67 protein-coding genes and 4 tRNA genes (2 of these 71 only partly in view) are annotated in these 56973 nt (G+C 40.4%); 44 read left to right on the forward strand and 27 right to left on the reverse strand.

Annotation, left to right across the window (positions count from 1 at the left end; translation table 11 throughout):
• The 4 genes in view from WC407_RS09435 to WC407_RS09450 are tightly spaced (at most 19 nt apart) and all read right to left on the reverse strand, a layout consistent with a single transcriptional unit that may run on beyond the window.
• A protein-coding gene (locus WC407_RS09435) for a flagellar export protein FliJ (protein WP_373022378.1) crosses the window boundary here: on the reverse strand, positions 1 to 47 show its beginning. Its footprint begins 373 nt before the window's first position; only the first 47 of its 420 coding nucleotides appear in the window; it begins with the start codon at positions 45 to 47; its stop codon lies beyond the left edge, outside the window.
• A 3-nt stretch (positions 48 to 50) separates the two neighbouring features.
• Positions 51 to 1298, reverse strand: coding sequence for an adenylosuccinate synthase (locus WC407_RS09440; protein ID WP_373022379.1), 1248 nt, complete (start codon positions 1296 to 1298; stop codon positions 51 to 53).
• A gap of 19 nt (positions 1299 to 1317) precedes the next feature.
• Entirely contained in the window at positions 1318 to 2163 is an 846-nt protein-coding gene (locus WC407_RS09445; RefSeq protein WP_373022537.1) for an ATP phosphoribosyltransferase regulatory subunit, read from the reverse strand.
• Between the two features lie 4 nt (positions 2164 to 2167).
• Positions 2168 to 3274 carry an alanine--glyoxylate aminotransferase family protein gene (locus WC407_RS09450; RefSeq protein WP_373022380.1) on the reverse strand — a complete coding sequence of 369 codons (1107 nt, stop codon included), beginning with the start codon at positions 3272 to 3274 and terminating at the stop codon, positions 2168 to 2170.
• A 111-nt stretch (positions 3275 to 3385) separates the two neighbouring features.
• On the opposite strand from WC407_RS09450, the gene WC407_RS09455 reads away from it, so the two are divergent.
• Entirely contained in the window at positions 3386 to 4165 is a 780-nt protein-coding gene (locus WC407_RS09455) for an undecaprenyl-diphosphate phosphatase (protein ID WP_373022381.1), read from the forward strand.
• On the opposite strand, the gene rdgB is transcribed toward WC407_RS09455, so the two are convergent.
• Positions 4162 to 4764 (reverse strand): RdgB/HAM1 family non-canonical purine NTP pyrophosphatase, encoded by a 603-nt coding sequence (gene rdgB / locus WC407_RS09460; protein WP_373022382.1) that lies wholly within the window; start codon positions 4762 to 4764, stop codon positions 4162 to 4164. The two genes, WC407_RS09455 and rdgB, sit on opposite strands and share 4 nt — an antisense overlap.
• Positions 4765 to 4864: 100 nt before the next feature.
• Here rdgB and WC407_RS09465 point away from each other — a divergent pair, with 100 nt between their 5' ends.
• The 4 genes from WC407_RS09465 to WC407_RS09480 all read left to right on the forward strand — a co-directional run bounded on the left by WC407_RS09465 (position 4865) and on the right by WC407_RS09480 (position 8699).
• Positions 4865 to 6187 (forward strand): MFS transporter, encoded by a 1323-nt coding sequence (locus WC407_RS09465; protein ID WP_373022383.1) that lies wholly within the window; start codon positions 4865 to 4867, stop codon positions 6185 to 6187.
• Positions 6188 to 6293: 106 nt separating this feature from the next.
• Complete coding sequence (locus WC407_RS09470; protein ID WP_373022384.1) at positions 6294 to 7430, forward strand: hypothetical protein; 1137 nt, start codon at positions 6294 to 6296, stop codon at positions 7428 to 7430.
• 13 nt (positions 7431 to 7443) lie between these two features.
• Positions 7444 to 8163 carry a flagellar motor protein MotB gene (locus tag WC407_RS09475; RefSeq protein ID WP_373022385.1) on the forward strand — a complete coding sequence of 240 codons (720 nt, stop codon included), beginning with the start codon at positions 7444 to 7446 and terminating at the stop codon, positions 8161 to 8163.
• Positions 8160 to 8699 (forward strand): hypothetical protein, encoded by a 540-nt coding sequence (locus tag WC407_RS09480; protein WP_373022386.1) that lies wholly within the window; start codon positions 8160 to 8162, stop codon positions 8697 to 8699. The genes WC407_RS09475 and WC407_RS09480 overlap by 4 nt, the downstream gene beginning before the upstream one ends.
• Positions 8700 to 8704: 5 nt before the next feature.
• On the opposite strand, the gene WC407_RS09485 is transcribed toward WC407_RS09480, so the two are convergent.
• The 3 genes from WC407_RS09485 to WC407_RS09495 are packed head-to-tail and all read right to left on the reverse strand — an operon-like array spanning position 8705 to position 10571.
• A complete protein-coding gene (locus WC407_RS09485; protein ID WP_373022387.1) occupies positions 8705 to 9904 on the reverse strand; it encodes a molybdopterin molybdotransferase MoeA in 1200 nt (399 codons plus the stop codon).
• On the reverse strand, positions 9901 to 10347 hold the full coding sequence (locus WC407_RS09490; RefSeq protein WP_373022388.1) for a molybdenum cofactor biosynthesis protein MoaE: 447 nt from the start codon (positions 10345 to 10347) through the stop codon (positions 9901 to 9903). Before WC407_RS09490 ends, WC407_RS09485 begins: the two co-directional genes overlap by 4 nt.
• A gap of 2 nt (positions 10348 to 10349) precedes the next feature.
• Positions 10350 to 10571, reverse strand: coding sequence for a MoaD/ThiS family protein (locus WC407_RS09495; RefSeq protein ID WP_373022389.1), 222 nt, complete (start codon positions 10569 to 10571; stop codon positions 10350 to 10352).
• A 115-nt stretch (positions 10572 to 10686) separates the two neighbouring features.
• Between WC407_RS09495 and WC407_RS09500 the strand changes: the two genes are divergently transcribed.
• The gene (locus WC407_RS09500; RefSeq protein WP_373022390.1) at positions 10687 to 11370 is read left to right on the forward strand and encodes an MqnA/MqnD/SBP family protein; all 684 of its coding nucleotides are present in this window, start codon (positions 10687 to 10689) and stop codon (positions 11368 to 11370) included.
• On the opposite strand, the gene gltX is transcribed toward WC407_RS09500, so the two are convergent.
• Positions 11361 to 12743, reverse strand: coding sequence for a glutamate--tRNA ligase (gene gltX, locus WC407_RS09505; protein ID WP_373022391.1), 1383 nt, complete (start codon positions 12741 to 12743; stop codon positions 11361 to 11363). The two genes, WC407_RS09500 and gltX, sit on opposite strands and share 10 nt — an antisense overlap.
• 92 nt (positions 12744 to 12835) lie before the next feature.
• Here gltX and WC407_RS09510 point away from each other — a divergent pair, with 92 nt between their 5' ends.
• The gene (locus WC407_RS09510) at positions 12836 to 13669 is read left to right on the forward strand and encodes a peptidylprolyl isomerase (RefSeq protein ID WP_373022392.1); all 834 of its coding nucleotides are present in this window, start codon (positions 12836 to 12838) and stop codon (positions 13667 to 13669) included.
• Between the two features lie 26 nt (positions 13670 to 13695).
• Here WC407_RS09510 and WC407_RS09515 read toward each other — a convergent pair whose 3' ends face one another.
• Together WC407_RS09515 and accB are read right to left on the reverse strand one after the other, a co-directional pair.
• Positions 13696 to 15036, reverse strand: coding sequence for an acetyl-CoA carboxylase biotin carboxylase subunit (locus tag WC407_RS09515; RefSeq protein ID WP_373022393.1), 1341 nt, complete (start codon positions 15034 to 15036; stop codon positions 13696 to 13698).
• 2 nt (positions 15037 to 15038) lie between these two features.
• The gene (accB, locus tag WC407_RS09520; RefSeq protein WP_373022394.1) at positions 15039 to 15482 is read right to left on the reverse strand and encodes an acetyl-CoA carboxylase biotin carboxyl carrier protein; all 444 of its coding nucleotides are present in this window, start codon (positions 15480 to 15482) and stop codon (positions 15039 to 15041) included.
• A 73-nt stretch (positions 15483 to 15555) separates the two neighbouring features.
• Between accB and dcd the strand changes: the two genes are divergently transcribed.
• From dcd to WC407_RS09540, 4 genes are all read left to right on the forward strand, one after another.
• Complete coding sequence (gene dcd, locus WC407_RS09525) at positions 15556 to 16116, forward strand: dCTP deaminase (protein ID WP_373022538.1); 561 nt, start codon at positions 15556 to 15558, stop codon at positions 16114 to 16116.
• Positions 16117 to 16158: 42 nt separating this feature from the next.
• Positions 16159 to 16395 (forward strand): YdcH family protein, encoded by a 237-nt coding sequence (locus WC407_RS09530; protein WP_373022395.1) that lies wholly within the window; start codon positions 16159 to 16161, stop codon positions 16393 to 16395.
• 121 nt (positions 16396 to 16516) lie between these two features.
• Positions 16517 to 17038: a GAF domain-containing protein gene (locus WC407_RS09535; protein ID WP_373022396.1), complete on the forward strand. Its 522-nt coding sequence runs from the start codon at positions 16517 to 16519 to the stop codon at positions 17036 to 17038.
• Positions 17035 to 17529, forward strand: coding sequence for a GAF domain-containing protein (locus tag WC407_RS09540; RefSeq protein ID WP_373022397.1), 495 nt, complete (start codon positions 17035 to 17037; stop codon positions 17527 to 17529). Before WC407_RS09535 ends, WC407_RS09540 begins: the two co-directional genes overlap by 4 nt.
• A 9-nt stretch (positions 17530 to 17538) precedes the next feature.
• Here WC407_RS09540 and asnB read toward each other — a convergent pair whose 3' ends face one another.
• Positions 17539 to 19365 (reverse strand): asparagine synthase (glutamine-hydrolyzing), encoded by a 1827-nt coding sequence (asnB, locus tag WC407_RS09545; protein WP_373022398.1) that lies wholly within the window; start codon positions 19363 to 19365, stop codon positions 17539 to 17541.
• 50 nt (positions 19366 to 19415) lie between these two features.
• Here asnB and WC407_RS09550 point away from each other — a divergent pair, with 50 nt between their 5' ends.
• From WC407_RS09550 to WC407_RS09675, 26 genes are all read left to right on the forward strand, one after another.
• Complete coding sequence (locus tag WC407_RS09550) at positions 19416 to 20291, forward strand: hypothetical protein (protein ID WP_373022399.1); 876 nt, start codon at positions 19416 to 19418, stop codon at positions 20289 to 20291.
• 56 nt (positions 20292 to 20347) lie between these two features.
• A complete protein-coding gene (locus WC407_RS09555) occupies positions 20348 to 21361 on the forward strand; it encodes a GDP-L-fucose synthase family protein (RefSeq protein WP_373022400.1) in 1014 nt (337 codons plus the stop codon).
• Positions 21358 to 23070 (forward strand): ATP-binding cassette domain-containing protein, encoded by a 1713-nt coding sequence (locus WC407_RS09560; protein ID WP_373022401.1) that lies wholly within the window; start codon positions 21358 to 21360, stop codon positions 23068 to 23070. Before WC407_RS09555 ends, WC407_RS09560 begins: the two co-directional genes overlap by 4 nt.
• Positions 23051 to 23794, forward strand: coding sequence for a nucleotidyltransferase domain-containing protein (locus tag WC407_RS09565; RefSeq protein WP_373022402.1), 744 nt, complete (start codon positions 23051 to 23053; stop codon positions 23792 to 23794). The genes WC407_RS09560 and WC407_RS09565 overlap by 20 nt, the downstream gene beginning before the upstream one ends.
• Before the next feature lie 6 nt (positions 23795 to 23800).
• Positions 23801 to 24568, forward strand: a complete 768-nt coding sequence (rfbF, locus tag WC407_RS09570; RefSeq protein ID WP_373022403.1) for a glucose-1-phosphate cytidylyltransferase — start codon at positions 23801 to 23803, stop codon at positions 24566 to 24568.
• Positions 24568 to 25662, forward strand: a complete 1095-nt coding sequence (gene rfbG, locus WC407_RS09575) for a CDP-glucose 4,6-dehydratase (protein WP_373022404.1) — start codon at positions 24568 to 24570, stop codon at positions 25660 to 25662. Before rfbF ends, rfbG begins: the two co-directional genes overlap by 1 nt.
• Positions 25650 to 26207: a dTDP-4-dehydrorhamnose 3,5-epimerase family protein gene (locus WC407_RS09580; protein ID WP_373022405.1), complete on the forward strand. Its 558-nt coding sequence runs from the start codon at positions 25650 to 25652 to the stop codon at positions 26205 to 26207. The genes rfbG and WC407_RS09580 overlap by 13 nt, the downstream gene beginning before the upstream one ends.
• Positions 26204 to 27415 carry a methyltransferase domain-containing protein gene (locus WC407_RS09585; protein ID WP_373022406.1) on the forward strand — a complete coding sequence of 404 codons (1212 nt, stop codon included), beginning with the start codon at positions 26204 to 26206 and terminating at the stop codon, positions 27413 to 27415. Before WC407_RS09580 ends, WC407_RS09585 begins: the two co-directional genes overlap by 4 nt.
• Entirely contained in the window at positions 27412 to 28260 is an 849-nt protein-coding gene (locus tag WC407_RS09590; RefSeq protein ID WP_373022407.1) for an NAD-dependent epimerase/dehydratase family protein, read from the forward strand. The genes WC407_RS09585 and WC407_RS09590 overlap by 4 nt, the downstream gene beginning before the upstream one ends.
• Complete coding sequence (locus tag WC407_RS09595; protein WP_373022408.1) at positions 28257 to 29006, forward strand: cephalosporin hydroxylase family protein; 750 nt, start codon at positions 28257 to 28259, stop codon at positions 29004 to 29006. The genes WC407_RS09590 and WC407_RS09595 overlap by 4 nt, the downstream gene beginning before the upstream one ends.
• A gap of 71 nt (positions 29007 to 29077) precedes the next feature.
• On the forward strand, positions 29078 to 30151 hold the full coding sequence (locus WC407_RS09600; RefSeq protein WP_373022409.1) for a glycosyltransferase family 2 protein: 1074 nt from the start codon (positions 29078 to 29080) through the stop codon (positions 30149 to 30151).
• Positions 30151 to 31164: a glycosyltransferase family 2 protein gene (locus WC407_RS09605; RefSeq protein ID WP_373022410.1), complete on the forward strand. Its 1014-nt coding sequence runs from the start codon at positions 30151 to 30153 to the stop codon at positions 31162 to 31164. Before WC407_RS09600 ends, WC407_RS09605 begins: the two co-directional genes overlap by 1 nt.
• Positions 31165 to 31208: 44 nt before the next feature.
• Positions 31209 to 31382, forward strand: coding sequence for a hypothetical protein (locus tag WC407_RS09610; protein ID WP_373022411.1), 174 nt, complete (start codon positions 31209 to 31211; stop codon positions 31380 to 31382).
• Positions 31383 to 31418: 36 nt separating this feature from the next.
• On the forward strand, positions 31419 to 32129 hold the full coding sequence (locus WC407_RS09615; protein WP_373022412.1) for a class I SAM-dependent methyltransferase: 711 nt from the start codon (positions 31419 to 31421) through the stop codon (positions 32127 to 32129).
• A gap of 3 nt (positions 32130 to 32132) precedes the next feature.
• Positions 32133 to 33293: a glycosyltransferase family 9 protein gene (locus WC407_RS09620; RefSeq protein ID WP_373022413.1), complete on the forward strand. Its 1161-nt coding sequence runs from the start codon at positions 32133 to 32135 to the stop codon at positions 33291 to 33293.
• Positions 33294 to 33437: 144 nt separating this feature from the next.
• Positions 33438 to 34256 (forward strand): glycosyltransferase family 2 protein, encoded by an 819-nt coding sequence (locus WC407_RS09625; protein ID WP_373022414.1) that lies wholly within the window; start codon positions 33438 to 33440, stop codon positions 34254 to 34256.
• On the forward strand, positions 34249 to 35079 hold the full coding sequence (locus WC407_RS09630) for a glycosyltransferase (protein ID WP_373022415.1): 831 nt from the start codon (positions 34249 to 34251) through the stop codon (positions 35077 to 35079). The genes WC407_RS09625 and WC407_RS09630 overlap by 8 nt, the downstream gene beginning before the upstream one ends.
• On the forward strand, positions 35076 to 35801 hold the full coding sequence (locus WC407_RS09635; RefSeq protein ID WP_373022417.1) for a glycosyltransferase family 2 protein: 726 nt from the start codon (positions 35076 to 35078) through the stop codon (positions 35799 to 35801). Before WC407_RS09630 ends, WC407_RS09635 begins: the two co-directional genes overlap by 4 nt.
• Positions 35788 to 36603, forward strand: coding sequence for a class I SAM-dependent methyltransferase (locus WC407_RS09640; RefSeq protein WP_373022418.1), 816 nt, complete (start codon positions 35788 to 35790; stop codon positions 36601 to 36603). The genes WC407_RS09635 and WC407_RS09640 overlap by 14 nt, the downstream gene beginning before the upstream one ends.
• 21 nt (positions 36604 to 36624) lie before the next feature.
• On the forward strand, positions 36625 to 37452 hold the full coding sequence (locus tag WC407_RS09645; protein ID WP_373022419.1) for a glycosyltransferase family 2 protein: 828 nt from the start codon (positions 36625 to 36627) through the stop codon (positions 37450 to 37452).
• Positions 37449 to 38303 (forward strand): NAD-dependent epimerase/dehydratase family protein, encoded by an 855-nt coding sequence (locus tag WC407_RS09650; RefSeq protein WP_373022420.1) that lies wholly within the window; start codon positions 37449 to 37451, stop codon positions 38301 to 38303. Before WC407_RS09645 ends, WC407_RS09650 begins: the two co-directional genes overlap by 4 nt.
• On the forward strand, positions 38300 to 38866 hold the full coding sequence (locus tag WC407_RS09655; protein ID WP_373022421.1) for a sugar transferase: 567 nt from the start codon (positions 38300 to 38302) through the stop codon (positions 38864 to 38866). Before WC407_RS09650 ends, WC407_RS09655 begins: the two co-directional genes overlap by 4 nt.
• A gap of 72 nt (positions 38867 to 38938) precedes the next feature.
• Complete coding sequence (locus WC407_RS09660) at positions 38939 to 41050, forward strand: STT3 domain-containing protein (protein ID WP_373022422.1); 2112 nt, start codon at positions 38939 to 38941, stop codon at positions 41048 to 41050.
• A gap of 3 nt (positions 41051 to 41053) precedes the next feature.
• Positions 41054 to 42871, forward strand: coding sequence for a UDP-N-acetylglucosamine 4,6-dehydratase family protein (locus tag WC407_RS09665; protein WP_373022424.1), 1818 nt, complete (start codon positions 41054 to 41056; stop codon positions 42869 to 42871).
• 733 nt (positions 42872 to 43604) lie between these two features.
• Complete coding sequence (locus WC407_RS09670) at positions 43605 to 43952, forward strand: hypothetical protein (protein WP_373022425.1); 348 nt, start codon at positions 43605 to 43607, stop codon at positions 43950 to 43952.
• Positions 43945 to 44814: a hypothetical protein gene (locus WC407_RS09675; RefSeq protein WP_373022426.1), complete on the forward strand. Its 870-nt coding sequence runs from the start codon at positions 43945 to 43947 to the stop codon at positions 44812 to 44814. Before WC407_RS09670 ends, WC407_RS09675 begins: the two co-directional genes overlap by 8 nt.
• A gap of 84 nt (positions 44815 to 44898) precedes the next feature.
• On the opposite strand, the gene ilvD is transcribed toward WC407_RS09675, so the two are convergent.
• Entirely contained in the window at positions 44899 to 46587 is a 1689-nt protein-coding gene (gene ilvD / locus WC407_RS09680; protein WP_373022427.1) for a dihydroxy-acid dehydratase, read from the reverse strand.
• A 154-nt stretch (positions 46588 to 46741) separates the two neighbouring features.
• Here ilvD and WC407_RS09685 point away from each other — a divergent pair.
• The 5 genes from WC407_RS09685 to WC407_RS09705 all read left to right on the forward strand — a co-directional run bounded on the left by WC407_RS09685 (position 46742) and on the right by WC407_RS09705 (position 48077).
• Positions 46742 to 46816, forward strand: a tRNA-Gly gene (locus WC407_RS09685).
• A gap of 60 nt (positions 46817 to 46876) precedes the next feature.
• Positions 46877 to 46963: transfer RNA gene (locus WC407_RS09690), tRNA-Leu, on the forward strand.
• A gap of 11 nt (positions 46964 to 46974) precedes the next feature.
• Positions 46975 to 47048: transfer RNA gene (locus WC407_RS09695), tRNA-Cys, on the forward strand.
• A 28-nt stretch (positions 47049 to 47076) separates the two neighbouring features.
• Positions 47077 to 47164, forward strand: a tRNA-Ser gene (locus WC407_RS09700).
• Positions 47165 to 47333: 169 nt separating this feature from the next.
• Positions 47334 to 48077, forward strand: a complete 744-nt coding sequence (locus tag WC407_RS09705; RefSeq protein WP_373022429.1) for a Fic family protein — start codon at positions 47334 to 47336, stop codon at positions 48075 to 48077.
• A gap of 264 nt (positions 48078 to 48341) precedes the next feature.
• Here WC407_RS09705 and WC407_RS09710 read toward each other — a convergent pair whose 3' ends face one another.
• The 12 genes from WC407_RS09710 to WC407_RS09765 all read right to left on the reverse strand — a co-directional run bounded on the left by WC407_RS09710 (position 48342) and on the right by WC407_RS09765 (position 53919).
• Positions 48342 to 49622: an ATP-binding protein gene (locus tag WC407_RS09710; protein WP_373022430.1), complete on the reverse strand. Its 1281-nt coding sequence runs from the start codon at positions 49620 to 49622 to the stop codon at positions 48342 to 48344.
• Between the two features lie 147 nt (positions 49623 to 49769).
• Complete coding sequence (locus tag WC407_RS09715) at positions 49770 to 50186, reverse strand: hypothetical protein (RefSeq protein WP_373022431.1); 417 nt, start codon at positions 50184 to 50186, stop codon at positions 49770 to 49772.
• A gap of 3 nt (positions 50187 to 50189) precedes the next feature.
• On the reverse strand, positions 50190 to 50735 hold the full coding sequence (locus WC407_RS09720) for a hypothetical protein (RefSeq protein ID WP_373022432.1): 546 nt from the start codon (positions 50733 to 50735) through the stop codon (positions 50190 to 50192).
• Between the two features lie 82 nt (positions 50736 to 50817).
• The gene (locus tag WC407_RS09725) at positions 50818 to 51000 is read right to left on the reverse strand and encodes a hypothetical protein (RefSeq protein ID WP_373022433.1); all 183 of its coding nucleotides are present in this window, start codon (positions 50998 to 51000) and stop codon (positions 50818 to 50820) included.
• Positions 51001 to 51003: 3 nt separating this feature from the next.
• A complete protein-coding gene (locus WC407_RS09730; protein WP_373022434.1) occupies positions 51004 to 51429 on the reverse strand; it encodes a hypothetical protein in 426 nt (141 codons plus the stop codon).
• A gap of 24 nt (positions 51430 to 51453) precedes the next feature.
• Complete coding sequence (locus WC407_RS09735) at positions 51454 to 51663, reverse strand: WGR domain-containing protein (RefSeq protein ID WP_373022435.1); 210 nt, start codon at positions 51661 to 51663, stop codon at positions 51454 to 51456.
• A gap of 8 nt (positions 51664 to 51671) precedes the next feature.
• Complete coding sequence (locus WC407_RS09740) at positions 51672 to 52001, reverse strand: hypothetical protein (RefSeq protein WP_373022436.1); 330 nt, start codon at positions 51999 to 52001, stop codon at positions 51672 to 51674.
• Entirely contained in the window at positions 51994 to 52611 is a 618-nt protein-coding gene (locus WC407_RS09745; RefSeq protein ID WP_373022437.1) for a hypothetical protein, read from the reverse strand. Before WC407_RS09745 ends, WC407_RS09740 begins: the two co-directional genes overlap by 8 nt.
• A gap of 15 nt (positions 52612 to 52626) precedes the next feature.
• A complete protein-coding gene (locus WC407_RS09750) occupies positions 52627 to 53022 on the reverse strand; it encodes a hypothetical protein (protein WP_373022438.1) in 396 nt (131 codons plus the stop codon).
• On the reverse strand, positions 53019 to 53402 hold the full coding sequence (locus WC407_RS09755; RefSeq protein WP_373022439.1) for a hypothetical protein: 384 nt from the start codon (positions 53400 to 53402) through the stop codon (positions 53019 to 53021). Before WC407_RS09755 ends, WC407_RS09750 begins: the two co-directional genes overlap by 4 nt.
• The gene (locus tag WC407_RS09760) at positions 53390 to 53512 is read right to left on the reverse strand and encodes a hypothetical protein (protein ID WP_373022440.1); all 123 of its coding nucleotides are present in this window, start codon (positions 53510 to 53512) and stop codon (positions 53390 to 53392) included. The genes WC407_RS09755 and WC407_RS09760 overlap by 13 nt, the downstream gene beginning before the upstream one ends.
• A 2-nt stretch (positions 53513 to 53514) precedes the next feature.
• Entirely contained in the window at positions 53515 to 53919 is a 405-nt protein-coding gene (locus WC407_RS09765; RefSeq protein ID WP_373022441.1) for a hypothetical protein, read from the reverse strand.
• Positions 53920 to 54588: 669 nt separating this feature from the next.
• Here WC407_RS09765 and WC407_RS09770 point away from each other — a divergent pair.
• The gene (locus WC407_RS09770; protein WP_373022442.1) at positions 54589 to 54825 is read left to right on the forward strand and encodes a CDGSH iron-sulfur domain-containing protein; all 237 of its coding nucleotides are present in this window, start codon (positions 54589 to 54591) and stop codon (positions 54823 to 54825) included.
• Here the strand turns inward: WC407_RS09770 and WC407_RS09775 are convergent.
• Positions 54822 to 55709 (reverse strand): AEC family transporter, encoded by an 888-nt coding sequence (locus WC407_RS09775; RefSeq protein ID WP_373022443.1) that lies wholly within the window; start codon positions 55707 to 55709, stop codon positions 54822 to 54824. The two genes, WC407_RS09770 and WC407_RS09775, sit on opposite strands and share 4 nt — an antisense overlap.
• Before the next feature lie 54 nt (positions 55710 to 55763).
• Positions 55764 to 56051, reverse strand: coding sequence for a N(2)-fixation sustaining protein CowN (cowN, locus tag WC407_RS09780; protein WP_373022444.1), 288 nt, complete (start codon positions 56049 to 56051; stop codon positions 55764 to 55766).
• Positions 56052 to 56207: 156 nt separating this feature from the next.
• Here cowN and WC407_RS09785 point away from each other — a divergent pair, with 156 nt between their 5' ends.
• Positions 56208 to 56973 carry the 5' portion of an MBL fold metallo-hydrolase gene (locus tag WC407_RS09785; RefSeq protein ID WP_373022445.1) on the forward strand. Its footprint extends 149 nt past the window's final position, so only the first 766 of its 915 coding nucleotides appear in the window; its start codon is at positions 56208 to 56210; its stop codon lies beyond the right edge, outside the window.

Consider the following 56973-nt stretch of genomic DNA (forward strand, 5'->3'; position numbering starts at 1 on the left):
AGATCTTTTTTTTTGAGCTTGACCAACGGAGCGTATTTAGATTTCACGTTCTAGAATACTATTGTGTCGTTTCGATCCGGTGATGTGGAGATCATGCCGATTTTGGTTTGTGTCAACTCTTCGATCGCACGAAGATACTCTTGTGCCGTAGCTGGAAGATCTTCAAAACGTCGTACACCTTCAGTTTTATCCCATCCTGCAAATGTTTTATAAACCGGTTTAACATGCTCAAGATCAAGCGGCATATAATCGATCACTTCACCGTTCACCTCATACGCTACACATACTTGAATTTCATCAAAACCATCCAGTACATCGAGTTTCATAATTGAGAGATCATCGCATCCGTTCAAACGGCTCGCATAGCGGCATGCTACGGCGTCAAACCAACCGCAACGACGTGGACGCCCGGTGGTGGTACCGAATTCATGCCCTTGTTTGCGAAGACGCTCTCCGATATCACCGTGATCTTCCGTCGGAAACGGACCGTTTCCAACGCGGGTACAGTACGCTTTTACTATCCCTGTCACTTTGCCGATATCTTTCGGATTGACCCCAAGCCCGGTACACGCACCGGCTGAAATCGTCGATGAACTGGTGACATAGGGATAGGTGCCATGGTCAATATCGAGCATCGTACCCTGAGCCCCTTCAAGGAGGATTTTTTTCTCATTATCCATTAAGTCCCATGCCATTTTAGTCGTATTGGCCAAGAAGGGAACCAATGCTTCGGCAAAAACGTTTAACTCTTTTACTAACGCTTCACGAGACGGTAAAGCAATCTCTAATGCTTCAAATATGGCTTTGTTTTGAACAAAATATTCCATTACACGGCTTGTCAAGGTTTCAACATCACGCAATTCACCCAAACGGAATCCGGCGCGAGCAATTTTCTCACTGTACGCAGGCCCGATACCGCGACCAGTCGTACCGATCGCTTTTTCGCCGCGAAGTTTCTCTTTTGCTTGGTCGATCAACGTATGAAACGTCAAAATCATGTGTGCCGATTCACTGACAAACAAACGTCCAAGTAAATTATCGAATTGTTTCATCTCTTTGATCAACGCTTCGGGAGAAACAACAACACCGTTACCGATGATATTGATCGCTTTCGGATTCAAAATCCCTGATGGAATCAAATGAAGAGCATGAGTTTTGCCATCAACTACAATAGTGTGACCGGCATTGTGTCCCCCTTGATAACGGGCAACACAGTCGTATTTTTGCGCAAGCAAATCAACAATTTTCCCTTTTCCTTCATCACCCCATTGAATTCCTACGATTAAATCCGCTTTCATACTACTCATCCTGTTTGTGTTATTGGTGTAATGCGTCTATCAACGCATCGGTGTAAATGGCAAAGCCGACCGAAACGGTCTCGTCACTTTTGTAACGTCCGCCCATAGCGTACATTTCATTTCCTTCGATCACGCGGAAAAAAAGCTCATCATAATAGAGCATTTTAGCGTAATAAAGGGGAGCTATAACCACATTAGGATATTCAAGCCCAACGCAGAGTTCTTTGATTTTCATCAACTCGGGTTTGATCGGATCGGGGACAATCTCCACAACCGCATCGATCTCGCTTGCATGCTGCATGTACACAAGACGTGTTAACCAATCAATTTTCAAAGACAACATTTTCTCAATGTTGACGTGACGAAAATCATCTAAATTCAGATCCAACATTTCGGTAAGGATACGAGGGATATTAATATTAGAAATTTGTAGCAGAGGCTGCATATCCAACACATTCAAAATCCGTGTTGCTTGAGTGAGAGCTACCGAGAGATTCGGCTCATCAATAATCTCTACCCCGATTTGATACTGCTCATCGGCAGGATAACGGTAGACCGGCTGAATATAGAACCATTTCTTGTGTTCGGTATTGCCGCCAAGCCGTTTATTGAGTATACGGACCACATCGATCGTTGAATCGGCGCGGAGACTCATCGAATGATTTTTACTGTCACCAAAACGGATCAATTCCCATTCGTCAGAGACACTTTGGTGTTGATGATAGGAAAAAAGCGGCGTTAGTATCTCTTCAAAACCCGCATCACTTAAGAGTGTGCTCGCTTTGGTTTCGATACGTCGCTTGGTCTTTGCCGTAGCGGCAAAGTAGAGCTTGGAACCCTCAGGGATTTCGTGTTCAAAAACCATAATCTTAGAGTCCAAAATAGACGGTGTTAAACACGCGATTTGCGGTTCCATCATACGCACGGCGACCGAGTTTAGCTAACGCCAGCTCAACCCCGTTGATAACCCATGCCGCTTCATACGGAGCGATCAGTCCCATGTGGTTGATACGAAAAATCGAATCTTTGATATGGTCTTGCCCGCCGGCAACGTTTGTCTCATACTCTTTTTTCAAAAGGGATCGGATCTCTTTTGCCTGAGCATCATCAACAGTGGTCATCGAATCAGCCGGAGAGGTTGGATAGATATGCAAACCAATCGCACCCATCGCCTCACGAGTCGCTTTGGCACGACGCGCCGTATCGCTGTAAAGTTTCTCCAGACCGCCTTCGGCTTTGATACGCTCAAGTATGTTTTCAAGACCAATAATAAGAGTTGTTGCCGCTGTCCATGCCGTCGTATTTTTGCGCTGATTTTTAATCTCGGTAGCGAGGTTGAAATAATACCCTTTGCCGCTTCCGATTTTTTCGATCGCTGCATTGGAAAGACCCATAATTGCAAGTCCCGGAGGGAGCATCAACGCTTTTTGGCTCCCTGAGATCAAACAGTCAATATTGGTCACGTCAATTTTCTCAACACCCACCGCCGTGATACCATCGGCAATTACCATGATAGACGGATTGTGCGCTTTTACTGCCGCTGCGATCGCTTCGACATTGTGGCGAAGGCCCCCTGCACTTTCACAGATTTGAATCGCAAGCGCATCGATATCCGGATTAGCGTTCAATGCCGCTTGAACCTCTTCGACCGAAGCCGGCGTGTCCCATTCGTGTTTAATCTCAACATTGGCGATCCCGTAAGCGGCCGCGATTTTACCGAAACGCTCACCGAATTTTCCCGAATTAATTGAGAGAAGTTTGGTCTGAGTCAGATTCGTAACTGCACCCTCCATAGCACCGGTGCCGGAGGATGCGAGCATAAGCACCTCGTCCATTCCAAGAAGCTCGAACAGTAATGTACGAGTTCGTCCGAAAATCGCTTCAAACTCGGGGGTACGGTGGTGGAGTGTTTCGCCGGCCATGGCAATACGTACCGACTCGGGTACCGGGGTGGGTCCTGGAGTAAACAAAAGCATCAATAAATTCCTTTATTAGGAGTACAAAATGCTCAAATTATATCGGATGGGAGGTTAGGAGAGGTTTAAGGGGAATGGCTATGCTACAATTGCATCAAAAAAAGAGCTTTTATGACGTTATTTGACTCTCTCCTTTTAGGTGCCCTTGAGGGGGTAACCGAATTTTTACCCATCTCCTCAACCGGACATCTCATTTTAGCCTCACAGCTGTTAGGACTTCAACAAACGGCTGCACACAAGGCATTTGAAGTCTCGATTCAGTTAGGAAGTATTTTAGCCGTATTGTTTTTGTATGCACAAAGACTTTTGCAAGATAAAACCCTCTGGTTTAAAATTGCGATTGCTTTTCTTCCGACCGGAGTTATCGGATTTTTATTTTATAAGCATATCAAAGCTCTCTTCGGTGTCGAAACGGTGAGTATCATGCTCATTGCTGGAGGAGTGGTATTTCTGATTATTGAATATTTTCGTCGTGACAAAGCCATTGATGAGGGGAAAGATTTACGTGAACTGACCATCAAAGAAGCTTTTACTATCGGGGTTTTCCAAAGCTTTTCGATGGTGCCCGGCACAAGTCGCTCAGGAGCCACCCTCATCGGCGGATTATTTATGGGACTCAACCGTAAAAGCGCTGCCGAATTTTCTTTTTTATTGGCAATTCCGACCATGTTTATCGCTACCGCGTACGATCTGATCAAACATCGCCATGAACTTGTCGTGGATGATTGGTCAATGCTCATCATTGCTTTTGTCACCGCTTTTGTTTTTGCCTTTGTAACCGTCAAAGCGTTCGTCGGCTTTGTGAGCCGTCATACGTTTGTTCCGTTCGCAATTTACCGAATCGTTGTCGGTATTATCTTCTTTTACTTTGTGGCAGAAATTCCCGCTTAAGAGCGCAGTGATTTAATCTGATCGATCAAAATCTTCGCCAGTTCTAGCGCTTTGGAGCGGTGGGAAAGTCCTACTTTTACTGCATTTTCCAACTCACCGAGCGTTTTATCGTACCCTGAGGGGATAAAGATCGGATCGTACCCAAAACCGTTTTCACCGCGAAGAGTGGTGATGACATCTCCGTGCATCCACCCGTGAACGCAACTCTCCCCTTCACGAGAAACCACGGCAATAGCCGCCGTGTAGTGAGCGGGAGAGGTCATTAACCCTTTTTCCTTTAACGCTTCGACAAGTTTTAGAAGATTATCTCGATCACTCGCGCCCTCTCCACCGTAGCGAGCACTGTATATCCCCGGAGCACCATTCAACGCATCGACACTGATACCGCTATCATCGGCAACGACAATCGCCTCCATATCACCCAATGCACTATAAACGGCGCGCGCTTTGATCAATGCATTTGCCTTAAACGTCTCGCCATCTTCGATGATCTCAAACCCATCGATCAGATCCGTATACGGAAAAACTTCCCGATCATGGAGGAGTTCAATAATCTCACGAACTTTCCCTTTATTTGACGTTGCCAAGACGATTTTCATTTCATTCCTTACAGTAGACTTTAACGTTCAGTGTTTACCCGATGTTTCATCTAAGGGTGTATTATAATACTGAAAATTTTAACGTATCTAAGGTTGTACGGTGTTTAAAACGGTTCTCCCACTCTCCGCGATTCTTTCGCTTCGATTTTTCGGTCTATTTTTAGTTCTTCCGGTTCTCTCGGCATACGCACTCAACCTTCCGAGTGCCACGCCCCTACTCATCGGCGTCATCGTCGGTGGATATGCCCTAACTCAGGCTATTTTCCAAGTCCCCTTCGGAATCATGAGCGATAAAATCGGTCGTAAGCCAACACTGTTACTCGGTCTTGTCATCTTTTTGATCGGATCGATCATCTGTGCGGTGAGCACCGACATCTACACACTGATGGCGGGACGCTTTTTACAAGGTGCGGGAGCTATCGGCGCCGTCATTCCTGCCATGATCAGCGATTTGGTCATCGAAGAGAAACGGGGTCATGCAATGGCACTCATGGGAGGAACCATCGCTATCAGTTTTGCCGCTGCAATGGCTTTAGGACCCGTTCTTGCCGCAGGGTTCGGATTTTCGTCACTCTTTTGGATCGCGGCTGTTTTATCAATCGTATCAATGGTCGTCCTCTTTACAAATGTCCCGAATCCTCCGCGCATTCGCCATATCTACCATTCAACTACGACGACCAAAGATATCCTCAAAGATCCGAATTTGCTCAGTATGATTATCACCAACGGGATGCAAAAAGGGCTTATGACCGTTTCATTCGTCCTTATCCCTATCTTTCTGACCAAACCCGAATACGGTTTTCTATGGGATAAAAAAGATCTCTGGCAAGCGTTTATACCGGCAATGGTAATGGGGCTTTTGGCGATGGGACCCGCCGCTGTTTTCGGTGAAAAATACAACAAACCACGTGAAATTTTCCTTATCTCCATCGTCCTCTTTGTCGTTGCATTTACCCTCATGGGATTTGCGACTAAAAGCTGGGAATTCGTTGCCGGAGTGGTCAGCTTTTTCATGGCATTTAATATGATGGAGCCATTGGTTCAATCGATGATCAGCAAATACGCCAAAGTACATCAAAAGGGGGCGGCTCTCGGTATCGCCAACGGCTTTGCTTATTTTATGACGTTTGTCGGCGGTGCAGCAGCAGGGATTGCATTGCAGTACTCCAGCCGCGAAGTGTTCACCATTGCACTGATCGTCATCACCACATTATGGCTGTTATGGACCCTTAAAATGCAAAATCCGCACCGATTTTCCCATCTTTATATCTCTATGGATCATGTGGATATGGAGAAATTAAACGGCTTGGAACACGAGCATATCGCGGAGTGGTTTATCAATGAAACTGAAAACATTGTCGCAGTAAAATATCGTAAAGATATGATCGATGAAGAAGCTATTAAAGCGAAGATCGTAAAATAAATCCTAATCGTCATCCTCAAGAAGGGTGACACTCCATTAACTCAAAGTCCTCTCCCTCTTTCGAACATCAAAGGATATAATACTCTTTTAAAAACGGAGCAAAATTGTGATCAATAATATGGCCTATTTCGGAGTTGCTTTAATTACGGTGATGTTTATCATTTTTATGATGAACCGGAAAAATAAATCTATTCAAGAATTAGCTCCGAGTATTTTGATCACTACGGGTATTTTTTTTACGTTTGTGGGGATAGCTATTGGTTTATTCCATTTTAATGCAGATAATGTGGATGTAAGCTTACCGACATTGCTCAACGGAATTAAAACAGCATTTTGGGCCTCGGCCAGCGGTATATTCTTTGCCTTAGTGATCAAACTTCTCGATATTTTCGATTTAACACAACACAATGAATCCACCCAAATTGAGGGAATGAGCATTGATGATATCGTTATCTATCAGGCCAAACAAACCGAAGTACTGGTGGAAATACTCCGAAGCATCAAAAGTATGCACAGCTCTATCGCCGCTCAGGACGAGTCTTCCCTTGTAAGCCAAATCACGTTATTGCGAAACGAGTCAAATAAACAAAGTGACGCGTTACGCCAAGAGTTTCATGATTTTGCGACGACCATGGCGGAAAACAATTCAAAAGCATTTATCGAAGCACTCAAGGATGTTATCAAAGATTTTAACGACAAAATCAGCGAACAGTTTGGAGACAACTTTAAACAGCTGAATCAAGCGGTCGAAAAAACCGTTATATGGCAAGAAAACTATAAAAATCAAATGACGCAGTCAATCGAAACGATGACTCTAATTTCCTCGATGTTGGAAGCCCAGGCTCATGATTACAGTGTAGTCGTTTCTAACAGTGCTGAATTTGAAACCCATGTATCCGCTATGGCTCACTCCTTGGAAGAGATAACGTTTCAGCGTGAACATCTCCAAAGCCTGATTCAATCCCTCGTGAACTTTTTGGAATCCGCATCCGATTCACTGCCGCTTATCGGTCAAAAAGTCGATGATATGACGGAACGTTTGGTCAAAGGGATGAACGAAGCTACTGAAGAAGTCCAAAAACAAGTAACGCTCCTCGATCATGAACTCGAAATTGCTCTAAAAAGATCATTGGAAGGATTGGGACAGCAATTGGCCTCTCTTTCAAACAAATTTGTGCAGGACTACACACCGCTAACCGATAAATTACGCGAAGTGGTTGCATTGGCTTCAAAACAACGATGAGCGGGTTAAGTCTATGAACCGGTTACCGCAAAAAAAACATTATCACAAAGAAGATTACTGGATCAGTCTAAGTGACATGATGACGTCGCTGATGATGCTCTTTTTACTGATCTCCATCATCTACATGATTAAAGTTCAAGATAGCGTTAAAGTTCCCCAAATCTACAAAGAGACAACCCAAGGACTTAATCATGCACTCAATAAAGAGTTTGACAAAGACCTTAACAAATGGGGAGCTGTAATCGATAAAGATTTAACCGTACGCTTCCAGCAGCCTGATATATTGTTTGCTACCGGTTCATCGGCTTTGACCCCACGATTTAAAGAGATTTTGGATGATTTTTTTACCCGTTATATGAAAATCATGATGTCTAAACAATTCATCAACAATATTGAAGAAATTAGGATAGAGGGACATACATCCTCAATGTGGGAAGGGGAATCCGATAAAGAAAAGGCCTATTTTAAAAACATGAGCCTTTCTCAAGAAAGGACAAGAGCCACCCTCGAATATATCATGACATCCCAGAAAATCAATTTATCCCAAAATCAAAAAAAGTGGCTGATGAAACATTTCAGCGCAATCGGATTTTCATCTGGGCATCCCTTGAACAGCAAAGGAATATACAAAACCGACGCAGAAAGTGAAGATTATCAGTTATCCCAAAGGGTAGAATTTAGAGTTCGCACCAACATTGAGGATAAAGTTGCCAAAATCGTGGACAAACAATGAATCTCATAAATTTTTTGGACTTTAAACCGCTTGAGAATCTTCGAAGTGAAATGAAAGCGCCTTTAGTAGCACCGATATTTTTCCATGTTTTTCAAAACTCTATCGTGACCCATAAAGGAGATCGAATAGAGCTCGAATCGCTCAATGAGTTAACTATACACCCTGATGGAACGTTGCTTTACGATAATAAGCGGGTTCTTCTGTATATCGTCGATTACAGTTTGACCAATATTTATGATAATCCAATCATCTCTGAGTTCCATATCAGTTCCTGCCCAACTGTACAAGAATTGATTACAAGAGGACGTCATCTAAGATATTTTATTACATCCGGTGACGATGAACTGTTTTTGATTGATCAAATGTTTGAAAGCACAAATCAAATAACTCTAGTCCAAAAGTTGAGTGTTTGCAAACATTGTCTGATGTTTCTTAATTGGTCTGAATACGCCGATAAAGACAATAAGATCAAACAAGATATCTTCAATATATTTACAGCCTCTTCTTTTTTTGAAAAATATCCGAAGCAGTTGTAATTAATTTACAGTTTCACGACTCTAACAAGTGTCCCTGCTTCCAAATCCCCATCCTCTTCACCGCAAATCATCAGTCCGGCATCTCCGAGAAGATTCGTCAAAATTGCCGAACTTCCCGTCTTTTTCCCCTCAAAATCGACCCAGTATCGGCCGTCTTCAAAACTCAAATTGCACGCGGTAAATTCACTTTTATTGGAGCGTTTGGCAAACGGTACTTTGAGGGTTGCTTCGATAGGCTCATACGGATTAACACACCCCATCATTCGGGCAAGTAGCGGTGCTACATAAAGGATACACGTGACGGTAGACGAATAAGCGAATCCCGGCAGGGAGACAATAAACTTCTCACCCCGCTGTGCGAGCATCACATGCTGTCCGGGTTTAATATTGACCCCTTTGAAAATCACTTCTGCACCCAAACGGGGAACAATGTGTTTCACAAAATCATAATCTCCGACACTCACCCCGCCGGTACTGACAACAATATCGCTGGAAGCAAGTGCCTCTTCAAATCGTTCCATTATCGCATTTTTATCATCCCCAACGATCCCCATTTGAACCGGTTCACCGCCGAGTTGTGTTACAAGAGCCTCTAGTGTATAGCTGTTGGAACTGCGGATTTGTCCTGCGTGACGTGCCTCTTCTCCGATATCAAGGATTTCACTTCCCGTCGCAATGATACTCACGCGAGGACGCTGTGATACACGCACCATTACCTGATTAATCCCTGCCAATACACCGATCTGCGCAAAGCCTATGCTTGAACCCTTAGCAATTAACGTCTCATTAGCCCGATAGCTTTCCCCTACAGGGCGGACGGCAAACCCAAGAGGAACCGATTTTTCAATAACAATCTCACCCTCTTGCACTCGAACATTCTCGATAGGAATGAGAGTATCGGCACCCTGCGGCATTAATGAGCCGGTAAAGGTTTTAATACACATTCCGCTCGTCACATGCCCGATACTATCCGCTCCGGCAGGATTGTCTCCCATAATAAGCAACGAATCAAATTCAGCCAAGTCGCTATGAAGTATTGCGTATCCGTCCATTGCCGACGTAGGATGAAGCGGATAATCCTCGCAAGCGACAATGTCCTCCGCCAAAATCCGCCCCAATGCCGCACTTAGAAATACCCGCTCGCTCTTTTGGGAACCGATAGGGAGTAAACTCACCATATTTTGAGAGGTTTCATAGGAGATCATGCGTTGCTCCCTAATAATCCTGCTCCTGAAATAGGGGTTGAACGCTCTGCCGCATAAAGGCGTGCCCCATTTTTAAGATCGTATTTCCATATCGGAGCCGAAGCTTTAAAATCTTCCACAAATTTCTCGATTGTCTCCAATGCTACACGTCTTTTAGGGGAAAATACCGCCGCTATATAGCTCGATTCGTGAACCAAAACATCACCTCGACTGTGCGCCATTTTCAGGGTTGCTCCCATAGGAGTAGCCTTAGCCACCCACGCTTCAAACCATGCGGTAAGAATCGGTTCATACACATCGAAGCTTAACCCTTCAATCCCGTCCTCTTCACGTACCGTACCGACAAACGGAATATAAGCACCGTAATTGTGTTCTGCCTCGTCTGCATACCAACGGGTCAGAATTTCGGGGACGTTCAACGAGCCTTCATACAGTTCAACCATACTCACCCTCCGCATACAGGAGGAAGCAAGGATACTTTATCCCCACTTTTTAGCGGTGTATCGAGTGATCCAACCAGAGTGTCATTGACCGCCACAGCACAGCTCTCAATCCACTGCGCCAGCTCACTGTCTTGTTTTAATACCTCTGCAACATCACGCAAAGATGCTGCTTCCATCGTTATAGCCGCTTTTTGAATCGGCCCTAAAAATTCGATTGTCACCATGACAATTCCCCTTTTTGGGTAATAATATTGGGATAAATTATAGCGAAAGAGAACTAACAGTCCCTTGTCAGGGATCAATTAGTATAATGGTTTTTATTTTTATGAGGAAGATAGTTTGATTTTCGGAAAAATTGATTTTATAAACCTTTTGCCGTTTCACGTCTTTATCAAGCGCTACGCCCAGACTACCCAATTTCATCAAAGCCTCCATTATCACAAAGGGGTCCCCTCGGTACTCAACCGTGAGTTTGCCGCTCACCGAATCGATGCAGCATTTATCTCCAGTATCACGGCTAGAAATTGCTCCCATTTTAATGTCGGAATCGTTGCCAAAAAAGAGGTGTTGAGTGTTTTATCACGCCCTAATGCCGATAAAGACGATCGTGATTCAGCCACTTCCAATCTCCTCGCCCGCATACTCGACATTCATGGAGAGGTATTGATCGGAGACAAAGCGCTACGCTATTACTACAGCGGTGGCGAACATATTGATTTAGGTGGAATATGGCATGAGCGAACAGGGTTGCCGTTTGTCTTTGCTCTGCTATGCACCCATCATCACAGCAACGAGCTTCGCCGTCTCAGCCTCGCGTTTGTTTCCAAAAAGGTGAAAATTCCTTATTACATACTGATGGAAGCTTCCCGCAAAAGCAATCTTAGCCCTGCGCAAATTACCCATTATCTAACATTTATCAGTTACAAAGTAGGGGTGAAAGAGTTGAGAGGATATAAACGGTTTTTAAAAGAGGCGAAAGCGAAGGGGCTCTCCCCTTCGATGAGAAAGATTCGTTATCGCTGAACAAGCGCTTCAATACGTTTTAGTGTCTCTTCGACACCGATAATTGCCATCACGCTATCCAATCCGGGACCGGAAAGTTTTCCCATCAAAGCAACACGAAGGGGCTGACCGATTTTCCCGAAACCGATTTCCAACTCTGCGACAACAGCTTCCATAATATGGTGATAATCACTCGGCAAATGAAGATCCTTTGCCCCTTTAAGTGCGGTAGCAAACGCTTCTAAAATAGCTTTGCTCTCCTCTTTATACCCTTTTTTTAAAGCCGCTTCATCATACTCGGCCGGAGCAACCAAGATTTCACCCACCAAAGTTGCCATTTCGCTGAGTGTTTTAGCCCGCTCTTTAACCGCATCAAGAAGGATTTCCCGTTTGTCATGGCTTATTAGCATAACACCGTGAAACTCAAGCAGTTCACACAGTTTATCGTTCGAAGTATTTTTAATATAGTGACTGTTCAGCCAATCAAGTTTCTCCACATTATAGACCGATGCGGAGCGATTGATATCGCTCGGATCAAACAACTCAAGCATCTCTTTCATGGAAAAGATCTCCTGATCTCCATGACTCCACCCCAATCGAACAAGAAAATTAAGCAATGCCTCAGGGGTATATCCCATCGTTTTATACATCATCACATCGGTCGCACCGTCACGTTTGGAGAGCTTTTTCCCCTCACTGTTATGGATCATAGGAACGTGGAAGAATTTAGGGACAGGAAACCCTAGTGCATTGTAAATCACGATCTGTTTCGGGGTGTTAGAGAGGTGATCGTCACCACGAATAACGTCGGTAACTCCCATCAGAGCATCATCTACTGCCACGACGAAATTATAGGTCGGAGTTCCGTCGGAACGGGCAATAATAAAGTCATCCAAGATATCTTCAACGTTAAAAATTACATCCCCTTTTACCCCATCATGTACGGTAATAGAACCCTCCAAAGGGGCTTTGATACGGATAACCGCTTCGCGTCCTTCAGGGGCCTCTCCGCTAAAATCTCGATATCGGTTATCGTATTTTGCTCTCTCTTTTCTCGCTATCTGCTCTTCACGCAGCGATTCAAGCTCTTCTTTAGACATGTAGCATTTATACGCTTTGCCCTCATCCAGTAATTTCTGTGCATACTCTTGGTAGATGCTCAAACGGCTGGATTGATATTCGATCACCCCGTCATGTTCCAATCCAACCCATTTAAACGCTTCCACGATCGCCAATGCTGCCGCTTCGTCATTGCGGCTGAAATCGGTATCTTCGATACGGAGCAAAAATTTTCCATTGTTGCGGCGTGCCCAAAGATAACTAAGAAGTGCGGTACGCAATCCGCCGATATGTAAATAGCCCGTCGGGCTTGGAGCAAATCTGGTTACTACCATGTGTAAAATCCCTTTGTTGGATGCAATTGCGCAATTTTAGTTAAGGCTATGTTAAAAGCGGGTAAAATAGAGCACTTTACCAAGGAGCACGTATGCGACCGTTATTACTCTCAACCCTGTTAGCCTCATTTTTGTGGAGTGCACCCATTGGAGGTGTCGCTGTGTTAGTTAAAAATAGCCCTATTACCCTCTATGAAGTTCAGCAAGAGATGAAACAAAGCAATACCAATGCGCAGCAAAGTGCTGATACCCTTATTCGTAAGAAATTGGAACAACTCGAAGCGGTAGAGAAAAAAATCACCGTCACTTCAGCTGAAGTCAAAGAAGAGCTTGAACGGATGGCTAAACAAAATAATCTTTCCATGGAACAATTCTTAAACGCTATGCAGACGGTGCGAGGGCTGAGTGAGAAAGAGCTAAAAGCCAAAGTCGAAGAGAGTATCAAAGGGCAAAAGCTCTACAGTGCCATTGCCTTTTCAAAAATGGCCCAACCTACCCCCACCGAAGAGGCTGAATATTATCAGCTCCATTTGGATGATTTTTCCCGCCCTGAAAGCTTTAGTGTAACCGTATACACCGCTTCTTCCCAAGAAGCATTACAAGCCAAGATCACCGATCCCATGCATAATATCGAAGGTATCGCGTCCAAAGATGAGACGCTTGCCTACAATGCAATCAATCCTCAACTCGCCCAAATTCTCAATAAAATCCCCCAAGGAAACTTCACCCCTATCCTCCCAAACGGACAAAACGGTTTCATGAGTTTTTACGTACGTGAAAAAAATAATGTCGTTACCGAAAATTTAGAATCCAGCCGACCAGCAATCGCAAATGCGATCATGGGGGAAAAACGCAATCAAGTGTTAAATGATTATTTTACAAGACTACGTCTCAGTGCGGAGATCAAAGTATTGCGCCTCCCTTAAATAAGGAGGACACACGTTAGCGGTAATTAGCCGCTGTAGTTTTCGAGGTACTTAGTGTCAAAGTTATTGCTGATGAAATCGGGATTTTTCATCATTTTCATGTGAAACGGAATGGTTGTTTTAATTCCGGTGATCGTAAACTCACTCAATGCACGGTGCATCCGAGCAATAGCGTCATTGCGGTCTCTCCCGTAAACAATCAATTTACCAATCATCGAATCATAGGTAGAGGGGACAATATACCCCGCATGTGCATGAGTATCGATACGAATATTACGTCCGCCAGGGGCAATCCACTGTGTAATTTTTCCCGGACTTGGCAAAAAGCGGATCGGATCTTCTGCTGTAATTCGGCACTCGATTGAATGTCCGGTAAGAACAACACTCTCCTGAGGGGGAAGAGCTTCACCCTCTGCAACACGAATCATCATCTCGATCAAATCCAAACCGCTAACCATCTCAGAAACGGTATGCTCTACCTGAAGACGAGTATTCATCTCCATAAAATAGAAGTTTTTATCGGCATCAAGGAGATATTCAAATGTTCCCGCCCCTTCGTATTTAATGAATTTGGTCGCTCGCACCGCCGAAGCATGAAGCTCCGCACGAATTTCAGGCGTCAAGGCAACAGCCGGAGACTCTTCAATCAGCTTTTGGTGGCGGCGCTGCATGGAACAGTCGCGCTCACCGATATGAAGAACGTTACCGTGAGAGTCGGCAATCACCTGAACTTCAATATGGCGCGGATTTTTAATGAATTTTTCCATATAAATGGTACCGTCACCGAATGCGGTAATGGCTTCCGCTTCAGCCGCTAAAAAAGCATTCTCTAAATAACTCTCATCTTCGACAACACGCATACCGCGTCCGCCGCCGCCGGCAGCCGCTTTGAGGATAATCGGATATCCGACTTCTACGGCACGCTTCGCTGCGTCCGCAATATCGGTGATTGCACCTTCAGAACCGGGAACGACGGGAACACCCGCAGCGATCATGACATCTTTTGCTTTCGATTTATCCGACATCAACACCATAACTTCCGGGGTCGGTCCGATAAATTTGATCCCGTGATGGGTACAAATTTCAACAAAGTGTTGATTTTCACTCAAAAAACCGTATCCCGGAAATACAGCATCACACCCGCTGATTTCACACGCAGCGATAATGGCGGGAATATTGAGATAACTGCTGGAACTTGGTGCGCCGCCGATACAAATTGCTGCATCCGCAAGCTTAAGATAGGATGCGTCTTTGTCTGCAGTCGAATAAACCGCTACCGCTTCTTTACCCATCTCTTTAATGGTTCGGATGGCACGAAGGGCGATTTCACCGCGATTCGCGACTAAAATACGTTTAATTTCTGCCATATTTAAAGCTTCTTAACCGCAAAAAGTGGCATATCATATTCGACAGCCTGAGAATCAGAAACCAAAACGCTAAGGATTTCACAATCAAATTCCGCCTCAAGTTCATTCATAATTTTCATTGCTTCGAGCACCGCAATAACTTGACCTTTTTTCACGCGATCACCCACTTTGACAAAGGGGGCCGAATCCGGTGACGGAGCCGCATAATAGGTTCCGACCATCGGGGAAACGATCATATCACCGCTAATAACCGGCGCTGCTTCAGGTGCTGCTGCAGCAACTGCATGAGCCATTGTTGCTACGGGAGCCGCTGCCATAACAGGCGCGGCAACTACGCCGATATTTTTTTCAAATTCAATAGAAAAAGCGTCTTGAGTAATTTTCAATTTTGAAAGAGTACTCGCATCGAACTCTTGCAAAAGGGTTTTTATTTGTTTCATATCCATGGGAAAATGCTCCTAAAAGTAGGGTAAGAGATGTGCTATACTACCACAAAATATTTTAACTTTGGATAACACTATGGGGCTCAAGAGCGACGGATGGATTAGGAAAATGGCATTAACCGAGGGGATGATCTCCCCTTTTTGTGAGGATCAAGTGGGAGTTGGAGTCGTCAGTTACGGTCTTAGCTCATACGGTTATGATATTCGTGTAACGAATGAGTTTAAAATTTTTACCAATCTCAATTCCACGGTTGTGGATCCTAAACATTTTGATGATGCCAATGTCGTTGATTTTGTCGGAGATGTCTGCATTGTCCCCCCAAATTCCTTCGCTCTCGCCCGTACAGTCGAGTATTTCAAAATTCCTCGGGATGTTTTAGCTATCTGTTTGGGTAAATCGACCTATGCACGTTGCGGGATTATCGTCAATGTCACTCCGTTCGAGCCCGAATTTGAAGGGCATATCACCATCGAAATCTCAAACACTACCCCTTTGCCGGCAAAAATTTATGCCAATGAAGGTATCGCTCAAGTGTTATTTTTACAAGGCGACGAAGTATGTGAGACCAGCTATAAAGACAAAAGTGGCAAATACCAAGGACAAGAAGGTATCACCCTTCCACGGATTTTAAATTAACTAGTGCTATAATTCCGATAAATTTCCACTCAAGGACCCAAAATGTTGCACGAATACCGCGATGTTATCACCCATATGAAACAAAACGATGCGGCAAATGCCCACTTTTTGAAAATTTTTGATCGTCATAACGATCTTGACAACCAAATCGCTAAAGCCGAAAACGGTGAAGTTCCAATGACTGATTTGGAACTTGAAAAACTCAAAAAAGAGAAATTACTCCTTAAAGATGAAGCGTATGCAATGATCATCGAGTATAAAAAAGAGCACGCCCTCTAAATTTCCCTCTTGCCTCTACGAGGCAAATTTTTTCTTTCCTTCTCTCCTCTAATACCTCATTGAGTTTCTTTTTAGCTTTCGACTGATAGCATTAGCTACGCATCTTTTTCAGGAGAACTGAATGAATACAGCACCTTCCTACAGTGCACTTGCCGAATTCGGCCGTGCATTACTTAAACGCCCTTCCCTACAAGAGGGGCTTCCCATGATCTCTGAATATGCCAAAGAGGTCAGTGGTGCCGAACGGTGTTCCATTTTTATCTACAATCCCAACATCCAAATGCTCTGGACGACATTGGCTGATGGTACCGAAAAGATTATGGTTCACAAAGATGACGGTATCGTCGGTCATACCGTCAAAGAAGGAAAACCTATTTTGGTAAATAACCCTTACGATGATGAACGTTTTTTACATACGGTCGACAGTAAAACAGGGTTTGTAACCGAAAATATCGCCTCTATCCCTATTTTTGACTCTGCTCGACGAATTATCGGTGTCTTTCAACTCCTCAATAAGCCGGGAGGATTTTCAAAAGATGATGCGAAAGCAATGATATTTTTTGCTCATTACATCAGCGGATATTTAGAATTGGCTATGTTATTTGATAATGAAGCATCACTTCTCAATAAAGGAATCGAATGAGTATCGAAATTTATAAACGTATTGCCAATTTTGGTAAAAAATTGGCGCAACTTGACCATCTCGAAACCGCTTTACCCACGATTGCCGAAGAGGCTAAAGCCATTGTAAATGCAGAACGTTGTTCTATCTTTATCCTTGATCACTCCAGCAATATGCTCTGGACAAAACTCAGCGACGGGATCGGACGAATCGCGATTGGTCTTGATTCAGGAATCGTCGGAGATACGGTGCACACCAAAAAAGGGCAAATTGTTAATAGTCCCTATGAAGACAGCCGTTTTTTAGCAAAAATTGACGAAAAAAGTGGTTTCGTCACCCGAAATATCCTTGCAATCCCTATTTTCAATTCTCGCCAAGAAGTGATCGGAGTAATCCAATTACTCAATAAGTATCACGCAGATTTTAATGAAGCTGATGAGGGGATTATGAGCTTTTTTGCCAATTATATCAGCGGAACATTGGAACTGGCTCTTTTAATCGAAGGGAAATAAGAATCAGGTTTATAATAATTCTCTCTGTATCCAATGGCTTAGAACATAGAGCCCCCATACGTGCTGCTTAAATCGGCCCCGCCGAGCAAAATCAAGGTATTTGTCTATCTCTTCGGGATGGAACAATCCGGTTTGATTATTCACCTTTTTGATCAACTCAAGTCGCTTAGATGCTATCAGCCATTCCATATAGGGGTTAGAGAACCCTTTTTTCTTCCGCTGCAGTATCTCTTTGCTCAGATAGCGGCTTGCAACTTGTTTAAGCAGATACTTTGTTCCTCCCTGCCCTATCCGTATCTCAGGATCAATCGCCATTACCGTATCCACCAACGTATGATCCAAAAATGGGGTTCGTGCTTCGATCGTATGGGCCATCGACACCCGATCAAGTTTGGTCAAAAAATGCTCTCCCATAAAAAGTTTTAAATCAATTGCACTGTACCATTGAGCCGGATGGGTATGAGCACTTTGTTCAAAGAGGATCCGATACGGCTCTAAAAATCGAAGCGACTCATTATCGCGTATATTACGCCGCAATAATAAATTTTGCTGCAGATCGGTAAATTTTTCCCCCGAGGAACGAAATAACAGCGTCTCGTCAAATATCCGTTTGTACCACTCCCACTCCCGATTCATCGAAAAATTGCTATGAAAATACTTCTTTAGCCAGTTTTTATGGTGCAAGATAGCCGCTTTTTCAATATCGAGATACTCGAAATATTGTCGATACCCCAAAAACAGTTCATCCGATCCTTCTCCACTCAGAATAACCTTATATCCCTCGGAACTGATTTTTTTCATCAGCAGATAAAGAGGCAATGCGGCAGGATCATTAAGCGGCTCATCCATATGGATCAGCAATTCATCCAGATAGTCATTAAAATCATTCTGTGAAATAATAACTTCCGTATTTTTTACCCCGAGTTCCAGTGCACTCGCACGCGCATTGATTCGTTCGTCATACCCGCTGTATTCGTCATATCCGAGAGTAAAAGTATCTAACTTTTTCCCCTGATCCGATGCCAATGCACACAACAAAGCACTGTCAATACCTCCGGAGAGCAATGCTGCCGTAGGTGCTGACGTATCCAAACGAAGTTCCAACGATCGCTTTAACCTCTCTTCGATATTTTCAAGCGCCGTAGCTTCATTGTCTATGGAGGGGTGAGAAGCGTTACATACGTCGTAATAGCGCTGTTTGGTAATCCGACTCCCTTCAAATCGGATCCATTCACCCGATTCAAGCTTCTCAATACCCTGATAAAACGTATGGGGAGGTGTTGGTGCCAAAAATGAGAGATAGGAGAGCATTGCATCTTGATTCATACGTACTTGTGTCAAAAAAGGTTTAATCGCTTTGATCTCCGAAGCAAAGATAATCTGCTTTTCATTTTTATGGTAAAAAAGGCTTTTTTTTCCGAAACGATCACGAGCTAAGTAAAGTTTATCCCCATCAATCAAAGCAAATGCAAACATCCCCTCAAAACGTTTAACACACGCTATACCCCACCGTTCATACGCCGCTAAAATAACTTCGGCATCCCCTTGCGTTTCCCAAGTGCAATCTCCCAATTCTTCCCGTAATGCTTTATGATTATAAATTTCCCCATTGAAACTGAGTAAAAATCTGCCGCGCTGCATCGGCTGATGTGAGCGAGGGTGTGCATCGGTGATTGTGAGTCTCTGATGCGCCAAGAACAATCTTTCTTGTTCGATTATGCCACAGTGATCACGCCCCCTGTGTGAAAGTGTAGCTAATGCTTCACGCGCTTTTGCAGGGGTATAGTCACCGATAATTCCAAAAACACCGCACACAGGAAACCTTTTTTTTCGCAATTATACGCTATCATAACCTAACCATATCAAGCACAAAGATGATATAAAAAATGATACCTCTTTCCGTTTCTCAAAAACAGGTTATTCTGGATTTCTTTAACGATGATATTAAACTCGTTAAAAAATATTTTAATGCCATCGGATTTGATTTTGACGAAGCCTTCCGATTTGATGTTTTCAAAGAATTTATATATTCTGCAGCCGGAATGTTCAAAGATCTCGATCCTACGATCTACAATCAAGAACTTGTCACTAAATTCAATACGATCCGTTACCTCTGTGACCGATATGCCGAATTCGAACAACGCAGTACCTATGCACTGCGTGTTTATACCAAAGAGTTTTTAGGGGCACAAGAATCGTACCTTGAAGAAAAAAAACTGTTTGATACACTGAAAGCCGAACTGCAAATGCTTGTCGGCAAAGAGCAGGCGGTTACCGCCAAACGTGAAACAATGGAAGCCCAATTAAAAAATACCGAAAATCCTATTGCTACGGTAGATCGTGAAAGTTTTGAGCAGGAACTCAAAACGGCACGCCGAGAACAAGTCGATACCATTCATACGATCGGTACCCACCGCCGTGATCTTGATGAACATTTCGCCAATCTCAAAGCATTTGAAGATTTGCATAAAGAGGAATTTTTAAAATACTTCAATGAAATCAAAGAAAAGCTCGCCTACCAATTTACCGAATCACTCAACTATTTCGGATTTGATTTCAACGAAGCGTTGTTCCGCGAATCTGAACGCTCATCTTCTATCCAACGTTTTAAAAAAGAAGCAGGTATCCAAGGAGATATCAATTTATGTAAATACGTCGAATACTATCTCCGTAACGTTGTTACCGAAGCTCTCGCCGATATGGGGCATAAAGAACGACTTTTAAATGCAAAAAAATATTGTGAGCGTGTCGGAAAGAAATAATAGATAAAAAGATGGCGAGTATACAACCATAAGTTATTTTGAGTAAAGGAAGAAAAATGGAAAAATATAGCAGAATATTTGTTGCAGGAGGCACTGGCCTTGTAGGAAGTGCAATAATCAAGAACCTTTTATCAAAAGGCTACACCAACATAATTTCAAATTATCATATCAGAAAACCTGTTGTCGATGGAGTGGATTACTATCCGCTGGATCTAACAAAACAACAACAGGTTGAGTATTTTTTCGAAACATTTCAGCCGGAATATGTTTTTTTTGCTGCTGCCAAAGTAGGTGGTATTGTCGCTAACAACACTTATCGAGCAGAATTTATCTACAGCAATCTTGTCATTCAAAACAATTTGATTGATATCAGTTATCAGAATAAGGTTAAAAAACTGCTTTTTTTAGGCTCCACTTGTATCTATCCCAAAAACTGCCCTCAACCGATGAAGGAAGAATACCTTCTCACCGACACACTCGAATACACCAATGAACCTTATGCCATTGCCAAAATCGCCGGAATCAAAATGTGTGAAAGTTATAACCTTCAGTATGGCACTAACTTTATCAGCGTAATGCCCACCAACCTTTATGGCCCTAACGATAATTTTGACTTGGAAACTTCCCATGTGCTTCCTGCCATCATGCGTAAAATTCATGAAGCAAAAATTTCTAATGCCCCACGTGTTGAGATATGGGGAAGCGGTAAACCGATGCGGGAATTTTTGTGGAGTGAAGATATGGCGGATGCATGTGTGTTTCTGATGGAAAATCGTGATTTTGAAGATACCTTCAGCACTACTCCTGGAGGTGAAATCCGTAACACTCATATTAACATCGGAACAGGGGTCGAGATCAGCATTCACGATCTTGCATATCTGATCCGTGAAATCGTAGGATATACGGGTGAACTTTATTTTAATACCGATCGCCCTGATGGAACGATGCAAAAACTCACCGATGTGAGCAAGTTACATGCTCTTGGATGGAAGCATACTGTGGAACTCTCCGAGGGTATTTCACGACTGTACCAATTATACAATGCGAATGATGACTACGATTCACTATGAAACTGTTTTTTATCAAACTGTTTTCAATTTTAACAAAACACGATAAAAGATTTCTTTTTATTCTAGTTTTTATCTCGATCGCTGTTTCCCTCATGGAGATGGTCGGGGTAGGAGCGATTCTCCCTTTTATATCTATCGCCGGTAATTTTACTAATATTCATACCAACACCTATATAGAAAAACTCTATCCTTTTTTCCACTTCCATAATGATGTTAATTTTGTCATAACCATTGGAATCATTCTCCTAATCTTTTATTTTTTACGCTCTGCCCTCAATCTCGGATACTTTTATCTGTTGGCCAAATTTTCAAAAGGGCGCTATCATCTCATCGCTTACCGACTCTTTGAAAATTATCTTGGTATGAGCTACCGCTCCTTTATCGATAAGAACAGTGCGGATCTCAGCAAATCTATTATCAATGAAGCACAAAATATGACTGCTCTCATTTCCGGTCTACTGCTTATGCTGAGTGAAATTTTTGTCGTGATTTTTATTTATGCCATTATGATCACGATCAACTGGAAAATCACTCTCCTCATCAGTACGATCCTCATCGTTAACGCCTTTTTTCTGACGATGACCGTCTCTCGCGCCATCAAAAAAGCCGGAGTTTCCCGTGAAGAACATCAAAAAAAGTTTTTCGAGATTATCCAAAGCAGTCTCGGTAATTTCAAAATGATGAAACTCACCTCTAATACTGCATCGATTCTCGAACAATTTGATCACGCCAGTGCAGGTTATGCCCAAGCTAATATCCGAAATGAAACACTCACCCATTTTCCCAGACTTTTTTTAGAGGCGCTAGGGTTTGGGATTGTCATTTTTATGGTGATCTACATCATCCATAAATACCAAACCGATATCTCCGGCGCTTTAGCCCTTATCTCCATGTTTGTCTTAGGACTTTATCGCCTCATGCCCTCAGCCAACCGTATCCTATCGGGCTACAATCAAATTCTTTTTTATAAAAGTTCTCTTGATATTATCCATAACGATTTAATGTACAATCCCGAAAATTTCGGAAATGAGCCTATTTCGTTTGAACACATCCTCCAGCTGAATCATATCGATTTTGAATACGACGAAGCCAAGCCCATTCTACGCGATATTACCCTCACGATTCGTCACGGAGAAAAAATTGCCTTTATCGGCGAAAGTGGCAGTGGAAAATCAACACTCATTGATCTACTCATCGGGCTGTATCGTCCCAAAACCGGCACCATTACCGTCGATGGCGTAACACTCGATGAGGGGACAATCAAAGCATGGCGCGCAAAAATCGGCTACATTCCCCAAAGCATCTATCTCTTTGACGGCACGGTCGCTCAAAACGTCGCTTTCGGTAAACCTATCAACAACATTAAAATCCAACACGTTCTCCGGCAAGCCAATATTTTGGAGTTTTTAGAATCACACCATGAGGGAATAAATACGATGGTGGGGGATGGCGGGATCAAACTCAGTGGCGGACAGCGTCAACGGATTGCTATCGCCAGAGCACTCTACGGTGATCCCGAGATTTTAGTCCTTGATGAAGCAACCAGCGCGCTCGATACCGATACCGAAGCCAAAATTATGGAAGAAATCTATAAAATATGTGAGCATAAAACATTAATTATTATTGCTCATCGCCTCAGTACGATAGAGGGGTGTACGCATCGTTATAAGATTCAAGAAAGGTGTCTTAATGAGATTGACAGCATTTGAACACCGTTCAATCCTAACAGCCTTTCAAGAAGTCTTCGGTGAAGGAGATATCTACCTTTTTGGAAGTCGAGTCGATGATCACAAAAGAGGCGGAGATATTGACCTCTATATTGAAACAAACAATCAGGCTCATTTATCCGAAAAAAAGATCCGATTTTTAATTCTTCTCGAATCGCTTATTGGTGAGCAAAAAATTGATGTGGTATTTCATCGAGATAATGACCGACTTATCGAGAAAGAAGCAAAAATAAAAGGGGTGCAATTGAATACCGATACCGCAAAAATAGAAAAATATTTCAATGAATGCAACAAGCATATCCTTCGAATAGAACAAGCATATAACGGTATCAAAGAGTTTTTACCCATTAGCGCAAGTGCCTATCCGCATCTGAGCGAATCACAAGTTCAAGCAATCGATCAATATCTATTTCGATTCGCCAAACTTCAAGATACCATGGGAGACAAATTATTCAAGCTGATTCTCTCCCAATACGAAGAAAATACACAACAACTCTCCTTTATTGACATACTCAACAAACTTGAAAAATTAGAGTTTCTACCCAGTGCTAAAGAATGGCTAACGTTGAGAAAAATACGAAATGAAATATCCCATCAATACGATGACGAGCCTGAAGAGATGAGCCAAGCCATTAATACTATTCTCAATCAAAAAACCATTATTATCGAAATATATGAACATATAAAAAATCGCTATGAAAGGTAAGACTCGATGAAAGTTCTCTTACTTGCAGGTGGGTATGGAACACGTCTGAGCGAAGAGACGGATATCCGCCCAAAACCGATGATTGAAATCGGTGGAAAGCCGATTATTTGGCATATCATGAAAACATACTCTCACTACGGGTTCAATGATTTTGTCATTTTGCTTGGCTACAAAGGTTATTATATCAAAGAGTATTTTGCCAACTATTTTTTGCATCAAAGTGATATGACGATTGATATGAGAAATGGAAACATGGAAGTGCATAACAACAGTGCTGAACCATGGAAAGTAACCTTAATCGATACCGGATTAGACAGTATGACGGGCGGACGGATAAAAAGAGCCAAAGAGTATATCAACAATGAGACGTTTATGCTCACATACGGGGATGGTGTCAGTGACGTCAATATTCATGAGCTTGTTGCGTTTCACAAACAAAACAGCAAACAAGCGACCATGACCGCGATTCAGCCCGCAGGACGGTTCGGGGCATTGGACATTGACACAAACCTCGTGAAAGAGTTTGTTGAAAAACCTGCTGGAGACGGCAACTGGATCAATGGCGGATTTATGGTGTGTGAACCGGAAATTTTGAATTTAATCGAAAACGATATGACTATTTTTGAACACTACCCTCTACAAACGCTCGCTAAAAAGGGTGAATTATGCGCCTACAAGCACACAGGCTTTTGGCAGTGTATGGATACCTTACGAGACAAGATTGCTCTCAACGATCTGTGGGACAAAAATACGGCTCCGTGGAAAGTATGGTAATGGACACTCTCTTTGGTGGTATCTACAGGGGTAAAACCGTTTTAGTGACAGGACATACCGGATTTAAAGGGTCATGGCTTAGCGTTTGGCTGCACCGAATGGGAGCCAAGGTTATCGGCTATTCGCTGGAGGCGCCTACAACTCCAAGCCACTTTGAACTTTTACATCTTGATATTATCTCCGTCATCGGAGATATCCGAGATTTGGATGCACTGAATGAAACGTTTGCAACCTATAAGCCGGACATCGTCTTTCACCTTGCCGCTCAGCCACTCGTACGATTGTCGTATGAAAATCCAATTGAAACCTACGAGACCAACGTTATCGGCACCCTCAAAGTATTTGAAACGTGCAGAAAACACACCGTTAAAGCCATCGTCAATATCACAAGCGATAAAGCATACGAAAACAAAGAATGGCTGTGGGGATACCGTGAAAATGATCCCTTGGGCGGCTATGATCCCTACAGTTCCTCAAAAGGGTGTGCCGAACTTTTGACATCAAGCTACCGAAGCTCTTATTTTAACCCCGTAGAGTACAAAAAATTGCATAACACCCTTTTGGCATCCTGCCGTGCCGGAAACGTGATCGGTGGAGGTGATTGGGCAAAAGACCGCCTACTAACCGATATTATACTCTCGGTGAGTCAAGGCAAAAAAATCACACTTCGAAACCCGCATGCGACCCGTCCTTGGCAGCATGTACTCGAACCGCTCAGCGGGTATCTCATCATCGGGCAAAAATTACTCGAAGAAAAGGTCGAATTTGGTGAAGCGTGGAATTTCGGCCCGAACGATGAGGGGAGTATCTCTGTCGAAGAGGTGGTACAAAATGTCAAAAAACATTGGGACAAAATCGATTACGAAATCAACCGTGATCCGAACCAACCGCATGAAGCGAATCTCTTGAAACTTGATTGTTCAAAAGCCCATATCCGATTACAATGGAAAGCAGTATGGGACAGCCAGACAACATTTGAAAAAACGCTCACATGGTATAAAACCTTTTATGAAAAAAATAAAATCCTAACCTCGGAAGATTTACACTGCTACATCTCGGACGCAAAAGCAAAAGGACTCTCATGGGCAAATTGAGAGTGACCGAACTGCCTCTAAAAGGGGCTTATCTTATTGAGCCAAACACCGATGAAGATCATCGAGGAAGCTTTTCGAGAGTATTTTGCAAAGAAGAGTTATCTGAGATTTTTGATGGCAATATTGCCCAAATCAATCATTCGATAACCCATCAAAAAGGTTCTATCCGAGGTTTACATTTTCAATACCCGCCCAATGCTGAGATCAAAATGGTCAAGTGCATCCAAGGAAGTGCTTTTGATGTGATCGTCGATATACGAGAAGGTTCTTCCACCTTTTTAGAATCGTACAGTGTTATTTTATCCGGTGCCAATATGCGCACAATTTATATCCCGAAAGGGTTTGCCCACGGTTTTCAGACCTTGGAAGAGGATACGCAACTGCTCTATATGCACAGCGAAGTGTATACACCGGAGAATGAAGGGGCACTCAATGTGCTCGATCCGTATTTAGCGATCACATGGCCATTGCCCTTGGGGAATCTCTCGGAGCGAGATACCCATCATCCGATGATAAACAAAGATTTTCAAGGGATTAGAGTATGAAATGCCGATTTTGCAGCCATGAAGTCCATCATGAGTTTATCGATTTACTCAATGCACCCCCCTCAAATGCCTATTTAACCTTTGATCAGCTTGACGAACCGGAGATTTTTTACCCTTTAAACGTTCTCGTATGTGAGCAATGTTTTTTGGTTCAAGTTGACGAATACAAAAAAAGTGATGAGATCTTCGATGCTGATTATGCATATTTTAGTTCCATGTCGAGCAGTTGGGTAGAGCATGCCAAAAACTATGTAGAAATGATCACGGAGAAACAAAAACTCTCTTCCCATTCGCACGTGATTGAAATAGCGAGTAACGACGGATATTTACTCCAATTTTTTTACTCCAAAAACATCCCCTGTCTTGGTGTGGAACCGACAAAAAGCACAGCAGATGTCGCAAGAGCTAAAGGGATCAATGTTATCGAAGATTTTTTCGGTGAGACATTGGCGGGAACACTGCAAAAAGCCGATGTGATACTGGGGAACAACGTCTTAGCCCATGTCCCCAACATTAACGATTTTGTGAAAGGGTTAAAAGTCGCGTTGAAACACGATGGGGTTATCACCATGGAATTTCCCCATCTTTTAAACCTTATTGAAAAATCTCAATTTGACACTATCTACCATGAACATTTTTCCTATCTCTCCCTCATGACAACGATGGCTGTTTTTAAAGCGCATGGATTGCAGATTTATGATGTTGAAGAGCTTGTAACACACGGCGGAAGCCTAAGAATCTATGCCACACATATCGAAAACGATATTGCGATTACCACTAATGTAAAAACTGTTTTGGAAAAAGAAGCTTCTGCCAATCTCGATACACTTGAGGGATATAAGGGCTTTCAAGAAAAAGCCAATAAAATCAAATACGATTTTTTGAATTTTCTTTTACACGCCAAAGCTCAAAACAAAAAGGTTATCGGATACGGTGCGGCGGCCAAGGGTAATACTCTGCTCAACTATTGCGGAGTTAAAAATGATTTGATTGACTTTGTAGTCGATAAAGCGCCTCTAAAAGTGGGAAAATATCTTCCGGGAAGCCACATCCCGATCGTCATGGAAGAGAATATCAAAGAGGCTAAACCTGATTTTGTCATTATTTTTCCATGGAATATACAAGATGAAATAATGAAGCAACTTTCCTATATCCGAGAATGGAACGGACAATTTGTGGTAGCGATTCCCCATTTGGAAATCTTATGAAAATAGCAGTAACCGGAGCAACAGGCTTTATCGCTCGACATCTGATTCCCATCTTAAAAGCAGATCATGAAATCATTGCTATTGCACGATTTCAAGACCCGGCGGCTCACTATCCATGGCTTGATGGCATTGAAAAAGTAGCAATGGATATAACTAATCCGCAAAAAGATATGTTTGCTCTTATGGGAAAGCCTGACGCACTCATCCATCTGGCATGGGGAGGATTACCCAATTATAAATCGCCCGATCATCTTATCGAAGGTGCAAAGCATCTTTTGTTTTTAAGCCATGCAATGGAAAACGGACTTAAAAACATAACGGTCATCGGAACATGCTTTGAGTATGGAATGAAAAATGGGGAGTTATCCGAAAACGATATCACAGAGCCTTCAAACCCATACGGACTTGCCAAAGATTCTCTCCGAAAAGCGTTAGAGTTTTTAACGGCAGATAAATCGTGTACATTTAGATGGATTCGATTGTTTTACCTGTACGGCGAAGGACAAAACCAAAACTCTCTTTTATCCCAACTGGACAGAGCAATAGAGAGCAAAGAACCGATTTTCAATATGTCCGGCGGGGAGCAGCTGCGAGATTATCTACCCGTCGAGAAGGCAGCTAGATACATCGCGTTAATAGCAACACAAAATGCGGTGGATGGAATCATAAATTGTTGCAGTGGCAACCCCATATCGGTACGAAAACTGATCGAAAATCGAATCAAAGAAAAATCAGCGGATATATCGTTGAACCTTGGCTTTTACCCTTACCCTGATTACGAACCGATGGCATTTTGGGGAAATAACACCTTGCTTAATCAAATAATTAAAGGAAATCACCAATGAACCCAATAGAAAAATTTGAAATAGAAAGAGCTGAGCTTATCAGTTTAAATGGAGAAAATAAGGGGTTGAAAGCATCTGCCTTAGATTTCCTTACAAAATCTGCAGAAGTAAACTACTCTTACAATTTTTCTTGGCTTGGTCGTCCAATCATTCAATACCCACAAGACATGATAGCTATGCAAGAACTTATATGGGAAGTAAAGCCCGACCTGATCATCGAAACGGGTATTGCCCACGGAGGCTCTCTCATATTTAGTGCTTCTATGCTCGCCCTTTTAGAGATATGCGGAGAAATCGAAAAAGGAGAGGTTCTCGGTATCGACATCGATATCCGAGCCCATAACAAAGAAGCCATTGAAGCTCACCCAATGAGCAAAAAAATCACAATGTTTCAAGGCTCCAGTATCGATGAAGAAATGATCAAAAAAGTGCATAACTTCGCCAAAAGAGGGAAACGGATTCTAGTTTGTCTCGACAGCAATCATACGCATGAGCATGTTTTAGCGGAACTGCAAGCATACGCCTCTCTCGTGAGTATTGGAAGCTATTGTGTCGTTTTTGATACGCTAGTAGAAGATTTACCCAATGAGATGTGGAGCGACCGTCCATGGGGTAAAGGAAATAATCCGAAAACCGCCGTTTGGGAATTTTTGAAAACCAATGATGATTTTGTCATTAATGAACAAATAGATAATAAACTTTTAATTTCAGTTGCATCGAATGGATATCTGAAGAAAATGAAATGACATTTGACTTCTTGTTAAAATATTATGGAAAACAAATACTGAGTGTATAAATCAATAGAGGGATATTTAATATGCAAAATAATATGAATGGGGGGACACCCTGGGTTTCATTTTGTATTGCCACGTACTGTAGGCAAGAGATCCTAAAAGAAACTCTTAGCCATATAAAGAAGCAATCATTCTCAAATTATGAAGTAATTGTATCGGATAACGATCCTCTACAAAGCAGCCGGACTGTCGTCGAAGAAATCGATGACGTAAGGTTTATATATTTTAGCAATATTGAAAATGTTGGAATGGTTAAGAATTTCAATATTGCTTTGAGTAAAGCACGCGGAGACTTCATTGTTATGATAGCAGATGATGATCCTCCAAGAATTGACTTCCTCCAAACATTGTATGATTTATGGAAAGAAAAACCATATTACGGGGCATACTATGGAGCCTGTGAGGTTATTATTTCAAATGAAGATGCAGCAGCAGCATATCAAGTAGACATCGGGTCCATTAAATTTTTGGCAAACATACCAGAAAATACAGTGAGATGCTTTTCACGAGAGGAGTTCCCTCTAGCATATTTAGAACATCAAGTATTTCCTTACATGTTGTGGTCAGTGGGAATTGTTCGGAGAGACATAGTAATACAAATTGGAGGAATGCCCGATTATGGGTCTCCATTGCTAACTGATCTTTCATATATTACTATTGTTGGCTCTTATGCTGGATGTGCCACGATAAATAAAATACTAGGTGGACAAATAGTACATGGAGCCAATTCTGGTTTGGCGAACCCACACAATATTGAGTCTGCTTTAATAGGTTGTCATAAATATTTTGAAGATAAATTATCTTCACGTGAAGATTGGATTAATTTAAAAGGACGGGTAGAAAAATTTCTAGCTACTTATATCGTCAATCATTGTTTAGCTATGAATACTTATTTTACAAATCATAATAAACATGAAGAAAATGAAGAAATGCAACTTGCGCTAAAAAGAATGTTCAATCTGCCTGGCATGGGAAAAATGCGTTTTTACTATTTTCGTGCAAAATGGATGCCAATCATCAAAAAAATTCTACAACCTATACGACCTTTTTATAAATGGGTGCAAAGTTCATTTATTAAAAAAAGTAAAAATATATAATGAGAACTGATTATACTTTTTCAATATTTCTTCCTGTGCGAAATGGCGGTCATTATTTTAAACAATGTGTTTTCAGCATTCTCAATCAAACGTATCAGAACTTTGATTTAATCATACTAGATAACGCAAGCACAGACGGCTCATTGGAATGGATACGAACGATTAAAGACTCACGAATCTGCATACATGAATCTGAAAAAGATTTAACTATTGAGGAAAATTGGAGGAGAATACTATCTATTCCTAAAAATGAATTCATGACTATTATCGGACATGATGATTTATTAGATACAAATTATCTAGAAGTCATGACGAAGCTTATCGATGAAAATCCAGATGCCGGTCTTTATCAAGCGCACTTTCGTTTAATTGATTCAGATGGTTTACCAATACGATCTTGCCATGCAATGCCCATGCATGAAAATGCAGAGACTTTTCTAGCGTCTAGATTTTCTTTTGAAAGAGACTCCTATGGAACAGGATACATGTTTCGATCTCTAGACTATGAAAAAGTAGGCGGAATACCCAGCTATAAAAAGTTACTATTTGCTGATGATGCATTATGGGTAATGCTAATGATGAATTCTTATAAAGCCACAGCGCAAGATGAATGTTTTTCTTACAGAGTCCATGATAAAAGTACATCGTATGCACCCGATTGGCATTCTTTATTCGATGCATTAGAAACTTATTTAGTGTTCTTAAAAAATTGCACAAATAGCCACAAAGAGATTGCTATATTTTTAGATTATAAATTATCTGACTATATGATTTTTTGGTTCCAGTGGGCATACTTTAAAAATTGTAACGATAAAAAAGCGATAAAACTTAGAATTTATCAGATTACTGCACTGGTCAATAATATACTTAATGATACACGAAAAAAAGAATTTACCAACAACATAAATAAATATGTTTTTGGATACTTTGCCCATTTTCGCCGCTATATGTTACGATATAGGAATCGAGTGAAATATATATCTATGAAAGTAAAAAAGGTTTTAATTCCATGATACGCAATTCGTTAAGAAGATCTTATTAAAATGAGTAAGTTAAAATGAAAATTCTCTACGATCATCAAATATTCACACTGCAAAAATATGGTGGTATTTCACGCTATTTTTACAAGTTGATACATGAGTTTGACAAGATCGAGGGGATAGATACGTCACTATCTCTTATTTTCTCCAATAATCACTATATATCCGATACAAACAAAGATAATAAGTAAAACTTGGGAAGACTCAATGACACTAAAGGAAAATAGATGACAGGACAACAAATACAACAAAATAATTATTTTGAATACCGAAATATTTCAGAAGAAAACTACAAAGAGGCTAATCTTCCATTATGGATTCAATATGAGATTAAAGAAAAAAATGTACATATTTTAGATTATGGGTGTGGTTTTGGTCAAAATTTAATTGCATTAGAAAATGCTGGTTTTATAAATATTTATGGAGTAGATATAGAAAAAAGTGCTATGAATTTTTGTATTAACAAAGGATTGAATGTAAAAGAACTTGATATTTCAAATTTAAAAAATCCTTTTTTAATAAAATTTGATATTATTATTCTCTCTCATATCATCGAGCATATTCCAAAAAATGAGGTAATTAACACGCTTATAATTATTAAAAACGAATTTCTAGAAAAAAGGGGAAAGCTACTAATATCGGTTCCTAATGCCCAATCAAATACTGATTGCTATTGGGCTTATGAAGATTGGACTCATACAACTCTATTTACCTCTGGCTCATTGCATTATGTTCTAAAAGCAGCTGGTTTTGATAAGATTGACTTTTTAGATACAGATTGCACACTTGGTGGCTCGAAAATAAAGTCAATACTTAAAAGGTTTTTATTGAAAATATATAAAGCTAATAGAAATTTTTGGAATAAAGTTACCTCTAGTGCTTATCATCAACCTTCGCCGCAAATTTTTAGCTATGAAATAAAAGTAAAAGCTGAATAATATATGTTTTCAAAACTAAAAACAGCTATCAAACTTATAGTTTACTATTTTATCAATCTCTCACTATCACCTTCAAAAGAGTTAAAACAAAAATCTATTTTACTCATTCGACTAGACGCTATAGGCGACTATATCCTTTTTAGAAACTTTATAGAAGTACTAAGAAATAGTGAGCAATACAAAGATTATAAAATCACTCTGATTGGCAATAATGCTTGGAAATCTTTAGCAGAAGAATTGGATAGCGAGTATATCGATGAATTTATTTGGCTGGAAAGAGATAAATTTCTCAAAGATTTTATTTATAGATATCTAAAACTAAAGGAGATCACATCTAAAGGATACACAATAGTGCTATCCCCAGCTTACAGCAGAGAATTTCTTATGGGTGATACTATCGTCAATCTTGTGAATGCTAATGAGAAAATAGGCAGCATTGGGGATCTGTCAAATATACGGGAATGGCAAAAAAACATCAGTGATAAATACTATACAAAACTTATAAAAGCCAATAACAAACTACTCTTTGAATTTTATAGAAATAAAGAGTTCTTTGAAAATTTGTTGCAGATAAAGCTTGATATATCGAAATCGACAATAAAATTAAAAGAAAAGAATTTAACTTTTGAATTACCACAAAAATATGCAATATTGTTTATAGGTGCAAGCAGTGATTTTAGAAAATGGAGTATAGAAAGATTTGCAAAAGCTGCAAAATATTTAAAAGAAAAGTATAACTACGAAATAGTACTTTGCGGTGCTACAACCGATAAAATTGATGCTGCAAAATTTAAAAAATATTTTGATGGGGAATGTGTTGATTTAGTAGGCAAAACTTCATTGGTAGAGTTATTATACGTCATCCATAACGGAAATCTCATAATAGCCAATGAAACCAGTGCGCCACATGCTGCAATCGCGTTAGGTGATATAAAAACATTTGTCATCTCCAATGGAAATCATTATGGACGGTTTACCCCATATCCAAAAGAAATAGCACCGAACTATTATGCAGTTTATCATCCGCTGATTGAGCAAGATTTAGGCAACTATCAAAAGCTAAGTAATAGTTATGGTTTTGGAAGTGACTTAGATATAAATGAAATAAGTGTAGAAAGTGTGATGAAAAAAATTAATGAAAAAAGTGAGGAAGAAAACCCCTAAAGAAGCTTTAAATCTCCAACAAGCTGCTGGAGAAATCCCATGGGGTTACAATATCCTTATTTTTAGCAAATGGCAAAGACTAAGAAGGTATATTACCAAAACCTAAAGAAATAGCAAAAACACTTGAAATCAAAGAAGAAAATAATGGCTAATGGCGGACTAAGAACAAAAGAGTATTTTAAAACCTCTATCCCCGACAAACCTCTCATTACCATAATTACGGCTGTCTATAATGGTGAAACACATCTTGAAGAAACGATTCAAAGCGTCATTAACCAAACGTATGAGAACGTCGAATATATCATTATCGATGGGGGAAGTACCGATAAGACGCTAGACATTATTCATAAATATGAAGAAAAAATCGATTACTGGAGCAGTGAAAAAGATAAAGGGATTTATGATGCAATGAATAAGGGGATAAATTTAGCTCGTGGTGAATGGATTAATTTTATGAATTCCGGAGACACATTTTATAATAAAAATGTTTTAAATGAGATATTTGTTAATCCAAAAATATTTAAAAATACAGATTTTATTTATTCAGATACGCTATTGGATGGGAAAATACTGCATACATGTAATATACAAACCAACGTCATCATTCATCAATCATTACTATACAGGAGAAGTCTCCATCAAGAAAAGGGATTATACCTTGTGTATAAAAACTTGTTAATTTCAGATTACCTCTTTTTTATGTTGTGTAAAGATAAGCATTGGTATAAAAGCGATGTGATCATTTCGATATACAGTACCAACGGATTGTCTAATAAGAAATTTGCAATACACTTAAATCAAAAGATAGGAACGGATCTGATGTTTAACAATATCAGTAGAGTCAATGCAACTTTGATGCTGCTGATCTACCCATCTTACAGATCGCTCAAAAATTTATTGAGAAAAACAATAGCGTATTTTAAAATCAAAGAAGATGGGAAATTTGAGCACCATCATGAATGATTTAATAGTTATCGTTGTCTTGTATAATAAAAATATATCTGATTTACCCATAATTATGCATGGCAGTTTTATGAAAGACAGCAGTATCGATATTTTTGTATATGACAATTCTATGGAATCGCAATACGTACCGAAGATAGAAGGGTTCAACTTTTATTATATTCACGATAAAAGTAATGCAGGAGTCAGCAAAGCATATAATAGTGGCATCAAAAAAGCCAAAGAATTAAATAAAAAGTATGTGCTCTTGCTAGATCAGGATTCAAGCGTCTTAGCTTCTAATTTAGAAAAATATCTTTTTTTGGCTGAGAGATATGGCGAAAACTATATTTACGCTCCTGTGATGTACAGTAAAAATATGATTTACTCTCCGGCCTGTGTAAATCATTTTATTGGAAAAGTTCAGGGTTTAAACACGTTTGTTTACCAAGAAATCTACAGTTTAAAGAAAAAATCGTTAATTAACAGCGGATTGATGATTCCGATAAAGGTAATAGACGTAATAGGTTATTTTGATGAAAATATTAAATTGGACTTCAGTGATTTCTATTTTATTGAAAAATACAAAAAAATCAATCAAGATATTATTCTTTTGAATCTATATATTCAGCATAAGTTATCTGGCAATGAAGACAAGAATTATACGGTGGAGATGTTAAGATATAAGTATTATTGTAATGGTGCAAAATTTTTCAATATTTCAACTAATACATTTAGGCTTATTCCACCATTTAGAAGAATGCTCAGCTTAATAATAAAATATAAAAATTTAAAGCCTATTGGTATTTTCTTAGGTTATTTTATCGGGAATAAAAGAATATGAAAATATCAGTTTGCATAGCAACTTATAATGGTGAAAAGTATATTAAAGAGCAATTAGATTCAATCCTACTACAATTAAATGATAACGATGAAGTGATAATATCAGACGATAGTTCAAATGACAATACTATAGAAATTATAAAAGATTATAATGATAGTAGAATCAAGATTTATGAAAAACAAAAATTCAGATCACCGATTTTTACGTTTGAAAATTCTTTGAAATATTCAACGGGAGATTATATTTTTTTATCAGATCAAGATGATCTATGGATGCCAAATAAAGTTAATACCATCAAAAAATATTTAAAAAGTTATGACTTGGTCTTCAGTGATGCCAATATTATAGACTCAAACCGAAAGGTACTTCATGAATCATTTTATCATCTAAATGGTTCTAAACAAGGATTGATCAAGAATATTATTAAAAACTCTTATTTAGGTTGTACGATGGCTTTTAATAGAAAAATTTTAGAAAAATCATTGCCATTCCCGAAAGACTTACCTATGCATGATTGGTGGATAGGGCTAATAGGTGAAATGTACGGTAGAACCTATTTTATAGATGAAAAATTAATAAGTTACAGACGACATGGAAATAATGCTTCACCTGCTGGTGAAAAGTCTCAATATAGTTTGAGTAAAAAAATTTTCTTTAGATTTATCATGATAAAAAATTTATTTTTGAAATACACAGAAGGACATTACCGTGGAAAATTGTAGAGTATGCAATAGTAAGCTTGTATTTCATGAAAAACTCACAAAGGATTTAGGAGAGAAAGAAAAAATATACGTATGTAAAACATGTAAAACCTATTTTATCAATCCAAAACCTTTTTCTTATGATTCTAGTGAAGAAAATTTGGTTAGTTATTATAAAGACAGAGAAGCAGGAACGATAGAAAGATTAGAGAATGTTTTTACAAAATTCATAACTATTAATTCGACAGGCAAATGTATTTTAGATATAGGCGCAGCTATAGGATATAGCGGAATTGTTGCAAAACAATTGAATATGGATTATATTGGTATTGAACCGAATAAGACACTATTTGAAAATGCAATTAAGCATGTTAATCTTATAAATGACTATTTTCCTTCCGATAAAGTTACTAATAAATTTGATTTTATACTATTGGACAATGTATTAGAACATGTATATAATCCTAAAGAGTTTTTTGATAAAGTGATTCAATGGCTAAATCCAGGAGGGGTATTATTTTTAGCTGTTCCACCGCAAGATTGGTTGAGGGTATTTTTATCTACAAATAAACTAATACAAAATGCTCCGGAAGGCATTTCTCGGAGGTTTACACTATTTTATGATTTGCAACAACATGTTAATTATTTTTCCTACACCTCAATACGATATCTTGTGAACAATCATAAAGATTTAAAGATAATAGAACAATTTCATCGTAAAGAATGGGCGTTACAAATCTATAAATTATTACACTTAACAACAGGACAATATTTCATACAAAAAGATTACAATGTGTCATTGAGTAACAATCACAATTTGTAATGTAGTATAGGAAAACATATTATGAAAATATCTATCTCTATCGTCCTCTACAACAATTCCATTCCAATGCTCCAAAAAACCATCCGAAGCGTTTTAAACACCACTCTCGATATCACTCTCTACCTCATCGATAATTCCCCCATAGATACACTAAACATATTTGCTTCCATGGATGCGCAAATCAAATATCTTCATAATCCTTCTAATCCTGGATATGGTGCTGCGCATAACATCGCTATCACAAATTCGATAAAGTCTGGAACCAAGTATCATCTAGTTCTAAATCCTGATGTCTATTTCGAGGATGGAATACTTGAACACATTTTTAACTATATGAACTCTCATTCTGATGTTGGACTACTGATGCCTAAAGTACTCTATCCCAATGGTGATATACAGTACCTTGCAAAACTGTTACCCACACCCTGGGATCTATTTGCAAGGCGGTTTATTCCTATCAAGAGCTATTTAGACAAACTAAACCGTAGATACAGTCTCACGTTTTTTGATTATTCATCCATCGTTGAAATCCCCTTTATATCAGGGTGTTTTATGTTTTTAAGAACCGATACATTAAAACAAGTCGGTTTATTTGACGAAAATTACTTTATGTATCTCGAAGATGCTGATCTCTCGAGGCGAATTGGTACTGTTACAAAAACAGTTCTCTATCCGCATGTTCATATCTATCATGAATATGAGAGAGGAGCGTATAAAAACTTCCGCCTCCTGTGGATATTTATTCGTTCTACGTTTACCTATTTCAATAAATATGGATGGTTTTTTGATATCCATCGGAAAAAAATAAATCAACAGACTCTCCAACAATTAGGCTGGATAGAATCATGAAAATTCTCCTCACCGGTGCAACCGGATTTATCGGGAATTATTTTAAGAATAACAATAGATTTGATGAAGTTGTCCCTTTTTCATTTCAGCATGGCAACATAAATAATTCGGATTTTTCCAATTACGATGCAATTCTTCATCTTGCCGCACTAGTACATCAAATGAAAACAACTGATTTTGCCGAGTATGAAGCAATAAATGTACAAAAAACTCTTGAGCTTGCCGTAAAAGCAAAACGAGATGGAGTAAAGCACTTTATTTTCATGAGTACTGTAAAAGTCTATGGGGAGGAGAACGATGCCGTATATACCGAAAATACACCCTGCAATCCCCAAGATGATTACGGAAAGAGTAAATTTCATGCTGAATATGAACTTCAAAAATTAATTGATACAGAATTCACTGTATCAATTATCCGTACCCCTATCGTGTATGGCGCAGGCGTAAAAGCAAATATTAGAAACCTCATCGATTTGATTAAAAAATTACCTGTCTTGCCCTTTAAAGATACCCATAATCTCCGCACTATGGTTTATATAGGAAATTTGTACGCTTTAATAGAGAGTGTTATAGAACATCGCATAAACGGAATATTCTTAGCGTGTGATGATACCTCTATCTCAACGACGGAATTTATTCAAAAAGTTTCTGTATCTCTTGGAAAAAAACGCTATTTAATCCATATTCCCTTATTTGAAATAGCATTAAAATATTTAAAACCTTCCTTCCATAAACGTCTTTTTGGAAATCTGATTATAGACAATACCCAAACAAAAGTACAACTTGGATACCATAACCCCTATTCCATGGATGAGGGGATTGACAACATGATTCGAGGTAAACAGCAATGACATTCAAACGCTGTTTCGACCTAATATTGGCCATCTTAGCTTCTATTCTATTACTCATACCTTTTTTGCTCATAGCATTGATGGTACGTCTCACCTCCAAAGGTCCAATACTCTACTGGTCACAGCGAGTTGGCAAAAACAACACCCTCTTTTTAATGCCAAAATTTCGCAGTATGTGGATTGATACCCCCGCAGTCGCTACCCATCTTTTGAATGATCCCGAAGCATTGCTCACCCCCATAGGTTCCTTTTTACGCAGAAGCAGTCTGGATGAGATACCTCAATTATGGAGTATTCTCAAAGGGGATATGAGTTTTGTAGGTCCCCGTCCCGCACTGTTTAATCAAGATGATCTAATAGCTGCACGTACCGGCTTAGGTATTCACCGTCTCATTCCAGGACTTACAGGATGGGCACAAATCAATGGACGCGATGAGTTACCTATCCCTGAAAAAGTTGCCCTTGATGCAGACTATTTAAATCGCCGCTCTTTGTATTTTGATCTCAAAATTATTGTTTTGACATTTTTGAAAGTATTACAAAAAGAGGGTGTAACACACTAACCTCACCCATCATTGATAAAGACTCACCATTCAGCTAAAATACCCCCACTAAAACACGGAGCAATACATCCTATGCTTAAACTACGCGAAGAACGAACCTCTTTAACCACGCTACTCCTACTCATCATAATTGCTTATCTCTTTTCGGTCTCTATGCGTTTTATTTGGGTACATGAGTTTAGTGCTATGCCACAGTTCCAGTGGAATCATGAGCTGATGATAAACACCAATGATGGCTACCTTTTTGCTGAAGGGGCACGCGATATTCTTCAAGGGCATCATGAAGAAAACGACGCATCCGGTATTGATTTATCCATCTCTCAACTTACAGCTTTTCTCTCAAAAATACTTCCGATTAGTTTTGAAACACTCATTTTGTATATGCCATCTTTTATCGGTTCGCTTATCGTAATACCCCTAATCTTAATTGGGCGAGCACTCAATCAAACAACCATAGGCTTTATCGCCGCACTCATTGGATCAATTGCAAACAGTTACTATAACCGAACAATGACTGGCTACTACGATACCGATATGCTCAATATTGTTTTTCCCGTATTTGAAATGTATTCACTGATTTTGGCACTCACCCATCAGCGTAATCGCTATCTGATTCCGATTACTTTATCTATCGGATTGTATCAATGGTGGTATCCGCAAGCCTATGCCTTAGACACCGCCTTATTTACGATGATCATCGGATATACCGCTATTTTTGATCGTAAAAATACCTATCTTTATAAAATTGCTCTCTTTATTTTACTGGGGATATTATCTCTGCCCCTACTCGTTAAAGTTGGCTTAGCTATTGCTTTTTTTGCCTTCTTTCATTTTCAACAAGAGCTTTCCAAAAAACTTTTTTGGCCTTTATTTGCCGTAGTTGTAGGAGTCTACTTTTTCACCGGTGGGATTGATCCTATTTGGGCTCTTCTAAAAGTATACATCGTCCATGGTGCGTCTGAAAATACGGTTACGACATCCCTCAATTATTACAATGTAATAAGCACTGTACGTGAAGCAGGGCATATTCCATTCAATGTTTTTGCCGAACGAATCAGCGGTAACACCATTACCTTCGTGCTTGCTTGTGTCGGTTATATACTAGCTCTCATCGCCTATCGCCCTCTTCTTATCACTCTTCCTCTGGTTGGGCTTGGATTTATTGCCATGTTTGCAGGGCTTCGTTTTACCATTTATGCTGTCCCGATGATGGCCATCGGATTTGCCTACCTTCTCGTCTTTATTACACAACGAATTGAGAAATCGTGGCTCAAATACACAGCTTTATTCATTTTTACCGCTGTGGCGTTGTATCCAAACTATCTGCATATCAAAGAATATATGACCCCAACGGTTTTTACGAATCAAGAAGTAACGTCTCTCGATCAACTGCGTAAAATTGCTGATAGAAATGACTATGTCGTTACCTGGTGGGATTATGGTTATCCAATCCGCTACTACAGTGACGTCAAAACATGGATCGATGGAGGAAAACACTCTGGGGACGTAAATTATCCAGCCTCTTTTGTGCTGACGACGCAGGATCAATTTTCTGCCGCACACATGATGCGCCTTTTTACCGAATACACCGAACGTGGCTACAAAGACACCAATAAAACCCAAAACGATTTCGAATACATGATGGCAAAAGAAGGGTTTAAAGATCCTGAAGAATTTTTAACCGCTCTTGCCTTACCAGAGTATAAGCTTCCCAAGAAAAGCAGAGATGTATATCTCTATCTTCCTTTTCGAATGATGGAAATTCTTCCGACCGTTACTCTTTTTAGCAATCTCGATCTCAAACATCCTGATAGCCGACAACAGCCGTTCTTCTATGCAACTCAATCCATGCAGGATACCGGCAAAACTATTGAATTAGGAAACGGGATCTCCGTTCTAAAAGACAAAAATGCATTAAAACTCGGTAATCAAGAAGTTCCTGTCAAATCATTTTACCAAGTAGGTTACGATCAAAATAAAAAACTACAAGTCAATGAGCAACACTTTGCTTCAGAAGGATTGAATCTCATTTACATGGCAAGCTATGGGCGATTTTTAGTCTTGGATGATTTTTATCTGAATTCGACGTATATTCAAATGTTCGTATTGGACCGGTACGATCATAATCTATTTGAGTCTGTTTTGAGTGATCCCATGAGTAAAATTTATAAACTCAAAATATAGCCCATGCAAGAAATACCAAAAAAGCATAATTTTACTCTACTCACTCCCAGTAGCACTAAAAGGATAGCTTTTTTTGCCCTATCGGATATCATATTATCCGTATTTACCCTCTATACAGCCTATTTGCTCCGCTTTAATTTTGATATTCCTGCTGAGTTTTTAAAGCCCTTTTATCTTGTGGCACTCACCCTCATAACTCTCAAACTTTTTTTAATTCATCGGTTCAAAAATTACACTATCATTTGGCGATTTTATGCCCTTGCTGAAGCCAAAAATCTTTTTTTCGCCCTTTTACTCGTATATGGGATATTTTCCGTTATTCATGCTCTATTTCCCCCTCTTTTTTTCCCTTTTCCCCGAAGTGTCATTATTATTGATTTACTTCTCTCATTTCTTTTTTTAGGGGGGCTGCGTCTTTTAAAACGGCTGTTATTTGGGATTGGACTGCGGTACAACGATTTGAAACCAACCCTTTTAGTAGGTATCTCCTCTAATACTGCGAATCTCATAAAAAGTACCCTTGAGGGATCACCTGAATATTACCCTGCAGGTATCGTCGCCGTACAAGAAATAAATCATAATATGATCGGCTCATACCTTAATAACATCAAAATATCTGGGATTGAAGAAATAGCAGCTTTAATTGAATCCAAAAATATTACAGCCGCCATTATTGATGGATCACTTCCAAGTGAAAATATACGTGAATCATATCAAATCTTGAGTGATGCTGGAATACATGATATAAAACGCTCGCATCTCCTAAATAATACAATCAATAAAATTGAAGAGTTCTCTATTGAAGATCTCTTAGCCCGCCATCCAAAAGACCTCGATACCAAAACCATTGGCACATTTATAAAAGGAAAAGTAGTCCTAATAACAGGTTCGGGTGGAAGTATTGGAAGTGAAATAGCATTGCAATGCCATCATTTTGGTGCATCAAAACTGATTTTAATCGATCATAGCGAATACAACCTTTACCAAATCGGAGAGAAACTTCCCTCTGCAACGTTATTGCTTTGTAATATTATTGATAAAGAAATCCTTGATGTACTCATGGCTGATTCTAATCCTGATATTGTTATTCATGCCGCTGCCTATAAGCACGTTCCTCTTTGCGAAGCAAATGCACACGCTGCTGTCATGAATAATATTATCGGGAGCCGGAACGTTATTGATAGTGCTATAGCTAATAATGTTTCTAAAATTGTAATTATCTCAACCGATAAAGCGGTACGCCCTACTAATATCATGGGAGCTACAAAACGTGTCGTAGAATTATATGCCCAAAACGTTGATCCGCACGGCAGCGAAATTGTCTCTGTTCGATTTGGAAATGTTCTTGGTTCCAGTGGAAGTGTAATCCCAAAATTTAAATCACAAATCGAAGCAGGCGGCCCAATCACCGTAACCCATCCCGATGTTACCCGATATTTCATGCTAATCTCTGAAGCGTGCCAACTTGTCCTTCAGGCTGCGGCTATAGCACGTGGAGGAGAGCTATTTATTCTCGACATGGGAGAAAGTGTCAAAATAACTGATTTAGCACAGACTATGATACGTCTTTACGCAACGGAGCCTATTAAAATCGTTTATACAGGATTACGACCTGGTGAAAAGCTCTATGAAGAATTGCTTATCGATGAAAGTGAACAAAAGACTCTGTTTGAGTCCATTATGATAGCGCGATCTACTCCGTATGATATCAATATATTAAATAGCGAGATTGATACACTGAGTACCTCATCAGATTTCTATACCTTATTGCAAAAAATTGTTCCGGAATTTCAGCATAAAAATAATAGTGGAATGATTTAATAATTTTTAAGAGTTAATAGGCTAAGCTTTTATATGTTCTACTGATAAATACTCCGATCAGCCTTACCTAGTTGGTGAGGTAGCTATGCAAAGCTGGATGTAACCGATTGGAATGTATGGAACGAGCTACGGTAAAACCCGATCACCGATAAAAAGCTCTCGAAGTTGATGCACAACTAAGAACGGTACTACGAACGTGCACTATGCAGTAACGCACTACGGTTTTTTAAAAACCTAAGTTACGGAACCATAAAGCATGTAATTTTTTCTTTTAATGGCGAATATTGAATTCGGTTTTAGAGAAAAATCCTTAAAAATCACACAATAGATTTGTTAACACTTGTCTATTGCTGTAAAACCTAAATCTTACATACCATTGAAATCATAGTCTTATGTTTTCATAGAAGTATCATTTCCCATCAAATCTCACCTCGTATGCTTTATATTTTTATAGAGCAAAAGCCTGCACTTTGCGAAAAATCCTACCTGATAAGACTTAAATTCCTGCAGAATTTTTTTGTCGCCTACCTTAAATATATATCATAATGTCCAATTTTACAGCCCTCCCTACAATCTTCGCGATAAATTTTAATCGCAATTCTGGAAATCCAGATCTAAATCCCCCCTGCTGCTCGTGACAAGATTATGCATCTCTGCGTAACGATAATGATATGCACCACGAGTCGGTCAAGCTGTCTCAAAATTCGCTATTTATTTTTACTTGGAGTTACTAATGATCATTCATGATCCAATCTCGTTTGCACTTCGTATGTGGGGATTTTCAAAGATGCGGCCAAATGCTTCTCCTGATATGTTCATACAGTGGATTATTTTAATAGCAAAGGATCAAGAAAAAGATCACAAAGCTCAAATAATAGCCACTATACACGAATTATTTAGCCATAAAGATAAGAAATTCTTTTCACTGTATGAAATTGAAATTTTAAATCTTGCTGTATCTGAGTGTGATGGATTAAAAATCTTAAACGATCTAAAAGTGCGCTTCTCAGCTGCAAAGTATTTTCCTTCTGAAGCTAGTATAAACCTTTTTTTGAAAATTAAAGGAGTATGTAATGGCTAATTTTAAAGGATCGACTTATGAAAAGCAGGGGCGAGATGCAAAAATTAGGTGTGATGCGAGAGGTACCAAACGGTACGGACCAAATAGGTATGATGGACTTGCACACAGTCACGCTACCCTACAAAGCCAACAGTGCCTCTTCAATGATTTTGCAAAATATGCTTTATCAAATGGGCTCGATCCTAAACTTAATCTAGCTATGACGAAAAAGCATTTCCTTGATTTCTTGTCAAAAAGAACCGCCTTGCTATCAGCATCAAGTTGTGAAGTCTATATTAGCCGCTGGTGCGCATACATAAAAGCCTTGCGTTCCAAAAATATAACGATAGATTCACTCCTAGACTACCATTTTTTTCAACGATGTAAGGATCAATTCAATGGCAGACCAGATAAAAAATCCTTCAAAAAAGGAAGGTACATTAATCCAATGAAGTTTGAAGATATTCTTTCCAAACTTCCAAAACGATCACAGGTGGTAGCACGGCTGCAGTATTTCTATGCATTTCGTGCTGAAGAAGCCTTATTGGTGGCAAATTATTTGGAGAAATTCCTTCACGATGGAGAACTTACTGAAGTACCAGGCAAAGGAGGACAGCGTTATATGCCAAAATTAATTGATGAAGCGCTAATTAATAACATTCGTTCAACATCAAAAATTTCCAAAGGTGCCTACTACCGGGATCTTAGAAAAGTAATGAAAAAGAGTAGCAGAGCGCATGATTTTCGACTGTCTTTTGCGGTTAATCGATATAATGAATTACGAAATGATGGCGCATCGCACAAAAATAGTATGAAAATTACAAGCGAAGAAATGAACCATCACAGACTTTCGATCACAGCTTATTATTTGGCCAGAGCGTAAAAAATATCAGTAGAAAGTTTTCCAAACAATGCACCAATCAAGCCATGAATACTTCATTGGTGCACTAATTGTCATTATTAATAACTACAGTTCTGTTTTAAGTGCCGCACCGTTAGATGCATTCGAGACAAGAAGACTATAGCGCTTGAGCCATTTGGAAGTAATTTCTTTTTTGATCGGTTTCCAGTGAAGACGACGTTGTTCAAGTACTTCATAACTCACATTGAGCTGTAAAAGATGACTATCAACATCAAGTTCAATCTCATCTCCGTCTTCAACGAGAGCGATCAATCCACCCTCTGCCGCTTCAGGGCTCACGTGGCCGATAGAGGCTCCGCGTGTTGCACCCGAAAAACGCCCATCGGTGATGAGAGCAACACTCTCGCCAAGCCCCATCCCCATAATAAGCGCCGTAGGTGCAAGCATTTCCTGCATCCCAGGGCCGCCTTTAGGCCCTTCGTAACGAATAACGACAACATCTCCTGCCTTGACTTTATGACCCATAATTCCGGCAATGGCTTCATTTTGGGAATTAAAACAAACAGCACGGCCTTTAAATTTACGCATATTAGGGGTGATTCCAGCCGTTTTAACAACAGCTCCCTCTTCTGCCAAATTACCGAACAAGATGGATAAACCGCCGACCGGAGAATAAGCGTTTTCATTTGTATGGATGATATTTGTATCTTTGATCACCGCGTCTTTAATCCGCTCACCAAGGGTCTCACCTGTGATCGTCATTGCATCGAGTTCTAAAACTCCACCGCGACGACTTACCTCTTTCATTACCGCATTAACACCACCGGCACGGTTGATGTCATCCATGTGTACCGTCGAAAGGGACGGAGATATTTTCGCGATATGGGCTACCTTTTCAGAAATTTCATTGATCTTTGTAATATCGAAATCAACCTCTGCCTCTTTTGCGATACTGAGTAAATGGAGAACCGTATTGGAACTTCCCCCCATTGCCATATCGATAACAAACGCATTATGGATCGCTTTGTCATTCAAAATATTGCGCATATTCCATTTTTGAGAATTCTCGTCTTTTACCATCTCGACGATACGGCGTGCTGCCGTTTTGACCATTTCAATACGTTCTGGAGTCATCGCCAAAACCGTTCCGTTACCCGGCAATGCAACCCCCATAGCCTCACAAAGGGTATTCATTGAATTCGCAGTAAACATTCCTGAACAACTTCCCCCGCTCGGACACGCTTCACATTCAATCTCATAAAGCTCTTCATCGGACATTTTTCCATCAGCATGTTTCCCAACTGCTTCAAATGCCGTTGCCAGGTCGATGGGCGTACCATCTTTTTTATGCCCTGCCTTCATCGGCCCGCCCGAAACGAAAATCGTTGGAACATTTACACGGAGTGCACCCATTAACATCCCCGGAACAATCTTGTCGCAGTTAGGAATACAAATTAATCCATCCAATTTATGAGCATTCATCACGGTCTCGATGCTGTCTGCAATCAACTCGCGACTCGGCAAAGAGTAGAGCATCCCATCATGCCCCATCGCGATACCATCGTCTACGCCGATAGTGTTAAATTCAAAGGGAACTCCGCCCGCTTCACGGATTGCCTCTTTAACGATACGACCGTACTCTTGAAGAAAAAAGTGCCCCGGAATAATATCGATATGGGAGTTGGCTACACCGATAAACGGTTTGTCAAAATCTTCATCTTTTAATCCTGTAGCTCTTAAAAGGCTTCGGTGAGGGGTTTTATCAAATCCACGTTTAATGGTATCACTACGCATGGGTTTCCTTTGCTATTATATGGTTTTAAATTGACGCGATTATAGCGCAGTGGAACTCTAAAAAACGTATGCTTCAACAAAAACAAGAAAAAAATCAATAAAACTCTTTACACGCTATGATTTTTTTGCTATACTTCCAGTCCACAAAAACAATGCGGGAATAGCTCAGTGGTAGAGCACAACCTTGCCAAGGTTGGGGTCGCGAGTTCGAACCTCGTTTCCCGCTCCATATACCTCAGTTGAAATATCGAAAACCGATGTCTTAACTGAGGTATTTTTTGTTATCGTTGCCCGGATGGCGAAATCGGTAGACGCAAGGGACTTAAAATCCCTCGGTGGTAACACTGTGCCGGTTCAAGTCCGGCTCCGGGCACCACATACATGGATGGTGGTATGGCCAAGCGGTAAGGCGCTGGTTTGCAAAACCTTGACCCCCAGTTCGAATCTGGGTACCACCTCCAAAATGTAAAATATGCTCACTTCTTATACGGGTCACTGGCAGAGTGGTCGATTGCACCGGTCTTGAAAACCGGCGAGGGTTAAACCTCCCAAGGTTCAAATCCTTGGTGGCCCGCCATCACATTAATTCAATCCCCTTCAATACAATCTTTTAACCTCATCAAAAACCACTAAAAATAGGTACTTTATCCACTATTTAGCCTCTAATACATACTTACACCATTCTACATTTATGGACACTTTAGTTAAAATATCTAGAACTTAAATTGACATATAGAGGTTTTCCAGTGAACCGTTTCACTAATCTTGATCATTTAAAATCTTTACTTGATCAGCACCATCCACTTCCATCTACTATTGTTAAAAACCTTCAAGAAGAACTGATTCTTCGCTGGACTTATAACTCGAATGCGATCGAGGGCAATACTCTGACGCTTCAAGAGACAAAAGTAGCACTAGAGGGAATCACTATTGGCGGAAAAACGATGCGAGAGCATTTTGAAGCGATCAATCATAAAGAGGCAATATTATATGTTGAAGCCTTGGTCCAAGAAAATGAGCCTCTTACGGAATGGGAAATAAAATCGATCCATTCACTTGTGCTCAAAAATATTGATGATAGTAATGCTGGAAAATATCGTAATACAAACGTTCTTATCTCCGGCGCCACACATCGACCACCAGATCACTTGAATGTTCCGGATAATATGGCAGCATTTATCAATTGGTATCAAAATGAAGCGCAAATGCTTCACACAGTTGAGCGTGCTGCAAGAGTTCACGCTGATTTTGTAGGGATGCATCCCTTTATAGACGGCAATGGCCGTACTTCAAGACTACTAATGAACCTAGAGCTTATGAAAAGTGGATTTCCTCCTGTCGTTATTAAAGTGGAAGATCGTCTAGAATACTATAAGGCGCTTGATGAAGCCCATACAACTGGAAATTATACGCCGTTTATTGATCTTATAGCGAAAGCTTCCCAAGAGAGTTTTGAGCCATATTGGTTCGTATTGGGAATTAAGCCTTGAGCGGTCAACGCGTAGGATACGTATGCGTATCCTACGAAGATCAAAATCCAGACCGTCAATTAGATGCAATATCAGGAGATCGTATCTTTATCGATCTCGCTTCCAGAAAATCCAAATAACGTCCGGAGCTGCTGAAATAGAGTACATACGCGAAGGTGACACTCTTATAAAGTTCACGAAATGGTATCAATGGGCGTTGCAAAAGCCAAAATTGCCAGAGACTTTAGTGTAAGTCGTCACACGATACACGGTGTGGTGGGAAAATTAGTTTAGTTGATCGAGAAAAAATGATTCGATACTCTGTACTTTAATCGTCTTGTTCTCTCTAGTTATCGTCTCATTGGTGTCATAAGTAACTAAAACACTTTCGGCTGCCTCAAATTCTTCCATAAAATATTCCAGTGCGTCAATTTCACGTTTGCGTGTTTTTTCATCTTGAATCGTATAAGACACCTGATAAAGCCTGTTTCCAACATAAAAATCACACTCTTTATTTTCCAGCAGATAGGTCACATCCTCTGCATTCCAATGATTGCATACGGCGTTTTCCAGCGTTGCTCCCATATTACGCTCAGAGTTTATCCCAAGATTTAGAAATCCATTATCTGACATATACACTTTTTTAGCCGAATTGATTTGAGCCGTTAGCTTCGTGTGATATTTAGAGATTCGACGGATCAAAAAATTGTCCTCGAAATAATCCACATACTCTTTGACCGTTTTAGGATCCATAGAGAGCTTTTTAGCTAAAGATGCATAGTTGAGTGTTGTTGCTGCATTCGAAGTGATATAGTAGAACAGATCACGAATAGCGGCACTGTTTTTGACACTGAAGCGAGGAACAATATCTTTGAGAATAATATCTTCGGCGATATTTTTAAGTAACTCTTTTTTTAATATCTCATCCTCATTGGAAAATACAGAGTAATATCCGCCCCAGCGTAGGTATTCATCTACGGCGCGCTTGATTGCGATCTTGTTGCTAGTGATGGCTAAACGATTGGAAAAGTCGATCTCTTTATAGGCTAAGAATTCACGGAAATTAAATGAAGCCAGTGACAGTTTAAGAACCCGACCCGTTAACACGGTTGCGTAGGTAGAGGTCAAAAGCGATGAGTATGAACCTGTAACGATAAATTTGATATTACTGTTTTCATAACGTGATTTTACGAATACTTCCCAATTGGTGAATATCTGTACTTCATCGAGAAAAATATAAATCTTCTCATCCATATTCGGCTGCGCCAATTTGAGATACCCTTCATAAATCATTTCGAGATACGAAGGGTCATTTTTATAGGGGATAAAAGCAGGTTTTTCAAGATTGATGAAAAAAATGTTTTTAGCAGATACACTTTTAATTAATTCTTTGATCATCAGACGTGCCAATGAGCTTTTTCCTACCCGTCGTGCTCCCACGATTGCCACGACCTCTTTAGTGCTCATATAACGCAATGCACTTGCAAGCTGTTCACGAGAGGTATAACCGTCATATGACGTTAAATTAACCCAATGGGGATTATCTTCTAAAAGAATTGATTCCATTTATAAACCACATTTTATGGAATGCATTCCAATAATATAGCATAATTACAATTCATAGTCCATGACATATATTTTAACAATGGCTTTTGTAATACAAAAATTGCATAGCGATTTTTGCATATTCTTATTTTATTTTCCACTACGTTCCTATACCTTCCCAAACACCTTCCAAACCTCCTTCACCCCCACGATACACATCATCTCTCCCTCAATTGCTTCCAGCAAACAGTGGCTCTCATTGATTCCATACAACCGATAAACATCAACATCACTCAAAGAGTAAACCATTTGAGTCGCCGGCATCTTCAGGTAATAGGTCTTCTCTGGTATAAACTCCGTATCCTGTAGCAACCGCTCCAGTCGATTACAATTTTCATGGATTGATTCCAATATCTCATTTGGAAAAGGTTCCGTTTTACCAAACGTGTCCGCTGCTATCGTGAACGCTTTGGTGAGTTGATGAAATCCCTCTTTGGTATCAGGATAGCATCCTTCAATCTCAACCTGAAACTCAATTATTTCATTCTCGATATCAGAGGAGAGATAAAGAGCTGTGTAGTACATCAATTACGTTTTTTCCGATTGAGGTGAGCTCTCATCCCCTCGGTGTTTCCATTCTTCGAATGTTTCCTTGCTTCCATCTTGTTCTTTTCTCTGCTTGCGATAGCGCATATACTCCTCCCTATCAAACGGCACCATGGGTTTGGGATTATTGAACACCCGCTCCTCAATAATCCTCGCACATGCTGCATCATCTTCCATCTCCTGTGCAAAGTGCTCAATACTCAGTTCAATCGCACGTTTCATTAAGTACACTTTTTTCTCATCCCCCTCGAAACACGCTTCAAGATGTTTGAGTGCGGAATCGGGTAGTTTGAAATACCATTTATGAGGATCATACTCTTTCCCTAAACCGGTAATATCATTGACGAATGCCATATACTCTTTATCGTTGATGGCTATCTCAGCACCTCTTTCCCATTGTTTTATTTCTACGTCGTCCTTGGCTATTTTTTTCTTTCGGTCTCTATCGATTTTAAACAAGCTATACAGCGCAAACCCTATAGCGATAATCAGTACGATGATATTAATGATCTGTAATGCTTCTGACATTGTTGTCTCCTTGTGTTGTTGCTTGTGTGTTAAAGCAAAAGTTCTTCTATTGCGCTTTAGTTGATCGGTTTGATCGCCTCTTCTAAAATAAATCCAGCCACCGTTTCACTTTCGGATCATTACGGTTCTTTGAAATATAATAAAGCAGATACGCAAGGGCGTAAATCCCCATACCCTCGATCCATTGGTGCGGTATATGCGCTTTGATAACCAGCACGGAGGCGACAAGAAAGACGGCACCGGCCAATAGTGTTAACGGATTCATCGTTTAATCCCCGCTGTTTAGATTATAGACGGGCTTAATCTCCGATGCTGCCGCTATTGCCAAGGCAATCGCAATGATGGCTACGATGGTAAAAGGGATGTATAGAATCAGCTGCGCTATACTCCCTATCATGGCGATGCGTCGGGGTGTCTTTTTAAAATTGTTCACCAGCGTCAGGATGAGAATAATAATCCCAAGTCCCATCACGATCGCACCGTTAAGCCAGTCTCCATGAGGGGTATGGTAATTGTTACTCCACCATCCATGACCGAATAGAATCATTAGATAGCTTGGAATAAGCGCCATAGAATGCTCTGCACTAAAGAACGTGTAGGAAGCCTTTTTTTGGGTATAGCCGTTAAACCACTCCATAAATCCATAGACCGCCAATCCCGCGATCACTAATCCTATTATTGTCAGTACTAACATGTTGCATCCTTTGTATTGAGTGTTTTATTCATATCCCCGTTTAGCCTTGGCGTGTATCAAAGCGTTCATGATCGCCATGGCCTCTTGGACATCGTTATAGGTTTGCCGAATCACTCCGGTGGGTTTAAGCCGATTAAGAGAACCAAAGGTTCGGATGAGCAGAACTTCGCCAAAGAGGTTTGGAATCAGCTCAATCTTGTAATAGCGCTCTTTGGCGTTAACAACTCGACTCATCGATATTTTCATAAGGAAGAGTCTTCTTGTTGTGTATGCTGTGTAGAATCGCACTTTGATACTTTTTGATCATTGCGATGATTGCTTCGGTATGTATCGATTTGTTCTTGTGTAATACCGCTTTCGCAGTATCCGCGCTTGGTATCTTTATTGTTCAGTATCCGGCCGAAAAGTGCTATCACTCCTATAATGGCAAGTACCCCTGCGATAATCGTTATGGGATTGATCTGATCGTCAAACCCATAGGTCTCGCCGTATTTATAGAAGAGCAGTGCATATATCTGGATCGCTAAAAGCACCGTTAAAAGAAACAGAATTCTTCCCATTGGTTTAGACATGTTGGTTCTCCTGTATATTAGATTCATCCGGCAGCTCGTTGTAATCGCCGACGAATTCGTTCAGCTCTTTGAGTTCGGGATCACTTTTATAAAGTTCCGCCATCTCATTGGCACCGGTACGGATTTTATCTTTACGCTCTTCTCGCGCATTTCTTCGTTTCTGAGCTTCCGTCTCACTATCTCGTCCTATCACGATCAGCCATCCAATGAACCATACGAAAGCGGCGATACCAGATAGGATCAGCCACCGTGTCTGAATACAGTGAGGTTCTTCTTGACCTATGATCTCACACGAGTCCCTCATCAGCTCAATCCCTTTGGTGTTGTGAAAAAGGTATGGCCCTTTTCGTTCCCACTTGGTTTGTTGGGATATAAGAAGAGGATTGGCGTTATCGTCTTTACAGATAATCTCTCCTCCCTTATCGAAGTGAGTGGTGTAAAAATTCAGCCGGTCCTTTCGGCTGCACACATCCTCACCCCATACCAGAACTATCACGGCCAATATCCCTGCCATTGCGTAATTGAACCGTTTATCAATGTAACGCATAAACAGTATTAGGAAGAGCGCTAATGTGCTCATGGCGATCATTTGCATATCAAAAGGATTCATAGTACACTCCTCTCATCAAGCGGCATCGTCGGTTATGACGGTGACTACGACATTGTCTTTGATAAGCAAGGTGTGATCAATCACTCCGTAGCGTCCGTTGCCGATCACTTTGGCCTGAGCGGCAATTCGATCCGGAAGGATCTCGTGTTTGATCTTCTCCAGATCCAATTTATATACTCTCTCCAGATATCTTAGAATTGCGTGTTCGGAGACGATGATGGTCTCATTGGCCCCTTTGAGTTTGTGGATCTTCTCCTCTACCTCTTTAATCTGTTTTTCTTTGGTGGCAATCTCCATTTTTAAGCGACTGCCGCTCTCTTGGAGAGATTTGAATTCCAGCTGCAATTGATTCAGCAAGGACTGAAGCCGCTTTAGCTCTTGGGAGCTGGTGGTCGGTTGATGCTTTTTCATAGGGGCTGCTCCTTATTCTCGGCTGGAACAGGATTGGAAGTCTCATGGCTATGCAATTCAAGCCGAAGTCTCAGCTCTTCGATCTCCAGCTTTTTAAGGTTCTGCTGCTCCATCAGCACCATGGCGGTATCGAATTCTTTGATACGGAGTATTTCTTCCACAACCTCTTTGATCGTGTTGTGCAGATCGGCTTCGTTATCTGCTTTATCCTTCTTAATGTCACAGGACTGTGTACGACGAGCTTTGGTGAAGAGCGCCCCTTGTACTGCCTTGAGGGTGAGGAGGATCATGGAGATCAGGAATATGCTCAGGGTAATCGTAATGGCATATTCAAGTACATAGTAATGCTGTATCCACTCAAACGGGCTTATCGGCTGCATGGTTTATCCTTTACGTGTTTTGTGAACGATGCTTCGAGCTTGAGTTGCTCATCTTCTTTATCCAATGATGCACGCCATAGAAACGTTATTCGCGCTTTATCTGCATGCATTGTTACACTTCCTCAATGGTTTGGGAAAGGAATGCGCTCCGCTCTTCGATGGTGTATTCGCTGTGCCGGCACAGATAGCGACTTTGCACATTACGTTTCAGGATACCCGAGACGCTGTACCAGACGACACCGAAAAAGCTTTTACGCTCGATCAGTTCTGAGGGGTGAAGGCAGAGGAGCTTTTCATAGCTGAAGCCACTACCGTGATGTTCTGTGAAAATACTCTGTTCGCCCTCTATCTCATAGCGTTCTTCATCACTGTTGTAGGAGATGGTGGCGTTACGAAAGATCAGGTGTTGATCTTCACAGGCTACAAAGTAAAAACGTTCCCCTTGCGGGTTGATGAGAATGCGTTTAGCGCGCTCTTCGATCAAGAGATTGACATTGGTGTAGTGGAATGGTTTCATAAAAGTTTTCTCCTGTTTAATGACAGCCGCATCGCATTAGATATCGCGATGCACTGGTGTGCGAGAAATTCCTGTGCAGAGCAGAAATTCAGACATGAAAAGGTCCTCCTCTGATTGGGCCTTTTTTTTAAACTCATTGACAAAAGTAAAAATCTGATCAGGATTTAATACAGGGTGAATACGAGCTAAGTAGCTGGTTTATCTCGTACTTCAGGAAACTTTTCAAGAACGTTCTTTGTTGCAACTAAGGAAATTTTACAGTGTTAATAACATAAAATCAATAGATTTAGAATAAAAAAATCGCTAAAAAAATTCTTTTCTAATCTCTTGATTTCCTTTAATTACTGCGGCATAATCGCGCGCGTTTTTTGAATACAATTAAATGGCTAAAAATGTAAAAAAATAAAATATTTCTGTAGCAATATTGCAATATGACATAAAATATTTATCAATTTTTGCAGTTCACAATATACTTGAATAACTTGTATATGCAACCCATGAACAAAAAACAATACCTATGAATTCTTCATCTACTATAAAACTTAGTTCAATACCTTCAAAAATCAACCACATTTTCCGACGTGGCTCCCATTATGGCTTTAATGTAGCGTGAGAGATTCATTTCCTAAAGCATGTTATGATTCTATTATCTCGCTTTAGGAATTTATTATGGAAACCCATTTTCAAAATGCCCCGTTTAAAGCTTCATTGGATGCCAACAAAGAGTATTGGTATTGTACGTGCGGTCATTCTTCCACTTTTCCATTTTGTGACGGAAGCCACAGCGGAACCGATAAGACCCCAATCAAATTTTCTGTTGAATCCGATACCGACAAATGGCTCTGCCGATGCGGGCGCTCAGGTCGAAAACCCTACTGCGACGGATCGCACCAGCAGCAAAGCTAAAATAGCTTTTCCATCAGATATGCAATTAACGGCAAGGTCACCAAAGATACGATAAGACCATATCCGACCAATGCCGCGCTGAGTGCAGGGGCGAATCCCGAAGCAATTGCCAATGCTCCCGCCGTAATCATCGAAGGCATTCCCGATTCCAAAACCGCTGTTTTCATCGCAAGTGGTTCCACCCCTAACATAAATAACATCCCAAATGCAAAAAGAGGCATCACCATCAATTTAAGAATTAATGCTTTGGACAACAACGGATAATCAAGATCTCCCCCCAGTCGCATCGTATACCCTACCGAAACAAGAGCAAGCGGAACCAGCGTCGAAGAGAGAAGTTGAATATAGGGCTGTGAGGCATGCGGCATTTCTCCAAATAGCAGTGCAAAAATGAGAAAAACAAAGGGCGGAAACAATATTAGTTTTTTCAAAATAAGACGACGATGAATCGTCCCTGTCTCATAGCGGGCAATAACAGCACTCCCATATAAAGAGAGGATCAAAAATGTCCCAAACTGATCGTACATAAGAACGTAAGGGACGGCATCCTGACCCAAGAGAGCCTGAACCACCGGGATCCCGACAAACGATGTATTTCCAAGAGGGATGACAAGTAAAAGTGCCGCACGTACGTGAGGGGGATAGTTTTTGGTCATTGCGAATACTAAAACAATCATAATCGGCAACAGCAACCAGGGAATCAAGATCACAGAGAGTGCCGACATATCCACATGAATTTTCGGCACCTGCATCAACACGGTAGCAGGAAGAGAAACGTAGATAACAAAAAAGTTGAGGCTTTTGGAAAAATCCACTGGAGCATCCAACTTTTGGAGTACTATTCCAATCAGTAATAATGCAATGATAAAAACAAATTGCTCCATGTTCTCTCCCAAGAATGATAAAGCGAATACTAACGCTATCCCCCTTTTAATTCTCTAACAGCACTGATATTCGCAATTCTTCATCATCTCTAAACCGACCATATGATTGCTCTGCTCAAACAATTCTTCAATATAAAATACCGAAGAGCAAACAAGATACAGCACTTTTTCATCCGAATTATTCTCATAATACTTTTGAGGAATTTTTGCACTAAATGCATCCCAAAACGGGTTATTAAACCGTTCGTCTTTAATAACCTCCAAAATGCACTCAATCACATCCGATGCATGTTTATAACAGTCGATATTCATAAAAGAGATGTATCTATCGGCTTTCTCCATATTTTTCCTTTGAGCTATTTGCCCTTATTGTATAACAGATGAAAGGGAAAAACAGTAGGCGTAAAAAGCAAAAGAGAGGGTTGTCTGCGTAAAAAAACACCACATTCAATTAATCCGCTAAAGGGTACAATTCTCTATCGATTATAAAGGTCTTTCATGGCGCACCGCTATACCTCGCCTAAACTTTCACTGCTCACGATACTAAAATGGCAGTTATCAAAGCGGTTTAGTACCGCTTCTTCCACATATACGCCAATGCCGATAGAGTATCGTGAATCCCTCCCCAAAGGGAATTATGCTCTTTGGCTCGGGCATGCAACCGTATGGCTTCAACTGGCAGAAACTACTATAGCTATTGATCCCGTATTGGGGAATATTCCTATGTATTCACGCCATACCCCACTGCCGATACCCGCAGAGTATCTGTATGCGGATATTATTCTTATTACTCATGCCCATTATGACCATTTTGATAAACCCTCGGTTTTAGCCCTGCTGAAAAAAAACAAAGATTGTATCGTCGTCGCTCCGATAGGATTTTGGCGTTATCTCAGAGGGCATATTGCACGGGAAAAATGTTTTGAGCTGGAGTGGTGGGAATCGGTCATGATCAATGGACTTTTTATTACCCTCACCCCTTCCAAACACTGGAGTAAACGAACCCCTTTTGATACCAATAAGGCGTTATGGGGAGGATACGTTATTCAAAATCAAGAACATTGCATTTATCATAGCGGCGACAGTGCGGCAGGGGAACATTTCAAAGAGATTGGTGAACGTTTCGACATTGATGAAGCTTTTTTACCGATAGGAGCCTATCGCCCCGAAGCTATTATGAAACACAATCATACCAATCCACCCGAGGCGATAAACGCCTGCATGGAGCTCGGGGCAAAAACATTGATTCCGATCCATTACGGAA

It is taken from the genome of Sulfuricurvum sp. (genome assembly GCF_041651515.1).
Taxonomy (GTDB): domain Bacteria; phylum Campylobacterota; class Campylobacteria; order Campylobacterales; family Sulfurimonadaceae; genus Sulfuricurvum.

Coding starts and splice junctions, on each gene's coding strand:
- WC407_RS09440 (WP_373022379.1), bottom strand. CDS start 1,298: ATGAAAGCGGATTTAATCGTAGGAATTCAATGGGGTGATGAAGGAAAA.
- WC407_RS09445 (WP_373022537.1), bottom strand. CDS start 2,163: ATGGTTTTTGAACACGAAATCCCTGAGGGTTCCAAGCTCTACTTTGCC.
- WC407_RS09450 (WP_373022380.1), bottom strand. CDS start 3,274: ATGCTTTTGTTTACTCCAGGACCCACCCCGGTACCCGAGTCGGTACGT.
- WC407_RS09455 (WP_373022381.1), top strand. CDS start 3,386: ATGACGTTATTTGACTCTCTCCTTTTAGGTGCCCTTGAGGGGGTAACC.
- rdgB (WP_373022382.1), bottom strand. CDS start 4,764: ATGAAAATCGTCTTGGCAACGTCAAATAAAGGGAAAGTTCGTGAGATT.
- WC407_RS09475 (WP_373022385.1), top strand. CDS start 7,444: ATGAACCGGTTACCGCAAAAAAAACATTATCACAAAGAAGATTACTGG.
- WC407_RS09480 (WP_373022386.1), top strand. CDS start 8,160: ATGAATCTCATAAATTTTTTGGACTTTAAACCGCTTGAGAATCTTCGA.
- WC407_RS09485 (WP_373022387.1), bottom strand. CDS start 9,904: ATGATCTCCTATGAAACCTCTCAAAATATGGTGAGTTTACTCCCTATC.
- WC407_RS09490 (WP_373022388.1), bottom strand. CDS start 10,347: ATGGTTGAACTGTATGAAGGCTCGTTGAACGTCCCCGAAATTCTGACC.
- WC407_RS09495 (WP_373022389.1), bottom strand. CDS start 10,571: ATGGTGACAATCGAATTTTTAGGGCCGATTCAAAAAGCGGCTATAACG.
- gltX (WP_373022391.1), bottom strand. CDS start 12,743: ATGGTAGTAACCAGATTTGCTCCAAGCCCGACGGGCTATTTACATATC.
- WC407_RS09510 (WP_373022392.1), top strand. CDS start 12,836: ATGCGACCGTTATTACTCTCAACCCTGTTAGCCTCATTTTTGTGGAGT.
- WC407_RS09515 (WP_373022393.1), bottom strand. CDS start 15,036: ATGGCAGAAATTAAACGTATTTTAGTCGCGAATCGCGGTGAAATCGCC.
- accB (WP_373022394.1), bottom strand. CDS start 15,482: ATGGATATGAAACAAATAAAAACCCTTTTGCAAGAGTTCGATGCGAGT.
- dcd (WP_373022538.1), top strand. CDS start 15,556: ATGGGGCTCAAGAGCGACGGATGGATTAGGAAAATGGCATTAACCGAG.
- WC407_RS09530 (WP_373022395.1), top strand. CDS start 16,159: ATGTTGCACGAATACCGCGATGTTATCACCCATATGAAACAAAACGAT.
- WC407_RS09535 (WP_373022396.1), top strand. CDS start 16,517: ATGAATACAGCACCTTCCTACAGTGCACTTGCCGAATTCGGCCGTGCA.
- WC407_RS09540 (WP_373022397.1), top strand. CDS start 17,035: ATGAGTATCGAAATTTATAAACGTATTGCCAATTTTGGTAAAAAATTG.
- WC407_RS09550 (WP_373022399.1), top strand. CDS start 19,416: ATGATACCTCTTTCCGTTTCTCAAAAACAGGTTATTCTGGATTTCTTT.
- WC407_RS09555 (WP_373022400.1), top strand. CDS start 20,348: ATGGAAAAATATAGCAGAATATTTGTTGCAGGAGGCACTGGCCTTGTA.
- WC407_RS09560 (WP_373022401.1), top strand. CDS start 21,358: ATGAAACTGTTTTTTATCAAACTGTTTTCAATTTTAACAAAACACGAT.
- WC407_RS09565 (WP_373022402.1), top strand. CDS start 23,051: ATGAGATTGACAGCATTTGAACACCGTTCAATCCTAACAGCCTTTCAA.
- rfbF (WP_373022403.1), top strand. CDS start 23,801: ATGAAAGTTCTCTTACTTGCAGGTGGGTATGGAACACGTCTGAGCGAA.
- rfbG (WP_373022404.1), top strand. CDS start 24,568: ATGGACACTCTCTTTGGTGGTATCTACAGGGGTAAAACCGTTTTAGTG.
- WC407_RS09580 (WP_373022405.1), top strand. CDS start 25,650: ATGGGCAAATTGAGAGTGACCGAACTGCCTCTAAAAGGGGCTTATCTT.
- WC407_RS09585 (WP_373022406.1), top strand. CDS start 26,204: ATGAAATGCCGATTTTGCAGCCATGAAGTCCATCATGAGTTTATCGAT.
- WC407_RS09590 (WP_373022407.1), top strand. CDS start 27,412: ATGAAAATAGCAGTAACCGGAGCAACAGGCTTTATCGCTCGACATCTG.
- WC407_RS09595 (WP_373022408.1), top strand. CDS start 28,257: ATGAACCCAATAGAAAAATTTGAAATAGAAAGAGCTGAGCTTATCAGT.
- WC407_RS09600 (WP_373022409.1), top strand. CDS start 29,078: ATGCAAAATAATATGAATGGGGGGACACCCTGGGTTTCATTTTGTATT.
- WC407_RS09605 (WP_373022410.1), top strand. CDS start 30,151: ATGAGAACTGATTATACTTTTTCAATATTTCTTCCTGTGCGAAATGGC.
- WC407_RS09610 (WP_373022411.1), top strand. CDS start 31,209: ATGAAAATTCTCTACGATCATCAAATATTCACACTGCAAAAATATGGT.
- WC407_RS09615 (WP_373022412.1), top strand. CDS start 31,419: ATGACAGGACAACAAATACAACAAAATAATTATTTTGAATACCGAAAT.
- WC407_RS09620 (WP_373022413.1), top strand. CDS start 32,133: ATGTTTTCAAAACTAAAAACAGCTATCAAACTTATAGTTTACTATTTT.
- WC407_RS09625 (WP_373022414.1), top strand. CDS start 33,438: ATGGCTAATGGCGGACTAAGAACAAAAGAGTATTTTAAAACCTCTATC.
- WC407_RS09630 (WP_373022415.1), top strand. CDS start 34,249: ATGAATGATTTAATAGTTATCGTTGTCTTGTATAATAAAAATATATCT.
- WC407_RS09635 (WP_373022417.1), top strand. CDS start 35,076: ATGAAAATATCAGTTTGCATAGCAACTTATAATGGTGAAAAGTATATT.
- WC407_RS09645 (WP_373022419.1), top strand. CDS start 36,625: ATGAAAATATCTATCTCTATCGTCCTCTACAACAATTCCATTCCAATG.
- WC407_RS09650 (WP_373022420.1), top strand. CDS start 37,449: ATGAAAATTCTCCTCACCGGTGCAACCGGATTTATCGGGAATTATTTT.
- WC407_RS09655 (WP_373022421.1), top strand. CDS start 38,300: ATGACATTCAAACGCTGTTTCGACCTAATATTGGCCATCTTAGCTTCT.
- WC407_RS09660 (WP_373022422.1), top strand. CDS start 38,939: ATGCTTAAACTACGCGAAGAACGAACCTCTTTAACCACGCTACTCCTA.
- WC407_RS09665 (WP_373022424.1), top strand. CDS start 41,054: ATGCAAGAAATACCAAAAAAGCATAATTTTACTCTACTCACTCCCAGT.
- WC407_RS09670 (WP_373022425.1), top strand. CDS start 43,605: ATGATCATTCATGATCCAATCTCGTTTGCACTTCGTATGTGGGGATTT.
- WC407_RS09675 (WP_373022426.1), top strand. CDS start 43,945: ATGGCTAATTTTAAAGGATCGACTTATGAAAAGCAGGGGCGAGATGCA.
- ilvD (WP_373022427.1), bottom strand. CDS start 46,587: ATGCGTAGTGATACCATTAAACGTGGATTTGATAAAACCCCTCACCGA.
- WC407_RS09710 (WP_373022430.1), bottom strand. CDS start 49,622: ATGGAATCAATTCTTTTAGAAGATAATCCCCATTGGGTTAATTTAACG.
- WC407_RS09715 (WP_373022431.1), bottom strand. CDS start 50,186: ATGTACTACACAGCTCTTTATCTCTCCTCTGATATCGAGAATGAAATA.
- WC407_RS09720 (WP_373022432.1), bottom strand. CDS start 50,735: ATGTCAGAAGCATTACAGATCATTAATATCATCGTACTGATTATCGCT.
- WC407_RS09725 (WP_373022433.1), bottom strand. CDS start 51,000: ATGAATCCGTTAACACTATTGGCCGGTGCCGTCTTTCTTGTCGCCTCC.
- WC407_RS09730 (WP_373022434.1), bottom strand. CDS start 51,429: ATGTTAGTACTGACAATAATAGGATTAGTGATCGCGGGATTGGCGGTC.
- WC407_RS09735 (WP_373022435.1), bottom strand. CDS start 51,663: ATGAGTCGAGTTGTTAACGCCAAAGAGCGCTATTACAAGATTGAGCTG.
- WC407_RS09740 (WP_373022436.1), bottom strand. CDS start 52,001: ATGTCTAAACCAATGGGAAGAATTCTGTTTCTTTTAACGGTGCTTTTA.
- WC407_RS09745 (WP_373022437.1), bottom strand. CDS start 52,611: ATGAATCCTTTTGATATGCAAATGATCGCCATGAGCACATTAGCGCTC.
- WC407_RS09750 (WP_373022438.1), bottom strand. CDS start 53,022: ATGAAAAAGCATCAACCGACCACCAGCTCCCAAGAGCTAAAGCGGCTT.
- WC407_RS09755 (WP_373022439.1), bottom strand. CDS start 53,402: ATGCAGCCGATAAGCCCGTTTGAGTGGATACAGCATTACTATGTACTT.
- WC407_RS09760 (WP_373022440.1), bottom strand. CDS start 53,512: ATGCATGCAGATAAAGCGCGAATAACGTTTCTATGGCGTGCATCATTG.
- WC407_RS09765 (WP_373022441.1), bottom strand. CDS start 53,919: ATGAAACCATTCCACTACACCAATGTCAATCTCTTGATCGAAGAGCGC.
- WC407_RS09770 (WP_373022442.1), top strand. CDS start 54,589: ATGGAAACCCATTTTCAAAATGCCCCGTTTAAAGCTTCATTGGATGCC.
- WC407_RS09775 (WP_373022443.1), bottom strand. CDS start 55,709: ATGGAGCAATTTGTTTTTATCATTGCATTATTACTGATTGGAATAGTA.
- cowN (WP_373022444.1), bottom strand. CDS start 56,051: ATGGAGAAAGCCGATAGATACATCTCTTTTATGAATATCGACTGTTAT.